Source organism: Acidimicrobiales bacterium (assembly GCA_016794585.1).
In the GTDB taxonomy this organism is placed as follows: domain Bacteria; phylum Actinomycetota; class Acidimicrobiia; order Acidimicrobiales; family DATDAH01; genus JAEUJM01.
On record JAEUJM010000031.1, the window covers coordinates 114,148 to 165,079 of the forward strand.

A 50,932-nucleotide genomic window follows, 5' to 3' on the forward strand; every position below is an offset into this window, starting at 1 on the left:
TGGGACGAGTTCAGCCCCCAGCCCGACCACTTCTGACCCCGCCACCCGATGCCGACTGCTCACCGGTCGGACCCCGCACCGGCGCTGACGGGGGCCCGCTGCGGCTCCTCGGGCGCAGGGGGCGCCGGCGGGGCGGGAGCGGACGGGGGCGGCGGGGGGAACCCACCGCCGGCGGGGCCCGAGCCGGAGCCGCCGGCGCCGGCGGGGTGGCGGCGGCGGTACCAGCGGCGAGCGACGTGGGCGGCGGCCCACACCACCAGCACGAGCGGCAGCCAGGGCAGCAATGCGAACAGGACCAGACCCACGACGGTGGCCACCTTGACCAGGGCGTCCCAGCCGCCCCGGAAGGCGTCGAGGAAGCCGGGCAGCTCGTCGGGCTCGTCCTGGGGGGTGTCGGGCGAGTCGGGCGTCGGCGTCAGGGTGACCGTGATGGTGGCGAGCGCCACCTGGTCGCCGATGGTCCGGCGCTGGCCGCGGAGAGTCTCGAGGGTGGTCTCCCGGTTGAGCAGCTCGCTCTCGAGCACCGCGATGTCGGCGATGTCGTCGGCCCGCAGGATGAGGGCCCGGAGGCGCTCGACGGACGCCTCGGCGGTGGCGATGCGGCTGTCGAGGTCCACCACCTGAGACGTGACGTCCTCACTGCCGATCTGGCGGTCCTCGGCCTCGCCCAGCGCAGCGACGTCGTCGAGGACGCGCTCGAACGACGCCGGCGGGACCTTGAGGGTCAGGACCGAGCCGGGGTCGGACGTCCTCGAGGTCTGCTCGCCGAAGACCAGCCCGCCGGCCCCCGTGGCGATGCGGCCCACCCTGGTCACCGCCCGGTCGAGGTCCGCCACCACGACCGCGACGCTGCCGGTGAGGATCAGCTCGCGGTTGGCGCTGGCGGCGGCGACGGCCGGGTCGACCCCGCTGCCGCTCCCGCCGGCCGCGCTCTCGGTCGCCGCGTCGCCCGCCGAGGCGCCGTCGGACGGCGCCGCCTCGTCGGCGGCGAACTCGGCCGGCGCGGCGGCGTCGCTGGAGCTGGACTCGTCCACCCCGGACGACGAGCACCCCGCGGCCACGACGGCAGCGAGCAGGAAGGCGAGGAGGCCGGCGGCGAGCCGGCGGGGACGGAGGGCACCGGAGGAGCGCATGCCCGTGTGACGTGCGGCACGCCCCGGCTGGTTCCCCGGCGGCGAACCGAATCTGGATCAGGGGCCGGGAGGCGCTACGCTCGTCTGCTCACCACTCGGGCGAGTGGCGGAATTTGGTAGACGCGCAGGATTCAGGTTCCTGTGTCCGAAAGGACGTGGGGGTTCAAGTCCCCCCTCGCCCACAACGTTTTCCCTGGTCAGAGCCACATTCCAGGGCGGCGAGAAGGCCGATCTCTACCAGATCTCTACCGGCACGCGCGTAACTACGTGTCTCGGCGCTGCAGTGCAGGTCCTACGGACCTTACATGCGGGGTCTCAGCACAATGCCTCGATGTCGTCTAGGGCTCGATCGATGTCGGCGAGGTTGATGCCGCCACCTTGCTCCTTCGTGGTGAAGAGGTTGATGCCCTCGACGTATCCGTTGTCCGCGTACCACTGCTTCTTCCTCGCCCAGCCAGCGGCGTAGATGGTCTGGTCGAGCATCCCGAGGTGCTCCAGGATGATCGGGTCGCCGGCGGCATCAGCGAACGTGAAGTCGGGTTCCTTCCATGACCCGTCGCCGTTCGCGGCGAAGACCTTCTCCTCGTACTTGGGCACGAGTCCGCGGTCGACGCAGCGGCTGTAGATGATCAGTTCGGACTTCGATCTGACCGCTTGACCGTCGGTGTGGCGATGGATCAGGTGCTCGGCCCAGCGTCGCCCGGGGATGTCTCGGACGCTGGTGCGGAACAGGTTGGTGTTTCGCTGGAACGTGTCGGAGTTGTCGGGGTTTCGTAGGTCGAGCACCGAGGCGAGGCTGTCGCCTTGAAGAAGTAGGACCAGTCGTGTCTTGGATCGCGTGAGCGCGGTGTACACGAGCTCGCGCCGTGCGAGCCGAGTTCCCTGGGGGAGTACGACGATCACCGTCCCGAAGTCGGAGCCCTGGGACTTGTGGATCGTGATCGCGTACGCGAGGTCGATGATCCCTCGGCCGGTCTCGGGGTCCCCGAAGTCGTTGCGCCAGAACCCCCAGGTGTGCTCCGGACGACCCGCGAAGATGATGTCCATCACGTCGCCCTTCTTGATCTTGCCGTAGGTGCGGGAGTCGTTGGCGCAGAGACCGACCTCGCCATTCGCGAGGTAGTCGTTTGTGGCGGCATGGGACGGGACGTGCCAGCCATGCCGGTCCCTTTGGTTCGAGGTCAGCATCACCTTGTCGAGTCGGAGGATCTCTTGTGGACCGAACGGATCGGACCAGTTGTTCCCTCGTCGGCGAGCCTGACGGAGTTCGCCGCTCCGCCAGCTGTGCTGCGTCCACTGGTTGAGGTCATCCACACCCCATGTGTTGCCTCGGACGGGCGTGATGATCTGCCACGACTCCGCCTTGTCGATGTCGGCAACCTCCGGCCACTTGGGGCCATCGACGATCCCGAGACTCGCGTTGAACGCCTTGGTGTCACCTGCCCGGATCCCGGCCGTGGACTCGAGGACTTGGAGAAGCGTCGCGTGGAGGTCCGCCTCGTCGGTCCAGAAGAGGACATCGAGATCGTTCAGTGGCTTCCCCGTGATGACGTCGCCGAGGATCGCGTCCGCGTCAACGCGGGTGTCGTCGGTGAAGAGGTTCGCGAACCGCAGCGTGTCGCTGCTTGCACCGGACACGTTTCGAACCTCGGTTCGAAGGCGAGCAATTGCCCCCTGGCGATGGGCGACCTTGGCTGGCTCGTCTTCATCGTCTGCGAAGGTGATGTCGCCGGAGAGGTGTGCGACAAGATCGGCGAATGGTCGCCCGGGTCCGATCGGAGGTAGCTGATGCGGGTCGCCGACGAGGATGACCCTGTCGACGGAAGTGGACAGTGCGGCGAGGACCGCGAGCAAGGTCTCCTCGGTGAGCATCGAAGCCTCGTCGATTACGACAGTTCGATGACCGTCGTACGTGCCTTTGCTCTTGTCGAGGATTCGCGGTTCCATTCGGTCGCCGTCGAAGCAATCCTGCGACCAGAGGAACTGCGCGACGGTCTGCACGGCTGACGGCTCAACGATGCCCTTCTGAAGTCGGACTCTGGCTTTGCCCGTGGGTGCGAGGAACAGAATCGGTCCGCTGAGCAGACTGCTTCGTGACAGCGCGCCAAGGACGGTTGTCTTGCCGGTGCCGGCGCTGCCGACGAGGACGGTGAGCTTCCGGCTGATGATGACGTCGAGGGCGGCCGCCTGCTCCGCAAGCGCGGCGGCGTTGCGGGCGAGTGTGGGGTCGAAGCCGGGGTCCTTGGTTCGCACGGACGCTTCGAGCAGCGGACCCCAGCTCTCAACGACCAATGGCAACGCACGGTTGGCGCGCGCAGCGAGTGTCTTCTGGAGACGGTCGCCGATGCTTGCTCGGCGGGTGAGCTGGATCCACGTGTGGTCCGGAGCAACGTTGATGAGACCGCCGATGTCGTCAACGTGCGCTTCGATCCAGGTAGGCCCGATATCGACCGGCACCGCGACGGGGAGACCCGCCGCAGCCTCTCGAGCAGCGTCGGCGCCGTAAAGAGTGTCGCCCTCCGCTTCGGCGGCTCGGAGAACGTCAGTGAGGGCCGCCCGATGTCGTCGAGCGTCGTTCACCGGGATCTGGGTCTTGCGTGTTCCGTCTCCGATCACGGCCCGATCGACTGTCGCGAAACCGATCGGGCCTTCGGTGACGGTGCCCTGATCAAACTCGGACAGCAAGTACGGGTTCTCGACGATCTCCTTGTTCTCGATCAGTCGTCTCGTTGTCCTGTGTCGCTTGGTCGGCTGGTACCAGCGATCCGCCTGCTTCCCCGTCAGGTCGATCCGTGAGAGCGACTTCGCGAAGGTGAGCCGCGCCGGATCATTCGATACGACCAGCCACTCCTTCGCATACGACTCGATCGGCCCGTCGAACTGAGGGGCCGGGGACGCGTCGCTCCCGTCGAGTATCCGTGAGACAACCCGCCACGGGTCCTTCGTGAAGTTCGCGTCGGTGGCGTCGAGGTAACGGCACAGACTGGTTCCCATCGGCAGGCCGGCCGCTTCGAGGACAGCCCCGATGCCTGGGTACTCGCCACGTATCGTCCATGCGCTGGCCAGACGCTCGTTGAGCCAGAGCTCGGTCGCGGCCCAGTCTCCGGGCACGATGTTGTGCTCGCGGATCTTGGCGACGACTCCAATCGCTTGCGTGAGCACCGAAATGGCCGCGTCGTCGGAGACATGTTCGGAGCGATACGAGAACTGCGGAATGTGGCCTGGCTCAGGGACCAGACGAAGTTCGCGAGCCATCGCTTGGCGTCGCGCGTCCTCGTGCGGATCGCCGGTCGGGGCCAGGTACTGCTGGAATGGGATCAGAAGGCCGCCGACGCCGTGTGGGCGGAGGGTATGGCTGACCTCTCGCTGCCAGATTGGATGTTGGCGCTTCGTACTGTCCGACGAGTCGTAGTAACGGGTGGGGCCAAGCTGGTTCACGAGGCCGATCCCAACGATCAGCCGAGTGACGTCGTCGAAGATCGGCTGGCGAGTCTTCGTATAGAAGAACGTCAGCGATTCGTGGCGCCTGATCGGGCCGAAGAACCCGTCGAGGATCTGCTCCTGGACGCCGGGATGGAACACCCAGTCCGACGTGTACGCGGGCGGTGCGTCGTCCGCAGGCAGTGGCGAGAGAAGCCTCGGCTGCACGAAGTCCTCCAACTCGCGGCGCGACATCCAACGGAACGGCACCGCGTGCGCAGTGTGGGGCTCTACGGTCCATTCGGTCCGCTGCAGGTGCCCGTGGCTGGGTGCGAGCGCAGTCCAGTTCTTGTACGGGTGTTCATGGGAGATGCGCCACTTCGCTTCAGCCATGAAGCCGCCCGACTCATCGGCGCAAGGGGGGAGCTCAGCGGGGTTCGAGAATGACTTGAAGGATTCACCCGTTCGGCCGATCTCGACGGCCACGTCGCGGTTAGCGGCGATGTTGGTGTACTCGATGCAGTGGCAATTTGCGGCGGGATCTTGGCAGACCGTTCCGTTCCAGCCGCTGTCGTGCCAAGGGACACGTAGCGACAGGTGGCGGGCGCGTACAGGCATGGCAACGACCTCGGGCTCGGGCTCGGCGACTCAAATGTTGGTGAAGCCTGAATCATTGCCGGTGACTTCCGAGCCCGCCGAGAAACTCATCGCCCGCCGGAGGAGCCACCTAGGACGAGTGTGGCGATCCGTTCGGCAGCCTCGTCGTGGAGGGTCGGAGCGACGGGGCTATAGATGCCAAGGGTGATGGCGATCGTCGAGTGACCGAGGCTCTCTTGCACGACACGTGGGTGAATGCCTTGCTCTAGCGCCAACGTCGCCGACGTGTGGCGCAGTCCCTTGAGCGTCAGTCTCGGCAAATCTGCCCCCGTCACCCGGCGCAGGAACGTTGAGCTGACCGACTCGGGCTTGAGGCAGGCGCCGTCCGGCTGGTGGAACACTAGGCACTCGTCGGCGAAGTCGGCGCCGATGAGCAGGCGCTCCTCGAGCATCCGCTTACGGTGCGCACGCAGCACGGCCACCGTCGCCGAGTCGAGCGCGATCGGACGACGGCCGCGGGCGGTCTTGGGCTCGCCGATCGTCACTTTGCCTCGGACGGAGATGATCGTCTGGACCACACGTAGGCGGCCGGCGTCGAGGTCGACATCGGACCAGCGCAGGCCGAGCGCCTCGCCGCGGCGCATCCCGGTCGTGGCCAGCAGGACCCACAGCGGATGCAGCCGGTCACCGGCCGCCGGGGACGAGTCGTTGGGTGGCGTCGTCCGAACCGAGCAGAACTGGATCGGCGGGAGCTCCTACAACCCCTGCTCCGCCGCGTTCGTCCCGCCACCGCCCGAGGACGTCGAGGGCCTGCTCGCCGACCTCCTGGAATACGTGAACGGTGGTGACCACTCCCCACTTGTGCAGGCCGCCCTCGCCCACGCCCAGTTCGAGACGATCCACCCGTTCGCCGATGGCAACGGCCGGACCGGACGCGCCCTCATCCACGTCGTGCTGCGACGCCGAGGCCTCGCCCCGGCGTTCGTCCCGCCCATCAGCCTCGTCCTGGCCACCTGGGCCGACACCTATGTCGCCGGCCTAACCGAGTTCCGCCACCTCGCCGAGCCCAACAGCACCGAGCGTTCAGCTGCGGCCGCCGAATGGCTCCGGCTGTTCGTCAGCGCGACGACGCGTGCCTGCCATGACGCCGAGCAGTACGCCGATCGGATCGACGACATGACGGCTCAGTGGCGAACCCAGCTGGGCCGGATTCGTGCCGACTCTGGGATCGACCGGCTTCTCCGGATCCTTCCCGGTGCGCCAGTGATCAGCGTCGATTCGGCGAGCGCGCTGATCGGCCGATCCAAGGCCCGGACCACCGACGCGGTCAACGCGCTCGCCGAGGCCGGCGTCCTTCGTCAGCGAAACGTCGGCAAGCAGCGCTACCGCGTGTTCGAGGCCACCGCCGTCCTCGAGCTCTTCAATGACTCGAGCGCAACCTCGCGAGTCCGATCGGGGACACCGCACGTGCTGCTCCGGTCCGCGCTGTGCCGCGTCGGCAGCCGTGAGGTAGCCATCGCCGGCGAGTGTGCGCGCAAGGCTGCTAAACGGGCGGTCGCTGCCGGCGTCGGCGAAGATCGCAGCATGGCTGAGTTTTGCCGTCTCCCGTTCCCGGACGACATGGTCAACGCGCTGAGGCAGCCGCGCCATGCTCGCGTCCACGATCATTGGATCGCGGTCAACCCGGAGTGGTGGAACAACGAGTTGACGGCTCGCGGTCTCCCAGGTGGACCGCTGCAAGTGACCTACGACTCGTCTCACCGCCCCGGAGTCAGTCGGGCCGCTCTCTTCGAGCTGGCGGATACCACCGGCCGCTCGGACGGCGAGCTGCGTCTTCTCTGGCACACGCTCGCATGGGGCGGCGGCAGGAGGGCGCGCCTCATGAGCAAACGCCTCGACAGCGTGGCGGCGAACCCTGAGCGCGCGGCCGCCGAACTGGGCGCCGCTGGCAGGATCGCTCGGACGAGTCCGGTTGCGGCTTACGAGGCGCTCTATCCATCGGGCCGCACGTTGCTGAAGTACCTGGGACCGGCCTTCTTCACGAAGTTCCTCTACTTCTCCGGTCGCGGTGGCGCCACGCACCCGTGCGCCATCCTCGATCGCGTGGTCGCAACGGCCCTACGCAATCGCGGATGGGATGGGTTGCGCTCGGCCGGTTGGTCAGCAGCGACCTACGGGCAGTACTGCGAACTGCTGGCCGGCTGGGCCCGTGAGGCGAGCACCCGTCTTCGTCGCGACATAGCAGTGGACGAGATCGAACGCTGGCTCTTCGACGGGTGACCAACGCCCAGTCACTGCACGGACTCGAGGCTCTTCCTCTCGAAGTAGCGGAACTTCTGGATGGCGTCGTTCATCTGCCCGACGTTGAAGACGCCGACGTCGGTGAGCTTGCGGAAGCCGTCTAGGCTGAGGCCGGTCGCCCGCAGGAACAGCTCGGTGTCCAGCGACTCGATGACGTGGAGGAGGCGTTCCTCGCGGAAGTCGGTGACGTACATGAAGATCAGCACCTTCGCGCTGACCTTCTTCAGCTTCTCCCGGATGCTCTTTCGCCGCTGCGCCAGTTCCTTCTTCGGCTTCCGTTGCTCGGCGTTCGACCCGCCGGCCCGCTTGACGTCGCCGAGGCTCTTGGACGCGGTGACAACCTTCTCGGCCTCCTCGCGGATGTTGCGGAAGTCCTCGATCTGCTCCAGCTCGGCGAGCAGCGCCTCGTCCTGGAGCAGACGGCCCATGGTGACACCATTGAGGTTGTACAGGTCGACCGATCGCCACTTGCGGGCGAGCGAGTTGGCGCTGATGCCGCCGTGGGCCCAGTCCAGGATGGCGTCCGTGTCGAGCCGCTCCATCTGGCCGCCGTCGATGGCGAAGATCGGGAGGAAGTTGAGCAGCTCGCCGAGGACGTCGCGCTGCGTGGTGTCACGGTCGGGTGAGTTGTTGGCGATCTCGGTGCCGTAGAGGGCGACGAGGCTGAGCGCCCGGTTCGGGTCGAACTCGAAGATGTACGCCGTCTCCTTCCGGACGATTCCGTCCTCCCGCCACGGGGACTGGACCCGGAACGCGGCTTGGAAGTACGACTCGGGCGCCTTCAGTGAGCGGAGCATGAAGATCGACGACCACTCGGGCACCGTGACGCCGGTCATCAACTTGCCGCACGACAGCGTGATCGAGCCGCTCTTGCCCTCGGCCTCGGCCCGCTTGATCGCCTGCTGCAGTGGCGCCAGCGCGGCAGCGCCGATCTTCGCCTTCGTTCCCGCGGCCACGTACACCTCATAGGCTGAGAAGAACGTGTCGGACCGCAAAAGATCGGCCATCGCCTCGCACGACGCAACGTCGGGCAGGAACCAGACCGAGTGCCGGACGCCGTCCTTGAACCGTGCCGCCTTGTAAGGGAACGGCGGCGCGGCGCCTTCGATTATGGAGCTGGCGATCTGCTTGTTGCCGCGGATCAGGTCGAGGAACGAGGCGACGTGATCGGGGTGGTCGAAGACGCTGTCGTCACCCACCTTCCGGGCCTTGAAGTAGGTGTTCAAGTCGAAGCCGTCGAACTCCCCGTCGTCAGCCCACGCCTCGGCGGCGGCGCCCATGGCGTAGGTGAACATCTCTATCTGGGGTAGCTCGGTGTAAGGGTTGTCCCCGTCCGACGCCTTCCAGTCGCGCTTCGCGCGCTGCTCGTCAATGTAGGTCCAGTTGAAGACCTGGTCCTCGGCGTACTCACCGTTGGTGATCGCCTTGAACGGGGTGCCCGACAGGTGGAGGTGGAACCTCGTGGTGAGCCCGAAGTCCACGTCGACGAGGTCGGCCTCGCTGTCGTTGGCCTGGTCGAGCGCCTTGTCGACAAGCTTCGCGAACGCGACGTCGGCCTTGTCCTGCGGGTCGTAGAGCTCCCGAGCGGCGGCCGTGGCGGCACCAAAGTGGAACTCGTCGATGACTATGCAGTCCCAGTCGATCAGGTGGAGCGTCTCGTTGCGGGGCTTCGGCCTGCCTCCCGGATCTCGACCGGTCACATCCTGGAACGACGCGAACCAGACGAAGGGTTCGCCGTCGCTCACGATGCTGTCGGCCAGTGCCGTGGGCGTGTCGCGATCGACGTAGCGCCACTCGGCGAAGGCGGTGTGACCGAGCAGGTCGTCACGCCAGGCACTGCGGACGGCCGGCTTGTAGGTCAGCACGAGCACCTGCTGCCAACCCATCTCCTCGGCGAGCTGGTAGGTGGCGAAGGTCTTGCCGAAGCGCATCTTGGCGTTCCACAGGAACTTCGGCGCCGGTTGGTCGCCGTCGTGCTTGCGGAAGTACGCCGCTGTTTGCCGGACCGCCTCCTTCTGCTCGGGGCGTGGCTCAAAGGTCTGGATCCGTTCGGGGTTGAAGGGCAGACCCGTCTGGAGCGAGACAACCGCGGCTCGCACCTCGTCGAGCGTGGCCTCGACCCATTCGCCACCCACCGCGGAGACGCCGGCATTGGTCAGAGTCCGGCGGACGTCGTAGTCGGAGAACCCAGTGCCGTCCGGACACTCGGCGAGCTCGGAGTGGAACAGGATGTCGACGCCCTCGAGCCCGGGGAACGCGGTGTTCACCTGCTGCTTGACCCGGGTGATCCCCCGCGTCTTGGTCTCCCCGACCTTGATCCAGAAGTCACCCTGTTGCCCGGTCGGCCGCTTCCACGGCTTCGCGTTGCCCGTATGGGTGTACGCGTAGATGAACTTGCTCACTCCTCGAGGTCCTCGTCGGGATCCTCGTTGACGGCGACGCGGTACTTCGAACCCCCGGGTAGGTGCGAGGCCGGCACGGGCGAGTCGAGCGACAGGATCGGCTCTCGCGGCTGGATCGTCGCGTCAATGTAGGCCCGCTCTTGCTTCGTAAGTCCGAAATGTTCGTAAAGGTCAACGTCAGCCCATTGGCGCGTCATCGGAACCGCAGGAACGAATCTGAAGCGCTCGGCCGTTACGTCCTGGGTTGACTTGCGTTGAAGAACCAAGAACCGCACGAATTTTGTGCATAGGTAGCTCGCGTAGTTTGCACACTCATCAGGCGAGTCGAACGCCCCTGCGACGAAGTAGGACTCTGTGCACACTGATCCGGGGGCAAGCGCGATCGGCTCACCTATGACATACGAGATCTCTCGCCCGTGGCCGTCGCCGGCCTTCGGTACCAACACCTTCCACTTGGCGACGAGATCGAGATTTCTCTCGAATGACTTCTCCCCAACAAACGCTACTCCGCTGTTGTAGATGATGGGAATCGAGTCTGCGAAAGGCTCTTCGCTCTCGCCACGATAGTTGGTACGCCATTCCTGGCTGAAAGCGAGACGTGGAAAGAACCATGACTCGATGGAGCGTGCGGACACGTCAAGTACCTTCTGTACCAGTTCAGACGCTTCGTTGTCTCGGATCACCACTCCGTGGCCTTCACGCAGATCACGTCTAGCGGTAGAAACGATTTGGCCGTCTATACGCGTGGAGAACTCACAATCGCCGTCGTAGTCACGATCCCATAGAAAATACGAAACCCCTCCCTTGATCTCGACTTGTGGGAACACGTCGAACAGCTTTGGATTGTCTACGAGTGCGACCAGTCGGCGATCGTTAACCATTTGGTCGCGATACTCGTCGAGTCCGAGTCCACCGGTAAACCAGCGTGACGGCGTGATGAAGACGATATAGCGCGGATCCAGTTCGATCGCTCGGCTCACGAACTGGTGGTAGATAGGCATCGTCCGCGTAGTGCCTTCTGCGCCGATCTGATACGGCGGATTACCGATGATGACGTCAAACTTCATACCGACCATTTCCTCTGGAGGATAGGTAAAGTGGTTGAACGAGTAGGCGTAGGTCTCCCGATGATCCCGAACGAGCGCCTCCGGCGCACGGCAAATCGAGCACTTTACTCCTACGATCGTGTGCTCCGAAGCGACGTAGTGGATATTGCCGTTCGGATTGTCGAAGACGACCACCCAGTCCTTGATGGTCGTGTCGACGACGCCTGAGCCGGTTGCGTTCTTGGTCTGGTAGAGGGACCGGCGGGCGATGTCCGCCGACAGGTTCGTGATTGCCGCTCCGTACAGCATGTTCCGTTGGATGTGCTCGCGCCTCGTGTCGGGGTCCGGCTGCCAATCACGGAGACCGACCATGAGCCTCTTGAAAACCTCACGGAGGAACACGCCGGACTTCGTCGCCGGGTCGAGCCACCGATACTCGGGCTTGGTCCACGCCTCCGCCGGGAGGAGGTCGAGCATGGCGTTGGCGACCTTCGGCGGGGTGAAGACCTCGTCGTTGGGTAGCTGCGCCAAGGTCTCAAGCACATCCGGAACGTGCGTCGGCGCAACTGGGGCGGTGGGCTCGACGGTCACAGCGACGTCTCGGACGTCAACTCGCTGTAGTGGACCGGCGGAAGTGGTTCGGGCGGCGCGAAAAACAGGTCGAACGCTGGATCCTCCAGATAGGAGGGCGTGCGAACGAAGGTCTCGTCGTCGCCAGCAGTCCATTCGAGGAATCGGATCGACTGCGCGTCTCGGAGCGTGTCGCCTCCGACGAGGTTCGCAGACAGGATCGCGGCGAGAGCGTCGTGAAACCGAGGAGTTGGTTCGTATCCCTGGTCTGCGAACTCCTTGTCGACGACGGCTCGCATCCGCTCGCGTGCCTCGACAACGTTCTCCTCACTGATGTCGACGGCGTAGATCGACGCGACAGCACGAAGCGTGGCGAACTCGTACCAGTGCGGCGTCCCACCGTGCTGCTCCTCGGTGATGAGGAGGAGCTTTCGGGCGAGGATCGCCACGAGGAAGTTGCCGTGGCCACACGCCGGCTCGAGGAACCGGATGTCGATCTCGCGGAACATGTCCGGGATGAGCGCCAGCATCGCGTCGACTTCTCGGTCGTGGGTGTACACCTCAGCGAGGTCACGGACGCGATCACGGGACTTGATCTGGCCCGTCTGGTCCAGGTCGGCGTCCATAGATACATCTTGCCCCGTAGCGCCTCGGCACCGAGGAGAGCCGTGAAGTTCAGCGCGGAACGGCCACGCGGGAACCCGCCCGGCACTTGCCGGGCGGGCACCCACGCTTTCTACAGGTCGCGAATCACCTTGCAGATCCACTTCGGGAGAGAGATGAGCGTCTCCGTTCCCTTGGTCTCGTCTGAGGGATCGATGTGGCGCCACCGCGTCTCCCACGGGAGTCCCTCCATGCCGTACCGGCTGTTGACCCTGCGGCCGATAGCGCCGGCCATGCCGGCGACCGAGGACGCTCCCTTGGGCAGGTCGAGCGCAGCGGCGATCTCGTTCGTCGAGACCTCCTCGCCATCGGCGTCGGCGAGCAGCCGCAGCATGCGCTGCATGGGGTCGCCCGACTCCTTGAACATGCGCCTCACGAGCTGCTCGGTCCACCCGTCCTCGGGACCGCTCGCAGGGGCCGGCTCGTGCGTGGCCACGGCCGACGCCTGGGCGAGGAGGGAGTAGACCTCCTGCACCCGGTGCGCCGGAACCGGCACGCTCACGAACTGCTCATCTCCATTCATCAGTTGCTCCTTTGGTCGGCAGCCTCCCGGCTGTCTTTGGTTTTGGTGTTCGTCGCCTGCCTCCCGGCGGTGACAGAGAGATTGAACCATAGATAGCCATAGGCAGTCAATAGTTAATCTAAGGCCGCCCTAAGCAATTTGCAGGCACGGCTCGCAGCTGTAATTCCGAGCTACTTGGTCAAGCAGCGCTGCCACTCGTCGCGGAAGGCCGAGCCGATGAGCAAGCGTTCCTCAAGCATCCGCGTGGGTGCGCACAGCACCGCCGCCGTCGCCGACGACTCGGCTGGCCTGACCACCGTCAGACATCGAGCACGATCAATCGCGCTGGTGGTGACCTCGCCCGGCCATCCGAGGGTCTACCGGCCGTTCCATGGCGGGTCCAAGATTCGGATCAGCTCGACCTCGACCAGCTTCCGCCCAACCTGTCCTTCCGGGCCAAACCAGAGAGTTGGGATCTCGCCCCGCCGATGGAGCGCCAGCACTCGGCTGTTCACCTTGCAGTTCGTGGATTGCCCACCGCGGAAGCAGTTGCGTGGGTGGATAGCCCCATAGCCTCGGGGTCCGAAACGGTCGACGAAGCTCTGGCACTCGCCGACGTACAGAACCTGGTCGTTGTTGGAAATCGCGTAGATGCCCGGGGTCATGTCGAGCGCCGGGAGTACGAACCGACGGAAGGGGCCCGCGCCATGACGGTTGAGCGGAAGTCCACGGACGTTGTCGTACTGGTCTGCGGCAGGTACTCGGCCAGCTCGCCATCAGTGGTCCGCTGCACGTCGATGGGCCCAACCGGTGCGAGGCCGTATGAGACCAGGTGCTCGATCAGCGAGGTCACGGTCGGCGACGCCGTCCGTCGCGGCCGTAGAAGGTTCGCCCGAGGGCTTCGAGACGAGGGCGCTCCTCCGGGTGGAACGAGAGCGCCTGCTCCACCCACTCTCGCTTGTTGCCGAGCCTCTCAGCGGCGCTGGGATCCAACTTCAGTTTCGTAGGGTCTGCACCGACCATGGCCTGCCGGGGCTCCTTTCCGGTGTAGAGAAAGACCGCCAACATGCCCACTGCATAAACATCGCTGGCAGTGGTCACGTCTCGCGCACCTAGCAACAGTTGCTCCGGAGCTGAATACCCACGCGTCCCCATGCCCACTGCACTTTGGGTAAGCGTCGTGTGGCGCCGACTCCTCGACAGGTCGAAGTCGCAGAGCGCGATGCTCTCGAAGAGCATGTGGCTCCAATCGATCTGCTCAACGAGGATGTTGTCGGGTTTGAGATCGCGGTGGACGACTCCTTGCATGTGGACGAACTCGACGGCAAAGGCGATCTGGGACATCAGCCGGTCCGTGACGAGGTCGCTCGCCGAGTGGTTTCGGTCGCCCGGGTCGGTCTCCGGTCCGAACCCGTTTGCGAGGTACCCACGAAGGTTCGGACCTCGGAAGTCTTGAGCGACCCACGGGACCTCAGACTTCAGATCCCACGCGAGGATGTCCGGAACCCAGGGCGTTGGTCGGATCTGGTCATCGCGCGGATACAAGGGATGCGGGCACACACTGGCCTGGTCCAACAGGCCCAACTGGATACGAATGCTCCGCCAAGCTCGGTCGATGGTGTCTGTGTCCGATTCGGAGAACGTCTTGATGACGCACACCCTCGACAGGGCCTCGATGTCGCCAGTGCCGAGAAAGACCGTCCCCTGACCGCCTTGGGCAATCTCTGCGTGGCAGTAGAACGACCCGTAACTCAACGGGGCGTCAAGTAGATCAGCGCCAGTTGCTTTCAGCGCCCTCCGGAACCGCTGACTCCCAAGCGTCTCCTTCCTCATGACTGTCATGATGGCACTGCCCGACCCGAGGCGGTCAGGGGTCATTGGCATTCATCGTCCGAGCGCGTGCCGATCTGCTCCAGCCGACGGCAGTGCCCGGCCTCGACCAGCCAATTCCCATCTGGCGGCTGGGCGCCCGACGTCCACCAGATCTCTACCGGATCTCTACCGGACGGGTTGAGATCGGGTAGATCTGGTCAACATCGTTAGACAGACCTAATCAGAGGAATCCCTGGTCAGCGCCACATTCCCGCACCATCCAGCATCGGCCGAGACGCCTCGGATCAGAGTTCAAGTCCCCCCTCGCCCACTCCGGTTGTCCAGAAGGCCCACGACGTCGCCCTGACGGGGCGGCGTCGCCGCTCGTCTCCCCCAACTGGCCGATGTTCTCGGCCGGTGCTCGGCGGATGGTGGGCGAATGACCTCCACCACTCGTCTTGCACTCATCGCCGGCGTCCTCGCGTTCGTCCTCGGCCTCGCACTGGGCAAGGACCAGGGCGACGCCGAGACTGCTCGGAACACGGCGTCCGCCATCCTCCTGACCCTGGGCTTCCTCGTCGTCGTCGTCACGGTCGTGCTCGCGACGGTCCGCAAGCTGCGAACCCGGTAGGGCGTCCCGCCCGGGCAGCCCGAAGGGCCCATCCGGCAGTCGGTCGGCGTTCCCCCAGATGGCGGAGGTAACGGCACCACCAGCGGCGCACGATCCGGTCATGACCACGACGACCACTGATCCCGTCACTCTCGCCACCACCATCATCGATGCCGTCAACGCCGGCGACCTCGAGACCGCCGCTACGCATCTCCACCCCGACTACCGCGCGGAATGGCCCGACGCCACCCTCGACGGCGACCAGGCCTTCGAGCGGGAGATCGCCATGTTCACCGGGCTCCCCGACACACGGTTCACCGTCGAACGCGCGACCGCGTTGGCCGATGGGCGAGTGCTGCTCGAGGCGATGGTCACCGGCACACACACCGGTCCGCTGGCCCTGCCCCACGACGTCACCCTGGCCGCGACCGGTCGGGAGATCCGGTTGCCGTTCCTGTTCCTGATGACGTTCGTCGACGGCCTCCTGCACTTCGAGCGCCTCGCCTTCGACCATCTCGAGCTGATCCACCAGCTCGGCGCCACGGCCGGCAGCTGAGCAACGATGGGGGACGTGTCGGACGCCGAGTACCCCGTCCCGGACGGGGTCGTGGCGTTCCTCGTCACCGACCTCGTCACCGACCTCGTCGACGACGGGGACCGCCAGGGACGCCACCCCGGCACCACGGCACCCGCCGTCGTCCGTCACCACACGCTCATCGGCGAGGCCGTCGCCCGTCACGGCGGTGTGCCGGCGTCCGGACCGGAAGCCGGAGACGGCACCGTCTCGGCGTTCGCCCGGGTGTCGGACGCGCTGCGAGCCGGGGTCGAAGCCCAGCGGGCGCTGGCCGCCGAGGCCTGGCCCACGACGACACCGCTGCGGGCCCGCATGGCCGTGCACGCCGGCGAGGTGGAGCGGGACGAGACGGGCCATTACGTCGGGTTCACCTTGCTCCGGGCCGGCCAACTGCTCGCCGCCGTCAACGCCGGCCAGCTGGTGGTGTCCGGACCGGCCGCCGATCTGATCACCTCGCCGCCCGTGCCCGATGTGGAGCTGGTCGATCTCGGCGCCCAGCGGCTCCCCGCCCTCGGGCATCCGCTCCGCGTCGTCGAGGTGCGCGGTGACGGGCTGGTGGAAGCCCGCCTGCGGACCATCGACGGCGTGCGCAACAACCTGCCGGTCGCCGCGACCGACCTGATCGGTCGCGAACGGCTGATGGTCGAGCTGACGGTGCCGGTGGCGACCGAGCGGCTCGTGTGCCTCACCGGCGCCGGCGGGTGCGGCAAGACCCGACTGGCCCTCGAGCTGTCCGGCGCGGCGGTGGCCCGGTTCGGCGACGGGGTGTGGTGGATCGACCTGGGCGCGGCCACCGGCGACGAGGCCATCGACGAGGCCGCGGCCCTGGCCGTCGGCACCCACCCGACGAGCACCCAGACCCGACGCGACCGCGTGCTCGGCGCCATCGGGAGCGGTCAGGTGCTCGTGGTGCTCGACAACTGCGAGCACCTGCTCGACGAGGTGGCCGGGTTCGTCACCGCGTTGCTCGGGTCCTGCCCTCGCGCCCATGTCCTCGCGACCTCACGTGAGCCCCTCGGCCTCGCCGGTGAGGTCGTCCGGCGCGTCCCCTCGCTCGACCTTCCGGCAACCGACGACGTCGAGGCCGTCCTCGCCAGCGGCGCCGGCCGGTTCCTGGTCGACCGCCTCGCTCGGGCGGCCGGGCCGCCGACGCTCGACCCCCGGGAGGCCGCTGCGCTCGCAACCATCTGTCGACGCCTCGACGGGATCCCGCTCGCGCTGGAGCTGGCGGCCGCCCGCGCTCGCACGATGTCGCTCGACGAGCTCTGCGAGGGACTGTCGGAGCGGTTCCGCCTGCTCTCCGGCGGGCGGCGTGACGCACTCGACCGCCAGCGGACCCTGGAGGCGTCGGTGGCGTGGAGCCACGACCTGCTGACGGGGCCCGAGCAGGTCGTGTTGCGGCGTCTGGCGGTCTTCCCGTCCGACTTCACCATCGGTGACGCCGAGGCCGTGGTCGGCATCGACGACGGGTCGGGAGTCGAGGAGGGAGTGGGCCCGTCCGGCCGGGAGCTCGTGGGTCGTCTCGTCGACCGTTCCCTCCTGACGGTGGCACCCGACGGCTCGCTGCGGATGCTCGAGACGGTCCGAGCCTTCGCGGAGCATCGCCTGGTGGAGGCGGGCGAGGTCCTCCCCACGCGCACTCGCCACTTGGAGGCGGTGCGACGCTGGGCCGAGGCGATGGAGCCGGCGTTCGACGGTCCCGACCCGCAGCGGGCGATCGCCGAGACCGAGGGACGGCTGGTCGATGTCCGCGTCGCCCTGCGACACGCCGAGGCGACCGGCGACGCCGGCGCCATCTGGGCGATCGTCGGGGGCCTCGCCAACTACTGGTGGTACCGCGGCCACCTGCGCGAGGCGCTCGACTGGCTGGCCCGTGCCGAGGCGCTCGACCCCGACCTCCCGGCCGAGGCCCAGCTCTCCGGCCGCTCGGCCGCCGCCCTCCTTTCCACGGCCGTCGGTGAGCACGACGGGATCGTCGAGGCCACGGAGGCGGCCATCGCCACCGCCAAGGCCGCCGGCGACCCCCGCCTCGAAGGTCGTGCGTTGATCCTGCTCGGCGCGCACCAGACCTGGCACGACGACACGGGTCGGCCGATCATCGCCCGAGGCCGAGCGCTCTGCGCAGGTGCCGGCGACGACCTCTGGGCCGCCTGGGCCGACTGCAGCGGCGCCCTGGCCAGCGTGCTCGCCGGGCGACCGCTCGATGCCATGCAACAGCTCGACGACGTCCGAGCGGTCGTCGACCGGTCGGGATCTCGCCGCCTGCACCTCGACGTGCTGGCGCGCCAGGTGTGCGCCGAGCTCCAACTCGGCGCCTGGCACGACGCCCGGGCCACCGCCGCCACCGGCCTCGACCTGGCCCGCGACTTCGCCACCATCAACGTCGTCGCCTGCTTCCACGGGGTCACCGCCTGGATCGACGCGCTCACCGGCGAGGCTGATCGGGCGGAAGCCGCGATGCGAGAGGCAATCGACCGCTACCTGCGCGACGAGGAGCTCCAGTTCATCCCGTTCTTCGTCACCGCCCTCGGCCACGCCCTGCTGGCCCAGGACCGCGCCGACGAGGCCATCGCCGCCGCCGGCCGGGTTCGGGACCACCCCGATCTCGAATGGGCGTCGATCTACCGGTCCTGGCTCGACGACGTCCTCGCCCTCGCCCATCTGGCCTCCGGCGCCGACGGCGAAGCACGCCGGTTCGCCGCCCGGATGGCCGCCCAGGCGAAGAGCATCGGCAATGAGCTGGAGCGAGCGCGCGCCGAGACCACCCTCGCGGTCCTCGACCGGCGTGCGGGCGAGCACCGGCGCGCCGAGGGCCGCGCCCATGACGCCCTCGTGACCCTCGCCGGCCTCGGGGCCGACCACTGGGCGGTCGACGCCCTCGAGGTGGTCGCCCTCTTGGAGCTCGACGCCGACAGGGTCGACCGCGCGACCGCCCTGCTCGCCACCGCGGGTGCTCAGCGCGCGGCCCGCGGGGTGATGCACCGCCCCGGCTGGGAGGCCGACTTCGCCTCGGCGACCGCCGGCGTCGGATCGCTCCCGGAGGGCGAGGCTCGCGACCTCGCCGCGGCGGTCGAGCTGGCTGCCCGGGGACGGGGTGAGCGCGGACGGCCGACGGCGGGTTGGGACAGCCTCACGCCGACCGAGCTGCGGGTCGTCGAACTCGTCGCCGACGGCCTTGCGAACCCGGCGATCGCCGAGCGCCTGCTGATGGGCCGAGCCACCGTGAAGACGCACGTCTCCAGCGCCCTGCGGAAGCTCGACCTCCAGAGCCGCACCCAACTCGCCACCACCTACACGGCACGCGCCGCGCCGTCCCTTCCGCCCGAGGCCTGAACGACCCTCCGTCGACACCAGGCCCGTCCCGAGCGGCGGGCCGCCGGGATCCATGTCAGTGTCGGGGCCTCCGGGGCCCCACCCACGTACTCACCCACGTTCCCGGAGCCGAGGACGATCGACACAAGGGGAGAACGGCCGATGGCCCGCAAGATCGCGACCAACCGGACGGTGGAGCGGGACGAGCTGCTCGAGTTCGTGCGGGCACGGCACCGGGTGGTCCTGCTCACGACCCGCGCCGACGGGACGCCGCAGGCGTCGCCGGTCAGCGCCGGCGTCGACGGGGCCGGACGGCTCGTCACCTCGACCTACCCCGAGCGGGCAAAGGTGGCCAATGCCCGGCGCCGGCCCGCGGGCTCGGCGGTGGTGCTGTCCGACGACTGGAACGGCGAGTGGGTGCAGCTCTGGGGCCCAATCGAGGTGCTCGACCTCCCCGACGCCCTCGACCCGCTGGTCGACTACTACCGCTCGATCGCCGGCGAGCACCCGGACTGGGACGAGTACCGCCAGGCCATGGTCGACCAAGGCAAGAGCCTGCTGCGCCTCACCATCGAGCGATGGGGCCCGATCGCCAGCGGCGGCTTCCCCGCCCACCTCGCCGACGGCTGACGTCTCTCGCCTCTCGTTCGAGCACCTCGCGCGCTTGCGTTCGAACTGGTGTTCGGCTAGGGTGACCACACCAGCTCGCAGCCTCTGGGCGCAGGACAGGCTGCCACTTCCCCGAAACAACCTGTTCGAGTGACGCCGGCGCCCGCCGAGGGCTCGCCGGCCTGGGAGTGGTGCCGTGGCTGTGCTGATGCTGGATGCCGAGGTCGAAGGGCCGAACGGGCCGGGTGGCCCCGACGGGTTCGCCGCGCTCGACGACTGCACCCGTGCGGCCGAGCGTTTGGCGGCCACCCGCTGGGCGGGGCGGCCGGGAGCGGCGCTGGGCGAGGCCCTGTTGGGTGTGGGTCAGATCGAGCGGATGGTGACCGCGGCCAAGGTGGCGCTGGTGGGGGCGTTCGACGCGTCCGGCCAGTACCGCTTCGATCAGCACCCGAGCGTGGCGACGTGGCTGGCGGCCAAGGTCAAGGCCGACCCCAAGCGGGTGAACCACCAGCGCTTCGTGGCCCGCCGGCTCCGGACGATGCCGCTCACCGAGCGGGCCTTCGAGCGGGGGTCGATCGGGTTCGAGCACGCCGCGGTGCTGGCCCGGGCCAACGCCCCGAAGGTCGCGGTGGCGTTCGCGGAAGCCGAGCGTGAGCTCGTGGCCGCAGCGCGGGAGATGGACTTCGACGAGTTCTGCCTCGTGGTCGACCGTTGGCTCGACTACGTGCTGCCCGAGCGGGCGGAGAAGCGGGCCCGCGACCAGGAGGAGCGGCGGGCCGCGTCGGCGTCACGCACCTGGGAGGGCATGGTGCGGGTCGACGCGTGGCTCGACGCCATCGGCGGCACCGAGTTCCTCGCGGAGCTCCACCGGATCGAGAAGGAGATGTTCGTGGCGGACTGGGCCGAGGCCCGCGCCAGGGTCGGCGACCGGGCCACCGCCGCGGACCTGCGGCGCACCGCCGTGCAGCGACGCGCCGACGCCATGGTGGAGATGGCCCGGCGGTCCGCCACCTGCGACACGCCAGGGCGACCCCCCAAGTGGGTCCTCAACATCATGATGGGGGTCCGCACGTTCTTCGCCGAGGCCGACGCCGCGGCCGCCGACCGGGACCCCGGGCCCGCCGGATGCGCCGGCGACCACCTCGCTCCCTGCCCCGGCTACGACGCCACCCGCCCCACGGGCGCGGGTGAGGATCTCGACCGGGCGGCCGGCACTCCGGAGCCAGCCACCCCCTGCCCGGACGGTCACTGCCACCCGAGCGGCGCCGGCGGCGTCGAGGATGACGGGACCGACGACGGCGACTCCGGCTCCTCTGCCGGCCGCCCCACCTCGCCGGCGCCTGCGCCGGCGCCCGCGCCCGTCGGCGCCCCCGCAGAGCCCTACACCGGGCCGCCGCCCGCCCGACCTCCGTGCCGGCGGCCGCTGCCCGACTGGTGGGGCGCCCCCGACCCGCTCGGCCCCGACTTCGGCGCCCTGCGGGCCGACACGATGTGCGAGCTCGAGGACGAGACGCTGATCGCCCCGTCCCAGGCCCTCGCCCTCGGACTCGCCGGGCTCTGCCGGCGCATCGTCTTCGGGCCCGACGGGCACATCCTCGACTTCGGCCAGGCCCGCGACACGTTCACCGGGCCGTTGCGGGAAGCGATCACCATCCGCGACCGCTTCTGCACCGACCCCGGCTGCCGGGTCCCCGGCCGCCATTGCCACATCGACCACCTCGTCCCCCGCAGCCGGGGCGGGCCCACCAGCGAGCGCAACGGCCGGTGCCAGTGCTCCACCGGCAACCACATGAAGGGAGCGATGCCTCCCGACCAATGGCACCCCGACGACCAGCCCCCCGAGCCACGCGCCCCCGACGACGGCGGCGGCTGACCCGGCCAGAGGCCACCAGGCTGTCCCGCCAGACGCGACCCGTACGGGCACACGCCTGCCCGCAACCCAGCTTCGAGCGGGACAACCACCCGACCAGGATCGCCACCTGTGGAGACGCCGCTCCTGCGCGAGAACCCGGGTCACGCCAGCGCGCTCGGGCGCGCCCGTCGAGTCCCTTTCCCCCCGCTCGGTTGGGCACTCGACGGCGACAGGTGAGCGTCACCGGTTATGGAACTTGCGCCGCCGCGGTCAGGCGGCGGCGAGCGCCGCTCCGGCCGTGCCCATGAGGTCGAGGAAGTTGTCGCAGTAGAAGCGCCGGCGGACGTCCTCGGAGGCGTCGCCGAGCGAGGCCTCGAAGCGCTCGAGGGGCTTGCGGCCGCCTTCGACGTGGGGGAAGTCGGACGAGAACAGCAGCAGCTCGGGACCGCTCTGCTCGATGATCCAGCCGACGTCCTCGGTGGGGTACGGCGTGAACCGCACCTGGCGGCGCACGTACTCGGTGGGCCGCAGGGAAAGGGCTTGCAGGCGCTCCTCGTGGCGGTGGAACGCGTCGAAGGCCGACTCCATCTGCCGCAGCCAGCTCGGCACCCAGATGGCGCCCTGCTCGATCACGCCGAAGCGCAGGTCGGGGAAGCGGTCGAGCACGCCGTCGAAGATCAGGGTGGCCAGGGTCTGCGCCGGCGGGCCGGGGATGCCCATGTAGTCGACCGAGCGGAAGTTCTCCTCGCCGCCGTGGAAGTCGGGCGGTACCGGCAGCCCGTTGCGGAAGTAGGCCGGGTCGATCAGGTCGCCCGTGCCGCCGACGTGGAACACCACGGGCACGCCGGCCTCCTGCGCCTGGGCCCAGACCGGGTCGAGCCCGACGTGGCTCGGCGAGTGGCCGGGCGGGCAGCCCGACGCCACGAGCAGCGCGCCGGCGCCCAAGGCAATGGCCTCGCCGGCCAGCGCCGGCGCCTGCTCGAGATCGAACAGCGGGACGTAGCAGGTGGGCAACAAGCGGTCGTCGACGGAGCAGAACTCGACCATCCCCCGGTTGTGGGCGCGGGCGGCGCCGACGGCCAGCTCGGCGTCGTTGCCGTGCTCCCAGTCGTGCAGCCGCCCGTTGTGGAAGGTGTTGAACACGAGCTGGCTGGAGAAGCCGAGCAGGTCGAGCGCCCGGGGCCGGTCCTCGGGGATCCACGAGCCGGTGGCGGCGAAGTTCTTGCGGGCCATGATCTCCTCGGCCTCGACCAGCCGGTACTCCTCGGAGCCGTGCTGGGCCCGCATCCGGTCGAAGGCGGCGGTGAGGTCACGCAGCTGCTCGTCGGGGTCGCCGGTCTGCCGCAGCTCGTTGCCGCTGGAGTAGGCGAGCGGCTCGATGCGGTCCCGGACGCCGGGGTCGGCGTGGTCACGCAGCCACGTCGGCGTCTCCATGATGTGGGCGTCGGCGTCGTGGATCGTGCGACCGCTGGCGTAGGGCACCGTGCTCGACCTCCGATGGGGACGAAGGGCCGCCGGCCGCGCCAGAAAGGCGCACCGGCGACGCCGAGCCGACCGTCGACCATCCCCTCGACCTGCAGGTTAGGTGCGGCCCACCTCACGGTCGAGGGCCCCGAATCCGGAGCCGAGCGGTCGGCGTCGACCGGTCGGTGCCGGCCGGGTCAGACGAAGCGGGCGTGGGTGGCGTAGCGGTACAGGTCGCGGTAGCCCATGCGCCGGTAGATGGGCTCGCCCATCGAGGACGCCTGCAAGGTCACGAGGGGCGCGCCGCCGTCGAAGCCGAGGTTGGTCACGGCCCGGGTCACGAGCTCGGCCAGGCCGCGACCGCGGGCGGACTCGGCCGTGCCAACGCAGTAGATGCCGGCGATCCCGTGGGAGAAGAGGACCTGCGCGCCCGACAGGAGCTCGTCGCCGTCGGACGCCGCCAGGGTCACCAGGTGTGGTGGCGACACCTGCGGGCTCGAGCCCGCCATCGCCGGGATCACGCCGGCGGGGAGGCCGAGCGAGGTGTAGGCCGCGTCGGCCATCGCCACGAACGCCCGGGCATCGTCCTCGGTCCTGAGGACGCGCAGTTCGATGCCGTCGGGCGCCACCGCGTCCGCCAGGCGCTCCGTGCAGACCATCGCGGGCTGGTCGGTCACCGTGACGAGGCCCCGGGCGAGGGCGGCGTCGATGAGGTCCCGGTCACCGTCGTTCCACCCCGTCGTACCGAGCGACCAGCCCCGTCCCCGCTCGGCGAACCAGGCGTCCGCCCGTTCGACGGCCTCGTCGGCGGCGATCGATGGGTCGAGCCGGAACGCCCCGTTGGCCAGGACGGGGAAGTCCGAGCCGGTGGCGTACACCACCAGGCCGTCGGCCTCCAGCAACTCGCCGGCGGCGCCGGCCCGCCGCGCGCCCTCCCGCGCGTACTCGATGCAGTTCGCGTGGCAGCGAGCCGCCACCTCGTCCTCGCTCCACCCCATCGCCAGGCTCCCGTCGTCGGCTGGTCCCGCATGCTGCCAGACCGCGTGCGGTCGGGCGGCCGTTCGAGCCCGGGAGGCGGGCCGGTGCCCACGGGCGGTGGACGCGAGTGCCGCCGTGACCGCTGACCGCCCGGGCGGTGGCCAGGGCTCAGCCGCCGCCGGTCAGCAGGTCGCGCAGGGCGCTCTGCTCGGCGGAGGACCAGCGCCCGTCGAACGCCGACTGGGCGGCGCGGCGGGCGGTCACCGCGGCATCGGTGGCGAGGGTGTCACCGGCCGGGGTCAGGACCGCGAGCGCGAGGCGGGCGTCCTTGGGGTGGGACTCACGGGTGACCACCCCGATGCGCTCGAGGGGGCCGAGCTGGCGGGCGACACCCGACGGGGTGACGCCGAGGCGCTCGGCCAGTGCCACCCGCTGCATGCGCCCGTCCTCGTGAGCCTGGAGCTCGAGCAGCAGGGCCAGGTCGGACAGGCCGAGGCCGTGGGTGGAGCCGAGCGAGCGGTCGACCTCGCGGACCAGGCGGGTCGTGGTGCGATGGAGGTGGAGGAGCGTGTCGAGGGCGGCGTCCATGCCCGCACCCTATCGTTGAGTACTCAACGACTTCTCGTTGATTGTTCCCCGAACACCTGGGTGACCATGCGGTCGGGCCAGTCCCGGCCGGGCACCTCGCCGGCGAGAGCGAGCGCATAGAAGGTGCCCGTGCAGCCCGCGACCAGCAGATCGAGGTCGGTCCGCTCGGGCAGGGTCCCGTCGGCGACGGCTGCCGCGAGGATCGCCCGCAGCCGGCGGCGCCGCGGGGCCACGATGCGCTCGCGGTAGGCCCCTCGCAGTTCCGGGTCGGCGGCGTCCTGCAGCATCGACCCGACCATCGAGACCCCACCGGGCCGCAGCACGCCCCGACGGAAGGCCTCGAGCTCGGCGAGCAGATCGGCGCGGTGGTCGCCGGTGGGCTCCAGGTCGGCGGCCTCGGGAAGGGCGGCGATCGCGGCGACGGCCAACGCGGCCTTGGTCGGCCACCGGCGGTAGACGGCCTGGCGGGTCGTACCCGCCGCCCGGGCCACGGCGACCACGGCGAGGCCGTCGTAGCCGTGCACCGAGAGCTCGTCGAGGGTCGCGGCGAGCACCGCCTCGTCGATGGCCCCGTCCCGAGGCCGGCCACGGCTCCGAGGGTGCGCGTCGCCCTGCGCCACGGCATACTCCATTCCGCAACACTACTGTCTCGTAAATGGAGGAGCGACCATGCGCATCGCCGTGATCGGGGCCGGCTCGGTCGGCCGCAACCTGGCCGAGGCCACCCGTGCCCTCGGGCACGACGTGATCGTCGGAGTACGCGACCCCGACGACCCCCGCCACGCCGACGCGGGCGAGCGCGCCACCCCGGCGGCCGCGGCCGTCGGCGCCGACCTCGTGGCCCTGGCCGTCCCCGCCGCCGCGGTGGCCGACGCGGTCAGCGGCCTCACGCTGGCGTCGCCCACCGTCGTGGTCGACGCCACCAACGCCGTGGGTGCGCCGCCGCCCGACGGCTTCCCCACGATGGGTGCCTACACCCGCTCGCTCCTCCCCGGGGACGTGCCGGTGGTGAAGGCCTTCAACACCATCGGCGCGGAGCACCTCGTGCAGGCCGAGGTCGACGGCGCCCCGGCCTTCCTCCCGATCGCCGGCGACCCGGCCGGCGTCGAGGTCGTGCTCCCCCTCGCCCGGGCCATGGGCTTCGACGCCGTCGACCTCGGTGGCCCCGAGGCCATCGCTCTGGTGGAGGACCACGCCCGGCTCTGGATCCACCTCATGCGCAACGGATGGGGTCGCGGCTTCGCGTTCGGGGTCCTCGGTCGACCCGCCGGCACCGCCGGCGGCACCTCCTGATGGTCACGCCGCTGCCGGGCCCCGGCGCCGCCCGCCTCGGTCCCCCCGACCGGGCCGAGGCGCAGGCCTGTCTCGACGCCGTCCTCACCGCCACCGACCCGGGCGATGGCCCGACCGAGCTCCAGCAGCTGCTCATCGAGGCGGCCTTCGCGTCGATGACCGGGCACGACGTCGCCCACACGGCGGGGAGTGCGGTCGAGCCCGCGGCCGTCGGCGCCGTGTTGGCCGACCGGGACGAGGCGTTCCGCACCCGGATCCTCCAGATGATGATCCTCGGCGCCCTCGTCCTGCGGCCCCTCCCGACCGCGGTCGCCGACCGGGTCGGTCGCTACGCCGAAGAGCTCTCCGTCGACGACGGCATGCTCGCCGTCGCCCGACGTTTCGCCTCCGGTCAGCTCGGCCTCGCCGCCTTCGACTTCCAGCGCAACGGCTACACCGCGGACTGGGCGCCCGATCGGGCGTCGACCTTGCACGCCAGCACCGAGCTGCAGGACGCCTGGCAGCAGTCGGTGGCCGACCCCGCGCTGGCCGAGCAGTGGGCGGCGTTCGAGCACCTTCCGGCGGCGACGCTCGGGCGGCGCATGTGGGAGTTCTACCGGGCCCGCGGCTTCGCCTTCCCGGGCCTGCCCGGCTCGGCGCCGCCCCTCCTCGCCCAGCACGACTTCGTCCACGTCCTCGGCGACTACGGCACCCGGGTCGAGTCCGAGCTCGAGGTCTTCGCCTTCATCGCCCGCGCCAACGACGATCCCCGTGGCTTCTCGCTGCTGGCGATGGTGGTCAGCCTGTTCGAGACCGGGTACCTGGCCACCGGCGCCGGCCTCTTCGAGTCGTTCCCCGGGCAGCTCTCCCAGGACGGCATGGCCGTCCGCCTGGCCGACGCCCTCCGCCGTGGCGCCCTCAGCCACGGTCTCGACGGCCGGCCCGACGTCGATCTCCTGGCCGTCGACTGGTTCGAACTGGCCGACCGGCCCGTCGAGGAGCTGCGCGCCGACTTCGGCGTGGTGGCCAAGTCGCCGGCCGCCGAGGCCGCCGGCTGCGTGGGCCCCTGGGAGGCCGGCGGCATCAGCCCCTACCAGTGGACGACGGCGCAGGAGCAGGCGGCGGCCCTCGGTCTCGAGTACGACTCCTACGGCGCCCGTCCCTGAGCGCTCGGCCGAGGCCTCGCCGCCGTGCCCGGACGGTCCCAGCCGGCTCCGGGTCGCATGACCGGGCGGTCACAGGGGAGACTCCCGGGATGCTCATCTTCGGAATCCTCGGCTTCGGCATCGTCATCGGCGCGATCGCCGGCTGGATCACCGGCACCGAGTCGTGGGGCAAGCGCATCGGCTACGGCCTCCTCGGCTCGTTCGTCGGCGGCCTGCTCGCCAGCCTCATCGCCGGCGACGGCCTCAAGCTGCGCCCCAGCGGCATCATCGGCTCCATCGTCGGCGCCATCATCCTGATGCTCATCGACCGGGCCATCTCCAGCCGCTCGGCCTGACCCCGGCCGGAGCGGTCCGGCGCTCCGGTGGCCCACCTGACCTCAGCGGTCTCGGGCGCCGGTGCCGGGGACCTCGGCCTCGACCAGCCCGTTCGCCCGGCCGACGCCGGTCAGCGCCGGCGGGCCAACCAGGTCAGCAGGGCGACCGCCACCGCCGCGGGCTGTTCGGGCAACAGGGCGTGGCCGGCGTCGGGGATCGTGACGAGGGTGGCGCGGTCGCCGATGGCGTCGACCAGCGCGTCGGCGTTGGCGCGGACGGCGACACGTTCGTCGGCGGGCTGGACGATGAGCACGTCGGCGGCGCCCGCCTCCCACCACTCCTCGGCGGGCGTCGACCCGGTGGCTGCCGACTGCGCCGCGGCGACGTCCGGGTGCCAGCCGTCGGCCCACACCTCCGGGTCGTTCCCGGGAGCGAAGAACGCGGCGCGCACCGCCTCGAGGTGCTCGGCGGGCGGAAGCGACTCGTCGAACACCCGGAACAGCGCCTCGCCCGCCTCCGGCTCGGGCGGCACCCGGCCGCCACACGCGAGGAGCACGACGCTCTCGACCAGCTCAGGGCGACGGGTCGCCAGCATGCGGGCGACCCGGTTCCCGAAGGCGTGGCCCGCCACGGTGGCGGGGCCGGCGTCGAGCGCATCGATGACGGCGGCGGCATCGTCGGCCACGTCGACCAGCGTCAGCCCGTCGAGCGGACCGGTGTTGGCGCCGATCCCCCGCGGCTGAGGGGACGCCACGAGGTACCCGGCCCGGGCGAGGCGAGCGGCGAGGGCGGCGAAGTCGCCCGCGCCCCGTCCGAGCGACGGCAACAGCAGCACCAGCGGCCCTTCGCCCTGGAGGCGCACCTCGATGGGCCCGGCGGGGCCCTCGACCACCTCGGTCCGGCGGTAGCCGCGCACCGCCTCCTGGTCGTGCACGAAGTCGGCGAACCAGGCCGGGACGGCGGCGGCGGCGGCGGGCCCATCGGCGTCGAGCCTTCGCAGCGACCGACCCAGGAACCGGAAGGCCTCGGCGAAGCGGGGCCCGAGCGAGGGACCCAGATGGTTCCCTCGACGCACGCTGCGGTACTCGTGATCGACGCCGTGGTCGAAGAGCTGGCGGTGCAGCGCCTCGGCGCCGTACTGGAGGTGCAACAGGTCCTCGTCGCCGCACTCGAGGTAGAGGTCGAGGCCGGAGGCGGCGATCAGATGGCTGTTGCGCTCGGCCAACGCCCGCGGATGGTTGTCATGGAAGTGGCCCTCGTCGATGGGGTCGCCATAGAGCGAGGCGAGGAGCTTCGCGTCCCGGTAGACGACGTCGCGGCGGGCCACCTCCGGCCACGTGGTCGCCTCCTCGAGCGCGGGCTCGAGAGCGGCCACCGCCACGAAGCGGTGCGGACGCCGGAAGGCGATGCGGAGCGCCCCGAGCCCACCCATCGACACGCCGCACACGGCGACGGCGGCGCCGCCCCGACCGGCGCCCGTGCTCGCCACGAGGGAGGGCAGCAGCTCGTCGGCGAGGAAGGTCTCCCAGCGCTCCGACCCGTCCGCACGGTCGAGGTAGAAGCTGCGACCCGCCGAGGGCGTGGCCACGACGAGCGGCGGCAGGTCACCCGACGCCCACAGCTGGTCGAACAGCGGGGCGAGGCCGTCGAGGAACGACGCCGAGTCCCCGCCGCCGTGGAGCAGCAGGAGCAGCGGCAGGTCGTCGGCGTCCCCGGCCGGGCCGCCCGGCCGGAGCACCCGCACCTCGACCGGCGACGGCACCAGCTCCGTCTCGACCCAACGCGTGGAGAGCACGGACGGGGCGGTGGTGGCCATGGGGGCGATCCTCGCGCCCTCGGGCCCGGCGTGCTGTCGCCGGCGCCGACGCTAGCGTTCGGTTGCCGCCGGCCCCGGCGCCGGCGGGTGAGGGGGAACCATGTCGACGTCCACCGATCCGGCCATCGCCACCGCCGAGCGGGATCCCGCCAGCGAGCTGGCGGCCAAGCGCTTCGTGGTCGCTCCGTACGACGTGCAGGTCGGCCCGGTCGGCCACCTCCACCGCGAGCGGGCGCGCCTCGCCGACCTCGAGTGGGAGCACTTCGAGGCCCGCCCGATGGGGGCCACGATCGGCGCCGAGCTGACCGGCATCCGGCTCTCGGGGGACCTGTCCGACGAAGCCATCGCCGAGCTCCGAGCCGCTCTCCTCGCCTACAAGGCCATCTTCTTCCGCGACCAGACGGGCCTCACCGCGGCCGACCACGTGGCCTTCGCCCGCCGGTTCGGTGAGCTCGAGATCCACCCCTTCATCCCCGCCAACCCCGACCACCCCGAGCTCGTGCGCTTCGAGAAGGGGGCCGACGTCGGCGGCTACGAGAACGCCTGGCACGCCGACGTCACGTGGCGAGAGGTTCCCTCGATGGGCGCGGTGCTGCACGCCATCTCGGTCCCCCGGACCGGCGGCGACACGCTCTTCTGCGACATGCACGCCGTCTACGAGGGCCTCGACGCCGACCTCCGCGAGCAGGTCCGAGACCTCGTGGCGGTGCACGACTTCATGCAGGTGTTCGGCCACCAGGTGGCCGACGAGGACAAGGCCGCGATGCGCGAGCAGTACCCGACGGTCGAGCACCCCGTGGTGCGCACCCATCCCGAGACGGGCCTGCCCACCCTGTTCGTCAACCGCATCTTCACCAGCCACATCGTCGGCCTCGAGCCCGACGAGAGCACGGCCCTCATCGACCGGCTGTGCCGGGAGGCCGACTACCCGGAGTACCAGTGCCGCTTCCAGTGGACGCCCGACTCGGTGGCCTTCTGGGACAACCGGGCCGTCCAGCACTACGCCGTCAGCGACTACTGGCCCGACGTCCGCATCATGGAACGGGCCAGCATCGTCGGCGACCGCCCCCGCTGACGCCGGCGAGAGCCCTACCGACGCCCCGCGACGGCAAAGAGCGTTCCGATGAACGCTTCGTCGCGCCGATCAGCATCCCAACGCGCGGTTGAGCGCCCAGCACACCTGGCGCATCGTGTCGTCGTCGAGCCGACTCACCCGCCGGGTCAGCACCCGGCGGGGAACGGTGTAGAGGCCATCGCAGTTGATCACCGACGGTCGGTCGAGGCCGATGTCGTCGTCGATCGGGACCTCGACGGCCAAGCCGCGCATCGACGTCGTGACCTCGGCCACGGTGACCCGGGACCGGACGTCGATCACCTCGTCGCGTGTGAGCACCACCACCGGGCGCACCTTCCGCGCCACCTCACCGAGCCAGACTTCGCCTCGGTTCACCTCTCGCTCCACTCCTGGAGCTCCATCCAGACGTCGTCATCCTCTTCGGGATGTCGCTCGTACGCCGCTCTGTCTTCTCGAGCCAGGGCGGCGTACACCGCTTCCCGCACGCCGTCCCGAGCCGCCGCCGAGACGTTCACCCCGAGCCGCCGCGCCTGCCCGGCGAGCTCCTCGTCCAACGTGAAGGTGGTGCGCACCGACGCCATACTCTGATGCTAGCGACCGGTGCTAGCAGCGTGCTACACCTCCAGCAGGAGGGTGACGGGGCCGTCGTTGGTGAGGGTGACGGCCATGTCGGTGCGGAAGCGGCCGGTGGCCACGGTGGCGCCGAGGTCGCGCAACGTCGTCACCACCAGGTCGACGAGGGGCTCGGCGTGCTCGGGCGGCGCCGCCTCGATCCACGAGGGCCGCCGGCCCTTCTCGGTGTTGCCGTAGAGGGTGAACTGGCTCACCACCAGCACCTCGCCGGTGGTGTCGGCCACGGAGCGGTTCATCACCCCGGCGTCGTCGTCCATCACCCGCAGGCCCCACACCTTGTCGGCCAGCTTCCGGGCCTGCGCCTCGGTGTCGTCGCGGCGCACGCCCACCAGCACGCACAGGCCGGCGCCGATGGCGCCCACCACCTCGCCGTCCACCTCGACCTGCGCCCGGGTCACCCGCTGCACCAGTCCTCGCATGGCGCCATCCTGCCCGTCCGGCCGTTCCCCGGGTGGATGGCACGGTGGACCTCAGCCCATGCGCTTCCCGAAGTCGGCGCTGAACCAGCGGGTGGGGCGGAAGGTGACCACGACCTCGTCGCGGGGGTCCTCCTCGCGGGAGTTGGCCACGTACATGGCGCCGATCTCCTCGCCGAGGTAGCGGACGGCCATGTCGGTGACGTCGCCCTCGACCGACGCCGGCCGGATCTCGGTGATCTCGCCCTCGACGCTGACGTACTTGGGGGGCAACTCCTCGTCCTGGGCGCACAGGCTCATGCGTCCGCCCACCTCGAGCAGCGCCGCCTTGCGGGACTCGGCCGGCGTGATGAACGACACGTCGCCGCCGGGTGCGTAGTCGTACCAGACCGGCACGGTCAGCGGACCCCGTCCGGGCTCGTTGATGCTGACGACGCCGATGTGCAGGCCGGCCAGGAACTCCTGGCGCTCCGGCTCGGACATCGTGATGTTGACCTGGGCCACGTCGTGCCTCCCCCTGTGCGACGGCGCGGTCGCGCCGCGCGGCGACGGTAGCCCGCGCGTAGCGTCTGCGGGATGGGACGGCACTCGCGGGCGATCTGGGCGACGGTCGGGCTGCTCGTCGGCGCCGTCGTCGTGGTACTCATCGTCGGCGCCGACCAGGACCAGGGCGTTCCGCCGGTGAACGACACGGACCCACCGCTCGACGCAGCCGCCTACGCGGCGCGGGTGTCGGCGCTCTGCAACGAGTCGGTCGAAGCGGCCGAGACCACGGGCTACGAGGAGAGCAGCGAGGCCGGGGCGGTCGCCATGCGGGCGGTGGCTGCCGACCTCGCCGCGCTCTCGCCGCCGGTCGATCAGCAGGGCATGGCCCAGGCCCTCGTCGACGGCGTAGCCGAGTACGCCCACCTCTTCCAGGTGCGCGACGAAGATGAGGAGGCCTTCAGCCAGCGCCAGAACGCGGTCACCGTGGTGATCGAGGCGCGCGCCGCCGGGCTCGGCGCCGACTGCGGGGAGAGCGACATCGTGCTGGTCCCCTCCGTCCCGCCGCCGCCGGAGGACGTCGCCGCTGAGACCGACCCCGCCATCGTGGACCTGGCCACCGCTTGTCACGAAGGCGCGCTCGACGCCTGCGACGACCTCTTCGACTCCGACTCTTCCCTCCGCTTCTACGGCGGCACGTGCGGCGAACGGCTGTACTACGAGGAGGCGGACTTCACGTACTCGTGCGTCGAGACCTTCGCCGGCGACCGCCCGTCGGGCGACCAGCCCTGATCCGGGCCGGTATCGATCCGTTCTGGGACCAGAAACAGAACGGTGTGAGAGCGGAAACCTGGTCCCGGAACGGTGGACGTGGCGGTGACCCGTCCCGCTATCGGCCCTGATCGTCGAGCGCGTCAGGGCCAGGCGGGGCGCTCGGGGAGCTCGGGGGCGCCGGCGCCGGTGACCACCAGGGCGTCGGGCCCGAGGCCGGCGCCGGCGGGACGGCCGGTGAGCCAGGCCAGCAGTGCCGGCCGGGGACCGGTGAGGGTGGTGGCGGCGAGTCCCTCGCCCAGCTGCCACCACGTGCCGCCGTCCTCGACCAGGGCGATCGCCGGATCGACGCCGCGCGCCACCGACCGCTCGGCGGCCTCGTCGAGCAGCGCCTCCTGCACGTGCACCGGGATGTCGGCGAGGGCCACGCCGGCGTCAAGGTCGACGAGGTGCACCCACAGCTCACGCACGCGCTGCCAGGGCAGGGTCCCGGCGGGGAAGGCCGGGGGGAACAGGCCCCGCACCTCGACCGTGCGGGCGGCGATCGGCAGCTCCTCGAGCTGCAGCACCAGGCGCGTGGACGCCGCCGCCACCTTCTCGCGGACGTCGGCGGGCCGGTGCGCCGCCGTGGCCTCGATGTCGGCGGCCCGCGACTCGGCCGACACGTACATGGGCGTCTCCACGCCGGTGGCGGCCCACGTGGCGAGGCGGGCGAGCCCCTCGGCGTTGTGGGCCAGGTGGGCGGCGACGTGGGCCCGGCTCCAGCCCGGCAGCAGGGACGGGCCGGCGAAGGCCGGTTCGGGCAGGGCGTCGAGGACGGCCAGCACCTGGTCGTCGGCGTGGCGCACCCAGCCCAGCTGGCGGTCGTAGTCGTCGGGATCGAGGTCGAGCACGGGCGCTCCTGGGGCGAGGGCTGGTCCGAGAGGGTGTTCGCGCCGAGTCTCCCACCTGCTCCCCGCCGCCAGCCCCCGATTCCCGCCGTCCGTCACGGACGCGACAGGTAGCGTGCCGGGCGATGACACGCCGGCTGCCACTTCCCGCCCTCGTCCTCGCCCTCGTGCTGCTCGTCGCCGCTGCGGCGTGCAGCAGCGACTCAGGCAGCGAGGACGCCGGCGCCGACACCACGGCGGCGACCGGCGAGGAGACGTCGGACACCACCGCCGGGGATGCGCCGGTCGAGCCCGTCGACCCCGCCACCGAGTGGGTCGAGCACGAGGCCCCGCCCGAGTGCGAGTGCGCCCACGGCGACCCCTACTCGTACTGGACCCGCACCGGCGACCCCGACAAGGTCGTCCTCTACTTCCAAGGCGGTGGCGCCTGCTTCAGCGCCGACATGTGCGCCGAGGGCAGCGACAGCTACTCCCAGGTGGCCTCGGGCCTCGAGGTCACGGGCACCGACACCCGCGAGCCGTCGGGCGTCTTCGACCTGAACGACCCGGCCAACCCCTTCCGGGACTGGTCCTTCGTGTACGTGCCCTACTGCACCGGCGACCTGCACCTCGGCGACAGCGAGCACGAGTACTCCGAGGACGTCACCGTCAGCCACAAGGGCTTCGTCAACGCCAGCGCGGCCTACGACACCCTGCTCGAGGAGTTCGGCGACGCCTCCGAGGTGGTCGTCACCGGGTCCAGTGCCGGCGGCGTGCCCTCGCCCATGTTCGGTGCGCTCGTGGCCGACGACCTGCCCGATGCCGAGGTCACCGTCCTGGCCGACGCCTCCGGGGCGTACCCGAGCAGCCCCGCCATCAACGCCGCCATCGGCTCTCTGTGGGGCACCTTCGCGAACGTGCCCGACTGGCCCGAGAACGAGGGACTGACCCCCGAGGAGTGGGGCGTCACCGACCTCTTCGTGCAGGCCGGCCTCCACGCCCCCGACGTGCGCTTCGCCCGCTACGACAACGCCTACGACGACGTGCAGTCGAGCTTCTCCGAGCTGGCCGGGTTCGCGGGCGACGACCTCAAGACCACCATCCAGGCCAACGAGGCGTACATCGAGGACGGCGGCGTCCCCGTCGCCAGCTACCTCGCCCCCGGCACCGACCACACCATCCTGGGCACGCCGGCGCTCTACACCCTCGAGGTGAACGGCGAGTCGTTCCTCGAGTGGCTCACCGCCTACGTCGCCGGCGAGGACGTCCCCGACGTGGTCTGCGGCCCGGACTGCGGCGGTCCCGACGAAGGGGCCTGACCGCCCGGGCTCCGATCCCGCCGAACTCGACGCAATGCCTGTCGGATTCCGACAGCTAGTGCGTCGAGTTCAGGGGCGGGCGAGGGGCTCGACCTCGACCCGGGTGTCCAGGTAGGCGACGCCGTCGCCCCAGTCGGTGGGGCGGTCGCTGGTGAGCACGTTGGCGGCCCGGTCCTCGCCCCACCACCCCCAGGGGACGAGGGCGACGCCCGGACGGAGGCGGGTGCTGAGGCGGGCGGGCAGGTCGAGGTGGCCACGGTCGTTGCGGACCCGGACCCGATCGCCCTCGGCGATCCCCCGAGCGGCGGCATCGGCCGGGTCGAGCTCGACCCACGGACCACCGCCCTCGCGGGCGCCGTGGTGGTCCGAGTAGGTGGTGTTCAGGAAACGCTGGTGAACCTTCGGCGTGAGCAGCGCCAGCGGGTAGGCGCCCGCGCTCGGGTCGGCGGCGGCGGCTCCTCCAGGATCGGTGACACCGGGCGGACCCTCCGCGGCCACGAGGTGGTCGGGCACCCGGGCGCCGGCGTCGTACAGGTCGCCGGCCCACAGCTCGGCCCTGCCCGACGGCGTGGCGAAGCCGCCCTCGGCGTACGGGAGGAGCGGGTCCGGATGCGGGAGGCGGACGAAGCCCTCGCGGCGCAGCTCGTCCACGTCGACGTCCTTCATCGCGAGACGGAGGAGCGCCTCGTCGTCGAGCGCGAAGCGGGGGTCGGTCAGCCCGAAGGACGCCGCCAGTCGCCGCCAGAGCTCGGTGTTGGGCACGGCTTCACCCGGCGGGGCGACCGCGGGCTCGTTCCACCCCAGGTACAGGTGCCCCCAGGCCGGCACGACGTCGAGCTGCTCGAGCTGGCTGGCGGCGGGGAAGACCACGTCGGCGTAGCGGGCGGTGTCGGTGAGGAACTGCTCGCTGACGACGGTGAACAGGTCGTCGCGGGCGAGGCCGCGCTGGATGGCGCCGGCGTTGGGCAGCGACAGGATCGGGTTGCTGCACCACACGAAGAGGGCGTGGACGGGTGGCCCGCCGTCGGGGTGCCCCTCGGTCAGGGCCTGGCCGAGGCGGGCCACGGGAAAGCCGCGGGTGGCCCGAGGGGCGTCGAAGACCGTCTCGTCGATGGGGCCGTCGTTCCAGGCGGACGTCGACCGGGCCAGGCCCCCACCCAGGTGGCGCCACGAGCCGGTCACCAGAGGCAGGCACCCGAGGGCCCGGAAGAAGCGGGCGCCGTGCTCGTGGTGCTCGGCACCGATGAGGGTGCGGATGAACGCCGGCCGTGCCTCGCCGTAGGCCCGGGCCAGCGCCTCGATCTCGGCGGGGTCGAGGCCGCTGGCGGCGCCGGCCCGCTCGGGGGTCCAGGCGGCGACGTGCGCAGCCAACTCGGCGAAGCCCGTGGTGTGGCGCCCGACGTAGTCGTGATCGACCAGGTCGTCACGTACCAGGACGTGCAGCATCCCGAGCACCAGCGCGGTGTCGGTCCCGGGCAGGGGCTGGACGAACCAGTCCGCGGCCTCGGCGGTGACCGTGCGCATCGGGTCGATCACCACGATGCGGGCGCCGTTGCGTCGTGCCTCCTCGACCGCGGGCCAGAGGTGGCGGTTGGTGAGCCGGGTGTTGGTGCCCCAGAGGAGCACGAGCTGGGCGTGGCGCAGGTCCGACGGGTCGGCACAACGACCGGAGCCGTACGTGGCGGCGAAGCCGGCGCCGGCCACCGCGCCGCAGACCGAGCCGATGATGCGGGAGGCGCCGAGGCCGGCGAAGAAGGGCCGGTCGAGGCACGACATCTGGAGCAGGCCCTGCGTGCCCGCCGAGAAGTTGGGCAGGACGGTCTCGCCGCCGTGGCGGTCGATGAGATCGCCCACGCGCTCGGTGACGAGCGCCAGCGCCTCGTCCCACGTGGCCCGACGGAACGAGTCGAGCCCGCCGCCCTTGTCCCCGGTGCGGATCAGCGGGTGCAGCAGGCGATCGGGTGCGCCCACGTGCGCCACCAGGCGGTTGACCTTCGGGCACAGCTCGCCCTGCGAGTAGGGGTGCGCGGGATTGCCCCGCAGCTGCACGACTCGACCTTCGTCCACCGTCGCCACCCAGCCGCACGAGTCGGGGCAGTCGTGGTGGCAGGTGCCGAGCACCGTCGTCGCAGGCATCGGGGGCACGGTACCGACGGGTCACCGATGACGCTGGCGGTTTCCGGCCGCGGTCCTCCGTGACCCTCAGCCGCCGGCGGCGGACTCGGCGAGGGCGGCGTCGGCCACGAGGTAGAGGCCGGCGGCGGACAGGACGTGCCACAGGCCGTGGCCGTGGAACGGGCCCTCCGGCTGGCACCACGGCTGGCCGGTGCGCGAGCGGGCCTGGATGACCGCGCCGACGGCCAGCAGGGCGCCGCCAAGCAGCCGCCGGCCGCCCCCGTGGCGCGACGGGCGGATCAGCTCGTGGCCGACGGCCACCACGCCCAGCGGGGCGACGAGGGCGAGCTCGCTGCCCGGGCGCACGGCGAGGACGCCCGCGCCCACTGCGACCACGCCGGCGTCGGCCAGGCGCACCCGGTCGTGCTCCCACCCCCGGAGGCGCGCCAGGCCGGCGACGGCCAGGGTGGCGTTGACCGCGACGAGACCGGTGTCGTGCAGCCACTTGCCCCACCGCCCACCGGGGCCGTGGTAGGCGACGCTGCCCAGGCCGTTGAGGACGAGCGCTCCCGCCACGGGGCCGACGAACGGACGGTCGCCGCCGACCCGCCGGCCCCTCGCCGCCAGTGCCACCCCCGCGGCGACGTACGCCAGGCTGGTGACGGTGTTGACCGGCTGGGTGACGAGCCCGTCGTGGATGCACTCGCAGTCGGACTCGGCGACGAAGCGACCGGCAGGCGCGGTGTCGGCAGGCACGGTCCGACGCTACGCCGCCACCGGGCGAGCACACCGACCGGCGTGCGAAACTCGACGCCGAAGGACCACCACGGCGGAAGGACGGGGCGATGGGCGAGAAGTCGGCGAAGAAGGTGCGAGGCCACGGCGATCTGGCGCCCGGCGAGACCGTCGCCGACGCCTGCTACGGGTTGGGCAAGGGCGTGCTCGGCGCCGCCGACCTGGTCAAGGCCCCGGGCATGCGCCACTACTCGATGCAGGCCGATCAGGCCACGGCCGACCCCGCCGGGTCGATGGCCGCCGCCATCGACCGCACCGGCATCCTCGCCGTCTCGGACCAGCGTCTCCTCTTCCTGCCGGTCAAGACCGCCATCACCAAGCCCAAGGCCGTGACTGCATCCTGGCCGCTCGACCGGATCCGGGGCGCGGCCTACGACAAACCCATGCTCACCATCGCCTTCGCCGACGGGTCGGTCGGTGGCCTCCACGTCCCCGCGGCCGAGAAGCCGGACGGGTTCGTCGCCGCGGTGAACCGTCTCGTCGCGCCCCCCGCCGGCGGCTGACCCCGCTCCGCGCCATGACCTCCCGCCACGGACCTCCCGGCCCCCGCCGGGTCGTCCCCGCCGTCGCCTGCGCCCTCGCGCTCCTCGCCGGTGCGACGACGGCGCTCTCCACCGTGTCTGCTGGTCCCGTCGCGGCGTGGCCACGGCCGGCGGGCCAGGCCCTCGAGCCCGGCGCCCCCGAGGGGCTCGACGCGCCACAGCGCTACGTCGACCCGGTCTTCCCCACCGTCACCGTCACCGAGGGCCTGGGCTTCGCCACGGTCACCAACGTGCTCGGCCAGCAGCAGCGGCTCCGTCTCGACCTGTACGAGCCGCAGGGCGACCCCGCCGCGGCCCGCCCGGTGATCCTGTGGCTGCACGGCGGCTCCTTCCAGCGCGGCACCCGCGACCTGATGAGCTGGTGGACGCGCGAGTCCGCCCGCCGGGGCTACGTGTCGGTCACCGCCACCTACCGCCTCGAGCCCGAGGACGACGTCCACTGGGCGCGCGGCATCACGAACGCCACGGCCGACGCCCGCGCCGCGGTCCGCTGGCTGCGGGCGCACGCCGACGAGTACCGCATCGACCCGACGCGGATCTCGATGGGCGGCATCTCGGCCGGGGCGGTCACGTCGCTCCAGTCGGCCTACTCGTACGTGGCCCCCGGTGGGCCGAACGCCGGCGAGTCCTCCGCCATCTCGGCGGCGATCTCCCTCAGCGGCGCCAGCACCGCCGTCCCGAACGCCGGTGAGGCGCCCGCCATAATGTTCCACGGGTCCGAGGACACCGTCGTCGGCTACGACCAGACCCTCGTCCCCGGGCAGGGCTTCGACGGCGTCCACACCTGCGAGCGCATCCGTGCCGCCGGCGTCGACTGCCTCTTCCACACCCACCACGGCGCCCAGCACGACCTCACCGCGTACCGGGACGAGGACCGCGACGCCGCGCTGCAGTTCCTCTCGTGCCGGGTGGGCGCCCCCTCCCCGTACACGGACGCCGCCGGCCGGGGCTACGAGCACGCCGCCGGCTGGGCCGTCCGCTCACGGCTGCTGACCGCAGGGCCCCGACGCTTCCGCGGGAGCGACCCCCTCACCCGCGCCGCCGCCGAGGCCGCGGTCTGGGCCCTGCTCGACCGACCCACGCCCTCCCCCACGGTTCCCACCCGCCCGGACGGGGCGGTCACCCGGGGTCGCTTCGTCACCCTGCTCTGGCGGGCCGCCGGGGTACCCACGGGGGCTCCTTCCGCCGGCTACGTCGACGTCGGGAACGGAACGCAGGCCGCCGCCGCCGACTGGGCCACCGCCCACGGCCTCCTCCGGGGGGCCGGCTCGCGCTTCTCGCCGACCGCACCGCTCGCCCGGGGCCGTGCCGCCGTGGTGCTGCACCGCCTGGCCATGCGGCCGGCGGCATGGGCCCCGGCCCTGCAGTCGACGCCCCCGTCGACGGTGTGCTTCCGCCTCGGCGACCCTGCGGCCCTCGGCTGACGCCAGGCGGCCTGGCGCAGGCGATCAGGGGGCGGTGGGTCAGGGGCGGGCCGAGGCCGGGACCGTGGGGTAGCCCTCGGGCAGCAGCAGGTCCCCGGCGGCCGACCGGTAGTACACCTGCCAGTGGTAGAGGCCTCGGAACAGCAGGGGCGTGCGCCGCAGCAGCCCGGCGTACAGATTGACGGCCCGCACGTAGCGGTCGTCGTGGTTGTAGGCCCAGAGCGCGTCGGTCAGGCGGCCGTCGGCGGCACCGCTGGCCGCGAGGTACCGGGCCGCTCCGTAGATGGCGTGGTGGGGGTCCTGGACATCGCCGTTGCCCCAGCGGGCCCAGGTGGCGGGCATGAACTGCATGGGCCCCTGCGCGCCGGCCACGCTGTCGGCCCGGATGCGGCCGAGCCCGGTCTCCACGAGGTTGATGGCGGCCAGCACCTCCCACTCCACCCCGTACTCGCGTCCGGCGCCGCGGTACCACCGCAGCAGGTCGTCCGCCGGCGCCGGCGCGTCGACGCGCCACTCGGCGGGTGGCCCCGGCGCCAGCGACGCCTCTGAGGCCATGTCCAGGAACTCCTGGCGGGCGGCGACGTGGTGCAGCGCGTCGGTGCGCAGGTCGGCGGGCAGGGCGTCGAGCACCGGGTCGAGCCACTCGGGGTGCAGGGCGAGCTCCCGATAGGCGACCTGCTGGCGGTGGGCCTCGCGGGCCACCCGGGCCTCGCTGCTGGCCGGATCGCGCACCACCGCCTCAGCGCCTGCGATCTGGTCCGCCAGGGCCTCGACCGAGCGACCGGCCCGAGGCGCCTCGGTGGGCGGCGTCACGGCGCCCACCTCGCCCTCGGGGGCGGCCCTGCCGGACCCGCCCGGACGCGCCGACGCCGTCGTCGCCGTGGCGTCCTCCGCCGTCGTGGACCCATCTGCTCCCCGACCGGACGACGCATCGGGGTCGGCCCCTTCGTCGCCGGCGGGGTCGGTCGGAGCGGTCGGGATGGTCGAGGTGGTCGTCGGTGCCGTGACGGCGGCGGCCGCGCCCTCCATCCCCTCCTCGGGGCCCGTCACCCCCTGGCCGCAGCCGGCGAGGGCCATGGCCAGGAGCCCCGCGGCCACGACCGAGCGGACGCCACGCATCCCCCCAGGGTGCACCGCGGACCGACGGGTGACGCGGCGTCCGGGCATGATCTGGCGGTGACCGACGCCCCGCGCCCGACCGACGCTTCCCCCACCGATGGCACCGCGCCGAACGTGCGGCACCGCTTCCCCGGCCTGTCCGACGGCTGGGCCCGCCTCGACGGTGCCGCCGGCACCCTCCCGGTGGACACCGCCATCGATGCGTTCGTCGAGTTCTGGCGCTCCCCCGCCACCGCCAACCTGGGCGGCGCCTTCGCGGCCAGCGCCGCGTGCGGCGAGCTGGTCGACCGGGCACGGGCCGCGGTGGGTGACCTCGTGGGGGCCGACGCCGACCAGATCGTGTTCGGGCCGAACTCGACCACGCTGATGATGGGCTACACCCGAGCGCTGGGCCGCACGCTCCAACCGGGCGACCGCATCGTGTGCACCCAGCTGGACCACGACGCCAACGTCTCGACCTGGATGCAGATGGCCACCGACCGCGGGGTCCAGGTCGAGCTCTGGCCGCTCGCCCCGAGCGGCAACCTGGACCTCGCCGATCTCGACGCCCTGCTCGCCGACCGGCCGGACGCCGGCCCCGTCCGCTGGGTGGCGGTCACGGGGGCGTCCAACCTCACCGGGGCGGTGCCGCCGCTCGCGGCCGTGGTCGACCGCGCCCACGCGGCCGGTGCCCGGGTGCACCTCGACGCCGTGGCCCGCGTCCCGCACCTGCCCACCAGCCACCGCGACCTCGGCGTCGACTCCCTCATGACGTCGGCCTACAAGTGGTACGGGCCCCACGTCGGGGCCCTGGCCCTCGCCCCGGACCTTCTCGCCCACGTCGAGCCCTACCGGGTCCGGCCCGCCGACTACGTCGGCCCGTCCCGGTTCGAGACCGGCACGCCGGCGTTCGAGTCGCTCGCCGGTGTCGTCGGCGCCGCCGCCTTCCTGGCCGAGACCCCGTGGGCGGCGACCATCGCCCACGAGACCGCGCTGCTCCAGCGCCTCGAGGGAGGCCTCGCCGGCCTGCCCGGGGTCACGGTCCATGCCCCTACCGTCGGCGACGAGCGGGCGCCCACGAGCCTCTTCAGCGTCGAGGGTCACCATCCAGACGAGGTCGCCACCGCGCTCGCCGCGGCCCGGGTGGCGGTCTGGCACGGGCACTCCTACGCCCTCGAGCTCATCGACGCGCTCGGCCTCACCGAGGTGGGAGGCGCCGTGCGGGCCAGCATCGTGCGCTACGACGACGAGTCCGACATCGACCGCCTGCTGGAGGTCGTGGCCGGCCTCACCCGGCGGTGAAGCCGGCGCCGGCCTCGGCCCGAAGGTCCTCGACCAGGCGCTCGACGGTGATGGCGCGCGAGAACAGGAATCCCTGCCCGGCGTTGATGCCGATCTCCAGGTAGGCGTCCCGTTCGGCCTCGGTCTCGATGCCCTCGGCGACGATGGCCACCCCCATGTCGAGACACATGGTGACCAGGGCGCCCAGCACCCGACGGGCCCGGGCGTTCGTGGGCAGCGCCCGGGTGAGGCGCCGGTCGATCTTCAGGTAGGTCACCGGCATGCGGGTCAGGTAGTCGAACGACGAGTACCCGGCGCCGAAGTCGTCCACGGCCACCTGGATGCCGGCGTCCGCGAGGGCCAGCAACGACTGCTCGGCCACCGATCCGTCCTCCACGAGCTCGGTCTCGGTGACCTCGACCACCAGGTCGCTGGTCTCGATCCCGACCGCGTCGATGGCCGCCAGGTAGCGCTGCACGAACGACGGGGAGCTGAGCTGCGCGCACGAGAGGTTGATGCCCAGCGGGAAGTTGCGATCGAGTCCCGCCTGGCCCATCAGGGTGCGCAGGTCGCGCCCGGCCCTGGAGACGGACCAGTCGGTGAGCTGGTGGATGAGCCCGGTCTCCTCGGCGAGGGGGATGATCTCGTTGGGCGAGGTCGACCCGAAGACCTCGTCGTCCCAACGCAGGAGGCCCTCGGCCCCGATGTAGCGCCCCGTGGAGAGATCGACGATGGGCTGGTAGTCGAAGCGGTAGCGGTCGGCGGCCAAGGCGTCGGCGATCGCCCCCTCGAGACCGAATCGACGATCGGCCCTGCTGCGCACCGCGGCATCGGCCAGCCACACACCGTTCGGCCCCCGCGACTTCGCCTCGTACATCGCCGCGTCCGCGTCCCGGAGCAGGGTCTCGGGGGTGGCCTCGGCGTCGAAGGCGAGCGCCACGCCGATGCTGGCCCGCGGGCGCATCTGCGTGCCCGCGATCTCCGCGGGCGCCGACAAGGCGTGCAACATCCGGTGGGCCATGCCCAGCGCGCCGTCGGGGCCGCCGGTCTGCTCGGCCACCACGACGAACTCGTCCCCACCGAAGCGGCTGACCAGGTCACCGGTGCGGGCCTGGGTCTCCAGGCGATCGGCCAACGTCGTGAGGAGCTGGTCGCCGGCGGTGTGGCCGAGCGAGTCGTTCACCCGCTTGAACCCGTCCAGGTCGATGAACAGCACCGCCAGGGGGTCACGGCCACTGAACGACGACGCCAGGCGGACCTCCAGGTCGGCCACCAGCTGCGCCCGATTGGTCAGGCCGGTCAAGGGGTCGTGGGAGGCGTCGTGGGCCAGGCGGACCTGCATCGCCTTGCGGTCGGAGATGTCCTCCATCGACCCGACCACGCCGCTCTGCGAGCCGTCCTCGGCCCGGACCGCACGCGCCAGGACGTGGACCGTGCGGTACTCGAAGCAGCCCGGGGGACGGATGCGCACCTCGACGTCGAGCAACCCGCCGCTGCGCTCGAACTCTTCGATCGCGTCGGTGACCGCGTCGCGATCGTCCGGGTGGGCGAGATCGAACCACTCGCCCACGTTGTCGAGGCCCGTGATCTCACGGAAGGTGCGGTTGGCGTAGTGCACCCGGCCGGCGCCGTCCGCCCCGAACACTCCGAGGGGGATGGACTCGGCCAGCATGCGGAAGCGGTCCTCGCTCTCGGCGAGCGCCTCGCGGGCGTGCACGTCGGCGTCCACGTCGGTGAGCGAGCAGCTCACCAGCACCTCGCCGGCCTCGTCCCGTCGCCCCGCGAAGAGCGTGCAGTCGATCCACCGCCACTGGCCGGCCCGCTCTCCGGCCCCCTCCCCGGCCCCCTCGCCGGCCGAGGTGGCGAGGCGGGCCCGGAGGCGCCGGGCCATCCGGTGGTCATGGAGCACGCCGGCGAAGGCCACCAGGGCCTCGCCGAGATCATCGGGGTGCACGAGGGCGGCCAGGGAGGCGCCGATGAGGGCGGGGTCGCCCTCGTCGAGCACGCCGGGGAGGGACCCGTACACCTCCACGATCTTGCCCCCGGGGGTGATGGTCACCGAAGCGGTGCCCCCCTCGTCCAGCATGAGGTCGACGGCGCCGTCGGGCTCGAGGGCGTCGGGGTCGTCGGAGAAGATGAAGGCGAGGACGCCGGTCTCCTCGACCACGTCGGCGATGGTGAACAACGTGGGGCGCTCCGCACCCTCGAAGCGCAACAACACCTGGGCCAGACCCGCACGACAGGCTTGGTCGTAGCAGGTGATGGCGAGGGCCTGGTCGCCCGGCACCACGTCGGCGACGAGGAAGGCGAAGTGCTCGGGCAGCAGGGCGGCGAGCGACGGCGGGGCGGGAACCTCGAGCAGCGTGTGGGGGTCGACCGCGTAGAGACGGGGGCGGGTGAGGGCCCCGACCAGTTCCTCCAGGGCCGCCATCCCCCCGAAGCGCTCCCCCGCGCTCGCCTGCGGCTCCACGGCCATCCCTCCCCATCGGCCGGCGTGGGCTCCCCCTGAGCGCCATCCGGCTCGGGTCACCCTGCCATGATCGGACGGTGCGCGCCATCGACGACGCCGAGCGGCGCTCCCGACTCGGCCGCCGTCACCTGCTGGCGGGTGGCGCGGATGCCCACCGGTCGTTCGAGGACGTCGCCCGCCAACTGGTCGGGCTGCACGCCAGCGACCCCGCCACGGTCTTCCTCGCCGCCCGGGCGAGGGTCCCCGAGCGGACGGTCGCCGATCTCGAGCGGGCGCTGTACGACGACCGCACCCTGCTGAAGGTGCTGGCGATGCGCCGAACCATGTTCGTGGTCCCGCTGGATCTCGTTCCCGTGCTCCAGGCCTCCTGCACCGACACCATCGCCGCGCAGCAGCTGCGCCGGCTCGTGACCGAGCTGACCAAGACCGAGCTCGGCGCCGGCGCCGAGGCCTGGCTGGACGGCGTCCTCGCGGCGACGCTGGCCGCGGTGGAAGCACGCGGCGCGGCCACCGGCACGCAGCTCTCGACCGACGTCCCCGAGCTGCGCCGCAAGCTGGTGATGGGCGAGGGCAAGACCTGGGGCGCCGAGATCAGCATCACCACCCGGGTGCTCACCATCCTCTCGGCCCAGGGCCACATCGTGCGGGGGCGCCCGCGCGGCAGCCTGATCAGCAGCCAGTACGAGTGGGTCGCCACCGACCGCTGGCTCGACGCCGAGCCCGAACCGATGCCGGCCGAGGCGGCCCGGGTCGAGCTCGTCCGGCGGTGGCTGGCCGCGTTCGGCCCCGCCACCCTCGACGACGTCCAGTGGTGGACGGGCTGGGGCAAGGGCGTGACCAAGGCGGCCCTGTCCGCACTGGACCTCGCCGAGGTCGGCCTCGTCGGCGACCGGGTCGGTCTGGTGCTGGCCGACGACCTCGAGCCCGTGACCGCGCCCGACCCCTGGGTGGCGCTGCTCCCCTCACTCGATCCGACGGCCATGGGCTGGAAGGAGCGGGACTGGTACCTCGGGCCCCACCGTGACCGCCTCTTCGACCGCAACGGCAACATCGGGCCCACCGCCTGGTGCGACGGCCGCATCGTGGGCGGCTGGGCCCACCGTCCGGGTGGCGAGGTGATCGTCCACCTGCTGGAGGACGTGGGCGCCGAGGCGAGCACCGCCCTCGCCGACGAGGCCGAGGCCGTGGGGTCCTGGCTGGGCGACGTGGTGGTGAAGGCCCGCTTCCCCACCCCCCTGGAGCGCGAGCTGCTCGCCTGAGCCGGGCCCCTACCAGGGGTCGACGGGGTGCTTGCGGCCGCTCCGGGGCGGGGTCGGGGGCACCGAGCGCAGCAGATTGACGATGCGCCGGCGGGAGTCGGCCGGGTCGATCACGTCGTCGATCTCGAAGTGGCTGGCGAGGTTGACGGCCCTGCCGTGCTCGTAGGCCCGGGCCACGAGGGCCTGGTACGCCGCCTCGCGCTCGGCCGGTTCCTCGATGGCGTCGAGCTCGCGACGGAAGCCCAGCTGCACCGCACCTTCGAGGTTCATGCCTCCGAACTCACCGGTGGGCCACGCCACCGTGAACAGCGGGCGGCGGAAGCTGCCGCCGGCCATGGCCTGGGCGCCGAGGCCGTACCCCTTGCGGGTCACGATGGTGAAGAACGGGACGGTGAGCGCGCCCCCGGTGACGAACAGGCGGCTGAAGTGACGCACCTGCGCCTGCTCCTCGGCCTCGGGGCCGACCAGGAAGCCCGGCGTGTCGCAGAGGAAGAGCACGGGCAGGTCGTGGGCGTCGCAGAGCTGGAGGAAGCGGGCGGCCTTGTCGGCGCCGTCGCGGTCGATGGCGCCGCCGAGGTGGGCCGGGTCGTTGGCCACGACGCCGACGGGTCGACCTTCGATGCGCACCAGCGCCGTGACCATGGTCTGGCCGAACTCCCGCCGCAGCTCGAGCACCGAGTCCGTGTCCGCAAGGGTCGTGAGGAGCGCCCGCACGTCGTAGACGCGGCGGCGGTTCTCTGGGATCGCGTCGCGCAGGAGCGTCTGGTCGACGCACTCCCAGCCGTTGTCACCCAGGGGCCCCTGGAAGTACGACAGGTACTGCTTCGCGACGGCCACGGCCTCGGCTTCGTCGGCCACCACCACGTCGATGACCCCGTTCGGCGCCTGCACCGACACCGGCCCGATGTCTTCGGGGGCGTAGGTGCCGAGGCCGCCGCCCTCGATCATGGCGGGACCGCCCATGCCGATGTTGGCGTCCTCGGTGGCGATGATGACGTCGCAGCAGCCGAGGAGCGCGGCGTTGCCGGCGAAGCAGCGGCCGCTCACGATCCCGACGAGCGGCACGAGCCCGCTCAACCCCCCGAACAGGGCGAAGGCCAAGCAGTCGAGGCCGGCCACCACGGGCGAGTCGGTGTCGCCCGGGCGGCCCCCGCCGCCCTCGGCGAAGAGCACGACCGGGAGCCGCAGGCGCTCGACGAGCTCGAACAGCCGGTCCTTCTTGGCGTGGTTCTGCTGGCCCTGGGTGCCGGCGAGGACCATGTAGTCGTAGGAGACCACCGCGGCGCGGGCCCGCTCGTCGGCGAAGCGGTCGCCGTTGATGCGGGCCAGGCCGGCGACGAGGCCGTCGGCGGGGGTGCGGGCGATGAGCTCCTCGAGGCTGCGGCGGCTCCGCTGGGCGGCGAGGACGAGCGAGCCGTACTCCTCGAACGAGCCGGCGTCGACGAGGTCGGCCACGTTCTCCCGGACGGTGCGATGGCCCCGAGCGTGGCGCTTGGCCACGGCCTCGGGCCGCGCCGCGTCGTCGGAGGCGCGGCGCTGGCGCTCGACCACCTCGGCCAGGTCGGCCCGCTCCCCCTCGGCGGGCCCAGGGTCGACCGGGGCCGCGGGCTCGGTGACCTCGGCGGGTTCGGCGCTCTCCACGACCCGGACCAGCGGGTCGCCGGCGTGCACCAGGTCGCCGGGTGCCACCGCCACCTCGTCGACGGTCCCGTCCATCCCGGCCGGCACGGGGTGCTCCATCTTCATGGACTCGACCACGGCCACGACCGTCGTCTCACCCAGAGTGGCGCCCGGCGCCACCTCGACGGACACCACGGTCCCCTGCAACGGGCTCACCACGTCGGCCATGGCGCCATCATCGCCGGAGATCGGCCGCTCACAGCACACGGCACGCCGATACGATGCCGTCACTTCCCCTTCATGAACCCGACGCGTCCCGAGAGGTAGCGCCATGGCCCTGAAGGCGAAGTCCCGTAGCACCCTGTTCGACAAGCTCAGCCCGATCGTCGGTGACGAGGAGGTGGTGGACGACTTGCTGGCCCAGTTCCCCGCACGCGACATCGACGAGCCCATCACCCGCGACCACATGCGCGCCGAGTTCGCCACCTTCCGCGGTGAGGTCGCCGCCGAGTTCGCCGCGGTCCGCGGTGAGGTCGCCGCCGAGTTCGCCGCGGTCCGCAGCGAGGTCGCCACCGAGTTCGCCGCGGTCCGCTCGGAGATCGGTGCGCTTCGCGCCCACACCGACCAACAATTCGAGCGGGTTCGAACCGACGTGGCCCGACAGATCGCCGACGCGCACCGCCAGACGGTGACGTGGCTGCTCGCCGTCGCAGGAATCGTCGTCACCGTGAACCTCGCGGCCCTGGGCGCGGCGGTCGCAATCCTCCGCTGAACGGGCCGCCCGGCTCGCACCACCCTCTCGGTGACCACCTGGGCGGCTGACACGGCCGCCGCAGATCGTCGAGCCCCTGCGCCCGTTCGTCCTCGGCGCGACCTGCAACCCCGCGGGCGACAACAGGGACACCTGCGAGACATCTTCTGAGTGTCCCGAGCGGTCGGGACCCTCAGCCGAACAGCAGCACGACGAAGGCGGCCACCGCGGAGCCGAGCATCGCGACCACGACCAGCCACGCCACCACGACCACCGCGGGAGGCAGGCGCCGGGGGCCGAGGTCGTACTCTTCGCCGTCCAGCTCGGCATCCCACTCGTCGTCGTCGACGTCACGCCAGCTCACCACCTGAGTCTGCCCCGGTCCCCCGGGGTTACGCTTCCCGGCGCCATGTCCGTCACCACCACCGAGACCTCGCCGGTCATCACCGTCCGGCCGTCCGACCCCGAGCTGGAGGACGGTCCCCCGCTCGTCGCCCACATCGTGAAGGTCGAGCCCGGCGAGGACGCCCAGGCCAAGGTGCTCGAGGCCCGCATCAACGGCACCCCCATCGAGGCCCTCTGCGGGCACGTGTGGGTGCCGTCGCGCGATCCCCGCCAGCTGCCGCTGTGCCAGGCCTGCAAAGAGGTCTACGACGTGTACCGCATGTTCAACGACGGCCTGCGCGACCAGCCGTCGGACTGACCCGAGCGGGTCGCCCCTCGGCGCTCAGGCGCCGGGGCAGGTGCTGTCGAGCTCGGTGATGGAGTGCAGGACGGCGCCGGCCTCCCACCCCACGAGCCAGGTGGTCGAGCACTGCGCCGCGGACTGGTCCGGTGAGCACGAGACCGTGACGGTGGCCGTCACCTGCACTTTGGCGGGACGGCTCGGGTCGATGATGCGCAGCGGCTGGTAGGTGTTGCCGGCGAAGCCCGAGCGCCAGTCCACGTTGTCGGCGCCGAGGCACAGCCAGGCGACCGTGAAGGCGGGCTGGCAGCCGTCGCCGCACGAGACCTGCGGCGACAACCGCAGGCCCTGCTGGGGGGCGCCGTCCTCGCCCGAACGGGTGGCAGCCCCGAGGTGGCACCACGGTCGGCAGGGGGTCGCGGCCATCAGGAGGCCGGACGGACGGATCGGGTCACCGTGGCATTCTCGCCCGTCGACCGCGTGCGCGCAGGGACTGCCCCACCACGCTCGACGTCACCGGCCCGGCGACGACCTTCAGTCTTCCTCCGCCGTGGTGGTGGTGGTCGGCGGGGGCGGCGGAGGCACGCCTGCCACGAAGCGGGCCGCGAGCGGGGCGGCGGCCGACCCACCGCTGCCGCCACCCTCGACGAGGACGGCGAAGGCGATGTCCTCGTCGAAGCCGATGAACCAGGCGTGGGTCTCGGGCGGGTCCTCGGGACCGAACTCGGCAGTGCCGGTCTTGCCCGCGACGACGCGGTTCGGCACGGCCGCGTTCACGCCGGTGCCGAGGGTGACCACCTCGTGCATCATCTCGCCGATGGCGCCGTCGATGCCCTCGTCGAGGGGGACGGGGTCGGGCCGCTCCGGCGCCTGGTCGCCGTGGATGAGCGTGGGCGCCCGCCAGTTCCCGTCGAAGACCGCGGCGGCGACCGTCGCCATGTGCAGCGGGCTGGCCGTGACCCGACCCTGACCGATCGACGAGGCGAGGAGGTCGCCCTGGCCCTCGGGGGTGGGGAAACTGCCCCCGACCGCGTCGATGCCGATGTCGTAGGCGACGTTGAAGCCGAACTGCTCGGCCGACGCCTCGAGCGCCCCTTCGGGCAGCAGGCCGGCCTGGATGATGAAGCTCGTGTTGCAGGACCGGTAGAAGGCCTCGCGGAAGGGGATGGTGCCGAAGGCCTCGCCGGCGAAGTTGCCGAAGCCGTTGGCCGTGGCCGGGCACGACACGTTCCCGTCGGGGTCGACCCCCACCCCGAGCAGGGCGTTGGTGGTGACGATCTTGAAGGTCGACCCCGGCGGGTAGGCGCCGCTGATGGGCCGGTTGAGGCCGTCGCTCGGGTTGTTGGCCACGGCGAGGATCTCGCCCGTACCCGGCTCGATGGCCACGAACGCGGCGGGGCCCGAGGCCACCGAGATGGCGTTCTCCGCCGCGGCCTGCACCTGGGGATCGATGGTGGTGACGAGGGAGTCCCCCGGCGCGCCCTCGAAGACGTGGACGATCTCGGGGATGTTGTCGGCGCCGATGAGCTGCACCTGGCCCGAGGGCTCGCCCGAGAGCACGTCGTTGAAGCGGGCCTGCAGGCCCTGCGTGCCGACGGTGTCCCCGGCCTCGACGAAGGGGCCCAGCGCGGCAGCCTGCTCGGGGGTGGCCGGTGCCGTGGTGCCCACGATCAGGGGGGCGGTGCCCTCGGCGAGGGGGAGCCCGTCGCGGTCGACGATGGCGGCACGGGTCGGCGCCGTGCGGGTGCGGGCGAAGCGCTGGCCCTGCTGCATGCCCGGGTAGAGCGTGGCCGGGTTCCAGTCCACGAGCCACTCGCCGTCGCGCTTCAGGAGGTTGAGCGTGTTCTCGTAGCGCCACACGCCCAGGCCCCCCAGCGTGAGGCTGGCGCGGTACGGGACGGTGGCGCGATCGCCGTCGATCTGGGCGCCGCCCGGCTCGTAGACGGCCTCGCGCACACCCAGCCCGGAGAGCATCTGCTGGTGCAGCGCCGTGAACTCGGGTGGCGGGTCGGCCACGCCGGCGGCCATCGCGGGGAAGTCGCTCTCCTCCCAGGCCGCGAGGTAGGCATCGGCCTCCTCGAGCCGGGTAGGTCCGCCCGACGACCCGACGGAGCGCACGACGAGGAACCCGACGATGAGCACGGTGACGACGGCAAGGACAGCAACGAGCTGGGGGCGCGCCGCGGCGTCGTCCCTCGGCGCCCGCGGAGAGGGTGTGCCCCTGCGGGCCGTTGGTGACTGCTGCTCGCCCATCGTTCGTCCTCGCGCGACGCAGCACCGCACCGCGGGCCGCGTTCGATGAGGGAGGGTAGCGGTCGCGCGCC

At 71.4% G+C, this 50,932-nt stretch carries 45 protein-coding genes and 1 tRNA gene (1 of these 46 cut by a window edge); 20 read left to right on the top strand and 26 right to left on the bottom strand.

Annotated features, from left to right (window positions below):
• On the top strand, positions 1-36 hold the final stretch of the coding sequence (locus JNK12_15905) for a YibE/F family protein (protein MBL8777427.1). It extends 1,320 nt beyond the left edge of the window; 36 of the gene's 1,356 nt are visible here — the last part of the coding sequence; its start codon lies beyond the left edge, outside the window; its stop codon occupies positions 34-36.
• Between the two features lie 23 nt (positions 37-59).
• Here the strand turns inward: JNK12_15905 and JNK12_15910 are convergent, their stop codons facing one another.
• The gene (locus tag JNK12_15910) at positions 60-1,133 is read right to left on the bottom strand and encodes a DUF4349 domain-containing protein (GenBank protein MBL8777428.1); all 1,074 of its coding nucleotides are present in this window, start codon (positions 1,131-1,133) and stop codon (positions 60-62) included.
• A gap of 97 nt (positions 1,134-1,230) precedes the next feature.
• Here JNK12_15910 and JNK12_15915 point away from each other — a divergent pair.
• Positions 1,231-1,315: transfer RNA gene (locus JNK12_15915), tRNA-Leu, on the top strand.
• Between the two features lie 133 nt (positions 1,316-1,448).
• On the opposite strand, the gene JNK12_15920 is transcribed toward JNK12_15915, so the two are convergent.
• Together JNK12_15920 and JNK12_15925 are read right to left on the bottom strand one after the other, a co-directional pair.
• On the bottom strand, positions 1,449-5,171 hold the full coding sequence (locus JNK12_15920) for an AAA family ATPase (GenBank protein ID MBL8777429.1): 3,723 nt from the start codon (positions 5,169-5,171) through the stop codon (positions 1,449-1,451).
• A gap of 86 nt (positions 5,172-5,257) precedes the next feature.
• Complete coding sequence (locus JNK12_15925; protein ID MBL8777430.1) at positions 5,258-5,794, bottom strand: site-specific integrase; 537 nt, start codon at positions 5,792-5,794, stop codon at positions 5,258-5,260.
• 64 nt (positions 5,795-5,858) lie between these two features.
• On the opposite strand from JNK12_15925, the gene JNK12_15930 reads away from it, so the two are divergent.
• Positions 5,859-7,430: a Fic family protein gene (locus JNK12_15930; protein MBL8777431.1), complete on the top strand. Its 1,572-nt coding sequence runs from the start codon at positions 5,859-5,861 to the stop codon at positions 7,428-7,430.
• Positions 7,431-7,441: 11 nt separating this feature from the next.
• Here the strand turns inward: JNK12_15930 and JNK12_15935 are convergent, their stop codons facing one another.
• The 5 genes from JNK12_15935 to JNK12_15955 form a co-directional block, all read right to left on the bottom strand.
• A complete protein-coding gene (locus JNK12_15935) occupies positions 7,442-9,853 on the bottom strand; it encodes a hypothetical protein (protein MBL8777432.1) in 2,412 nt (803 codons plus the stop codon).
• Positions 9,850-11,490, bottom strand: coding sequence for an Eco57I restriction-modification methylase domain-containing protein (locus JNK12_15940; protein ID MBL8777433.1), 1,641 nt, complete (start codon positions 11,488-11,490; stop codon positions 9,850-9,852). Before JNK12_15940 ends, JNK12_15935 begins: the two co-directional genes overlap by 4 nt.
• The gene (locus tag JNK12_15945; protein ID MBL8777434.1) at positions 11,487-12,095 is read right to left on the bottom strand and encodes a hypothetical protein; all 609 of its coding nucleotides are present in this window, start codon (positions 12,093-12,095) and stop codon (positions 11,487-11,489) included. The genes JNK12_15940 and JNK12_15945 overlap by 4 nt, the downstream gene beginning before the upstream one ends.
• A 110-nt stretch (positions 12,096-12,205) precedes the next feature.
• Positions 12,206-12,655, bottom strand: a complete 450-nt coding sequence (locus tag JNK12_15950; GenBank protein ID MBL8777435.1) for a hypothetical protein — start codon at positions 12,653-12,655, stop codon at positions 12,206-12,208.
• A gap of 828 nt (positions 12,656-13,483) precedes the next feature.
• On the bottom strand, positions 13,484-14,467 hold the full coding sequence (locus JNK12_15955) for a protein kinase (protein ID MBL8777436.1): 984 nt from the start codon (positions 14,465-14,467) through the stop codon (positions 13,484-13,486).
• Positions 14,468-14,885: 418 nt separating this feature from the next.
• On the opposite strand from JNK12_15955, the gene JNK12_15960 reads away from it, so the two are divergent.
• The 5 genes from JNK12_15960 to JNK12_15980 all read left to right on the top strand — a co-directional run bounded on the left by JNK12_15960 (position 14,886) and on the right by JNK12_15980 (position 21,424).
• Positions 14,886-15,077, top strand: coding sequence for a hypothetical protein (locus JNK12_15960; GenBank protein ID MBL8777437.1), 192 nt, complete (start codon positions 14,886-14,888; stop codon positions 15,075-15,077).
• A 100-nt stretch (positions 15,078-15,177) separates the two neighbouring features.
• Positions 15,178-15,612 carry an ester cyclase gene (locus JNK12_15965; protein ID MBL8777438.1) on the top strand — a complete coding sequence of 145 codons (435 nt, stop codon included), beginning with the start codon at positions 15,178-15,180 and terminating at the stop codon, positions 15,610-15,612.
• A 15-nt stretch (positions 15,613-15,627) separates the two neighbouring features.
• Positions 15,628-18,963 carry a hypothetical protein gene (locus JNK12_15970; protein ID MBL8777439.1) on the top strand — a complete coding sequence of 1,112 codons (3,336 nt, stop codon included), beginning with the start codon at positions 15,628-15,630 and terminating at the stop codon, positions 18,961-18,963.
• Positions 18,964-19,104: 141 nt separating this feature from the next.
• Positions 19,105-19,572: a PPOX class F420-dependent oxidoreductase gene (locus JNK12_15975; GenBank protein ID MBL8777440.1), complete on the top strand. Its 468-nt coding sequence runs from the start codon at positions 19,105-19,107 to the stop codon at positions 19,570-19,572.
• A 175-nt stretch (positions 19,573-19,747) separates the two neighbouring features.
• Positions 19,748-21,424, top strand: coding sequence for a DUF222 domain-containing protein (locus JNK12_15980; protein MBL8777441.1), 1,677 nt, complete (start codon positions 19,748-19,750; stop codon positions 21,422-21,424).
• Positions 21,425-21,673: 249 nt separating this feature from the next.
• Here JNK12_15980 and JNK12_15985 read toward each other — a convergent pair whose 3' ends face one another.
• From JNK12_15985 to JNK12_16000, 4 genes are all read right to left on the bottom strand, one after another.
• Complete coding sequence (locus JNK12_15985) at positions 21,674-22,885, bottom strand: amidohydrolase family protein (GenBank protein MBL8777442.1); 1,212 nt, start codon at positions 22,883-22,885, stop codon at positions 21,674-21,676.
• Positions 22,886-23,064: 179 nt separating this feature from the next.
• Positions 23,065-23,865, bottom strand: a complete 801-nt coding sequence (locus tag JNK12_15990) for a hypothetical protein (protein ID MBL8777443.1) — start codon at positions 23,863-23,865, stop codon at positions 23,065-23,067.
• 148 nt (positions 23,866-24,013) lie between these two features.
• Complete coding sequence (locus tag JNK12_15995; GenBank protein MBL8777444.1) at positions 24,014-24,433, bottom strand: winged helix-turn-helix transcriptional regulator; 420 nt, start codon at positions 24,431-24,433, stop codon at positions 24,014-24,016.
• A 23-nt stretch (positions 24,434-24,456) separates the two neighbouring features.
• A complete protein-coding gene (locus JNK12_16000; protein ID MBL8777445.1) occupies positions 24,457-25,065 on the bottom strand; it encodes a TetR/AcrR family transcriptional regulator C-terminal ligand-binding domain-containing protein in 609 nt (202 codons plus the stop codon).
• A gap of 37 nt (positions 25,066-25,102) precedes the next feature.
• On the opposite strand from JNK12_16000, the gene JNK12_16005 reads away from it, so the two are divergent.
• The 3 genes from JNK12_16005 (at position 25,103) to JNK12_16015 (ending at position 27,206) form a co-directional block, all read left to right on the top strand.
• The gene (locus JNK12_16005; protein ID MBL8777446.1) at positions 25,103-25,726 is read left to right on the top strand and encodes an NAD(P)-binding domain-containing protein; all 624 of its coding nucleotides are present in this window, start codon (positions 25,103-25,105) and stop codon (positions 25,724-25,726) included.
• On the top strand, positions 25,726-26,871 hold the full coding sequence (locus tag JNK12_16010; GenBank protein MBL8777447.1) for a hypothetical protein: 1,146 nt from the start codon (positions 25,726-25,728) through the stop codon (positions 26,869-26,871). The genes JNK12_16005 and JNK12_16010 overlap by 1 nt, the downstream gene beginning before the upstream one ends.
• Positions 26,872-26,960: 89 nt before the next feature.
• Entirely contained in the window at positions 26,961-27,206 is a 246-nt protein-coding gene (locus JNK12_16015; GenBank protein MBL8777448.1) for a GlsB/YeaQ/YmgE family stress response membrane protein, read from the top strand.
• Between the two features lie 110 nt (positions 27,207-27,316).
• Here JNK12_16015 and JNK12_16020 read toward each other — a convergent pair whose 3' ends face one another.
• Positions 27,317-29,002, bottom strand: a complete 1,686-nt coding sequence (locus tag JNK12_16020) for an alpha/beta fold hydrolase (GenBank protein MBL8777449.1) — start codon at positions 29,000-29,002, stop codon at positions 27,317-27,319.
• A gap of 100 nt (positions 29,003-29,102) precedes the next feature.
• Between JNK12_16020 and JNK12_16025 the strand changes: the two genes are divergently transcribed.
• A complete protein-coding gene (locus JNK12_16025) occupies positions 29,103-30,077 on the top strand; it encodes a TauD/TfdA family dioxygenase (protein MBL8777450.1) in 975 nt (324 codons plus the stop codon).
• A 69-nt stretch (positions 30,078-30,146) separates the two neighbouring features.
• Here the strand turns inward: JNK12_16025 and JNK12_16030 are convergent, their stop codons facing one another.
• Genes JNK12_16030 through JNK12_16045 form a run of 4 tightly spaced genes read right to left on the bottom strand, consistent with a single transcriptional unit; the run spans position 30,147 to position 31,630 of the window.
• Complete coding sequence (locus JNK12_16030; protein ID MBL8777451.1) at positions 30,147-30,452, bottom strand: type II toxin-antitoxin system PemK/MazF family toxin; 306 nt, start codon at positions 30,450-30,452, stop codon at positions 30,147-30,149.
• Complete coding sequence (locus JNK12_16035; protein MBL8777452.1) at positions 30,449-30,658, bottom strand: type II toxin-antitoxin system CcdA family antitoxin; 210 nt, start codon at positions 30,656-30,658, stop codon at positions 30,449-30,451. The genes JNK12_16030 and JNK12_16035 overlap by 4 nt, the downstream gene beginning before the upstream one ends.
• Before the next feature lie 33 nt (positions 30,659-30,691).
• Positions 30,692-31,129, bottom strand: coding sequence for a D-tyrosyl-tRNA(Tyr) deacylase (locus tag JNK12_16040; GenBank protein MBL8777453.1), 438 nt, complete (start codon positions 31,127-31,129; stop codon positions 30,692-30,694).
• Between the two features lie 51 nt (positions 31,130-31,180).
• Positions 31,181-31,630: a pyridoxamine 5'-phosphate oxidase family protein gene (locus JNK12_16045; GenBank protein ID MBL8777454.1), complete on the bottom strand. Its 450-nt coding sequence runs from the start codon at positions 31,628-31,630 to the stop codon at positions 31,181-31,183.
• Between the two features lie 72 nt (positions 31,631-31,702).
• Between JNK12_16045 and JNK12_16050 the strand changes: the two genes are divergently transcribed.
• Complete coding sequence (locus JNK12_16050) at positions 31,703-32,401, top strand: hypothetical protein (GenBank protein ID MBL8777455.1); 699 nt, start codon at positions 31,703-31,705, stop codon at positions 32,399-32,401.
• A gap of 122 nt (positions 32,402-32,523) precedes the next feature.
• Here the strand turns inward: JNK12_16050 and JNK12_16055 are convergent, their stop codons facing one another.
• Positions 32,524-33,273: a maleylpyruvate isomerase family mycothiol-dependent enzyme gene (locus JNK12_16055; GenBank protein MBL8777456.1), complete on the bottom strand. Its 750-nt coding sequence runs from the start codon at positions 33,271-33,273 to the stop codon at positions 32,524-32,526.
• A 122-nt stretch (positions 33,274-33,395) separates the two neighbouring features.
• Between JNK12_16055 and JNK12_16060 the strand changes: the two genes are divergently transcribed.
• Positions 33,396-34,568 (top strand): hypothetical protein, encoded by a 1,173-nt coding sequence (locus JNK12_16060; GenBank protein MBL8777457.1) that lies wholly within the window; start codon positions 33,396-33,398, stop codon positions 34,566-34,568.
• A gap of 69 nt (positions 34,569-34,637) precedes the next feature.
• On the opposite strand, the gene JNK12_16065 is transcribed toward JNK12_16060, so the two are convergent.
• Both JNK12_16065 and JNK12_16070 read right to left on the bottom strand, forming a co-directional pair.
• The gene (locus JNK12_16065) at positions 34,638-36,704 is read right to left on the bottom strand and encodes a molybdopterin-dependent oxidoreductase (protein ID MBL8777458.1); all 2,067 of its coding nucleotides are present in this window, start codon (positions 36,702-36,704) and stop codon (positions 34,638-34,640) included.
• Between the two features lie 66 nt (positions 36,705-36,770).
• A complete protein-coding gene (locus tag JNK12_16070) occupies positions 36,771-37,439 on the bottom strand; it encodes a hypothetical protein (protein MBL8777459.1) in 669 nt (222 codons plus the stop codon).
• An 89-nt stretch (positions 37,440-37,528) separates the two neighbouring features.
• Between JNK12_16070 and JNK12_16075 the strand changes: the two genes are divergently transcribed.
• Together JNK12_16075 and JNK12_16080 are read left to right on the top strand one after the other, a co-directional pair.
• Positions 37,529-37,981, top strand: coding sequence for a hypothetical protein (locus JNK12_16075; GenBank protein MBL8777460.1), 453 nt, complete (start codon positions 37,529-37,531; stop codon positions 37,979-37,981).
• A 14-nt stretch (positions 37,982-37,995) separates the two neighbouring features.
• A complete protein-coding gene (locus JNK12_16080; protein ID MBL8777461.1) occupies positions 37,996-39,444 on the top strand; it encodes an alpha/beta hydrolase in 1,449 nt (482 codons plus the stop codon).
• 39 nt (positions 39,445-39,483) lie between these two features.
• On the opposite strand, the gene JNK12_16085 is transcribed toward JNK12_16080, so the two are convergent.
• A complete protein-coding gene (locus JNK12_16085; GenBank protein ID MBL8777462.1) occupies positions 39,484-40,563 on the bottom strand; it encodes a transglycosylase SLT domain-containing protein in 1,080 nt (359 codons plus the stop codon).
• Positions 40,564-40,620: 57 nt separating this feature from the next.
• Between JNK12_16085 and JNK12_16090 the strand changes: the two genes are divergently transcribed.
• The gene (locus tag JNK12_16090) at positions 40,621-41,844 is read left to right on the top strand and encodes an aminotransferase class V-fold PLP-dependent enzyme (protein ID MBL8777463.1); all 1,224 of its coding nucleotides are present in this window, start codon (positions 40,621-40,623) and stop codon (positions 41,842-41,844) included.
• On the opposite strand, the gene JNK12_16095 is transcribed toward JNK12_16090, so the two are convergent.
• Positions 41,831-44,299, bottom strand: a complete 2,469-nt coding sequence (locus JNK12_16095) for an EAL domain-containing protein (protein ID MBL8777464.1) — start codon at positions 44,297-44,299, stop codon at positions 41,831-41,833. The two genes, JNK12_16090 and JNK12_16095, sit on opposite strands and share 14 nt — an antisense overlap.
• Before the next feature lie 71 nt (positions 44,300-44,370).
• Here JNK12_16095 and JNK12_16100 point away from each other — a divergent pair, with 71 nt between their 5' ends.
• A complete protein-coding gene (locus JNK12_16100) occupies positions 44,371-45,552 on the top strand; it encodes an AlkZ family DNA glycosylase (GenBank protein ID MBL8777465.1) in 1,182 nt (393 codons plus the stop codon).
• Between the two features lie 9 nt (positions 45,553-45,561).
• Here the strand turns inward: JNK12_16100 and JNK12_16105 are convergent, their stop codons facing one another.
• On the bottom strand, positions 45,562-47,400 hold the full coding sequence (locus JNK12_16105) for a biotin carboxylase (GenBank protein ID MBL8777466.1): 1,839 nt from the start codon (positions 47,398-47,400) through the stop codon (positions 45,562-45,564).
• Positions 47,401-47,503: 103 nt separating this feature from the next.
• Between JNK12_16105 and JNK12_16110 the strand changes: the two genes are divergently transcribed.
• On the top strand, positions 47,504-47,944 hold the full coding sequence (locus tag JNK12_16110) for a hypothetical protein (GenBank protein ID MBL8777467.1): 441 nt from the start codon (positions 47,504-47,506) through the stop codon (positions 47,942-47,944).
• Between the two features lie 172 nt (positions 47,945-48,116).
• Here JNK12_16110 and JNK12_16115 read toward each other — a convergent pair whose 3' ends face one another.
• Positions 48,117-48,287, bottom strand: a complete 171-nt coding sequence (locus JNK12_16115) for a hypothetical protein (protein MBL8777468.1) — start codon at positions 48,285-48,287, stop codon at positions 48,117-48,119.
• 45 nt (positions 48,288-48,332) lie between these two features.
• Between JNK12_16115 and JNK12_16120 the strand changes: the two genes are divergently transcribed.
• The gene (locus JNK12_16120; protein MBL8777469.1) at positions 48,333-48,626 is read left to right on the top strand and encodes a DUF3039 domain-containing protein; all 294 of its coding nucleotides are present in this window, start codon (positions 48,333-48,335) and stop codon (positions 48,624-48,626) included.
• 24 nt (positions 48,627-48,650) lie between these two features.
• Here JNK12_16120 and JNK12_16125 read toward each other — a convergent pair whose 3' ends face one another.
• Together JNK12_16125 and JNK12_16130 are read right to left on the bottom strand one after the other, a co-directional pair.
• Positions 48,651-49,034, bottom strand: coding sequence for a hypothetical protein (locus tag JNK12_16125; GenBank protein ID MBL8777470.1), 384 nt, complete (start codon positions 49,032-49,034; stop codon positions 48,651-48,653).
• A gap of 108 nt (positions 49,035-49,142) precedes the next feature.
• Positions 49,143-50,750, bottom strand: a complete 1,608-nt coding sequence (locus tag JNK12_16130) for a hypothetical protein (protein MBL8777471.1) — start codon at positions 50,748-50,750, stop codon at positions 49,143-49,145.
• Positions 50,751-50,932 lie beyond the last annotated feature (182 nt).

What these genes read in the sequence shown, in the direction of transcription:
- JNK12_15910 (MBL8777428.1), bottom strand. Translation starts at nt 1,133, where the DNA reads ATGCGCTCCTCCGGTGCCCTCCGTCCCCGCCGGCTCGCCGCCGGCCTC.
- JNK12_15920 (MBL8777429.1), bottom strand. Translation starts at nt 5,171, where the DNA reads ATGCCTGTACGCGCCCGCCACCTGTCGCTACGTGTCCCTTGGCACGAC.
- JNK12_15925 (MBL8777430.1), bottom strand. Translation starts at nt 5,794, where the DNA reads ATGCGCCGCGGCGAGGCGCTCGGCCTGCGCTGGTCCGATGTCGACCTC.
- JNK12_15945 (MBL8777434.1), bottom strand. Translation starts at nt 12,095, where the DNA reads ATGGACGCCGACCTGGACCAGACGGGCCAGATCAAGTCCCGTGATCGC.
- JNK12_15950 (MBL8777435.1), bottom strand. Translation starts at nt 12,655, where the DNA reads ATGAATGGAGATGAGCAGTTCGTGAGCGTGCCGGTTCCGGCGCACCGG.
- JNK12_15955 (MBL8777436.1), bottom strand. Translation starts at nt 14,467, where the DNA reads ATGAGGAAGGAGACGCTTGGGAGTCAGCGGTTCCGGAGGGCGCTGAAA.
- JNK12_15960 (MBL8777437.1), top strand. Translation starts at nt 14,886, where the DNA reads ATGACCTCCACCACTCGTCTTGCACTCATCGCCGGCGTCCTCGCGTTC.
- JNK12_15965 (MBL8777438.1), top strand. Translation starts at nt 15,178, where the DNA reads ATGACCACGACGACCACTGATCCCGTCACTCTCGCCACCACCATCATC.
- JNK12_15975 (MBL8777440.1), top strand. Translation starts at nt 19,105, where the DNA reads ATGGCCCGCAAGATCGCGACCAACCGGACGGTGGAGCGGGACGAGCTG.
- JNK12_15990 (MBL8777443.1), bottom strand. Translation starts at nt 23,865, where the DNA reads ATGGGGTGGAGCGAGGACGAGGTGGCGGCTCGCTGCCACGCGAACTGC.
- JNK12_15995 (MBL8777444.1), bottom strand. Translation starts at nt 24,433, where the DNA reads ATGGACGCCGCCCTCGACACGCTCCTCCACCTCCATCGCACCACGACC.
- JNK12_16000 (MBL8777445.1), bottom strand. Translation starts at nt 25,065, where the DNA reads ATGGAGTATGCCGTGGCGCAGGGCGACGCGCACCCTCGGAGCCGTGGC.
- JNK12_16005 (MBL8777446.1), top strand. Translation starts at nt 25,103, where the DNA reads ATGCGCATCGCCGTGATCGGGGCCGGCTCGGTCGGCCGCAACCTGGCC.
- JNK12_16010 (MBL8777447.1), top strand. Translation starts at nt 25,726, where the DNA reads ATGGTCACGCCGCTGCCGGGCCCCGGCGCCGCCCGCCTCGGTCCCCCC.
- JNK12_16015 (MBL8777448.1), top strand. Translation starts at nt 26,961, where the DNA reads ATGCTCATCTTCGGAATCCTCGGCTTCGGCATCGTCATCGGCGCGATC.
- JNK12_16020 (MBL8777449.1), bottom strand. Translation starts at nt 29,002, where the DNA reads ATGGCCACCACCGCCCCGTCCGTGCTCTCCACGCGTTGGGTCGAGACG.
- JNK12_16025 (MBL8777450.1), top strand. Translation starts at nt 29,103, where the DNA reads ATGTCGACGTCCACCGATCCGGCCATCGCCACCGCCGAGCGGGATCCC.
- JNK12_16035 (MBL8777452.1), bottom strand. Translation starts at nt 30,658, where the DNA reads ATGGCGTCGGTGCGCACCACCTTCACGTTGGACGAGGAGCTCGCCGGG.
- JNK12_16040 (MBL8777453.1), bottom strand. Translation starts at nt 31,129, where the DNA reads ATGCGAGGACTGGTGCAGCGGGTGACCCGGGCGCAGGTCGAGGTGGAC.
- JNK12_16050 (MBL8777455.1), top strand. Translation starts at nt 31,703, where the DNA reads ATGGGACGGCACTCGCGGGCGATCTGGGCGACGGTCGGGCTGCTCGTC.
- JNK12_16060 (MBL8777457.1), top strand. Translation starts at nt 33,396, where the DNA reads ATGACACGCCGGCTGCCACTTCCCGCCCTCGTCCTCGCCCTCGTGCTG.
- JNK12_16065 (MBL8777458.1), bottom strand. Translation starts at nt 36,704, where the DNA reads ATGCCTGCGACGACGGTGCTCGGCACCTGCCACCACGACTGCCCCGAC.
- JNK12_16075 (MBL8777460.1), top strand. Translation starts at nt 37,529, where the DNA reads ATGGGCGAGAAGTCGGCGAAGAAGGTGCGAGGCCACGGCGATCTGGCG.
- JNK12_16080 (MBL8777461.1), top strand. Translation starts at nt 37,996, where the DNA reads ATGACCTCCCGCCACGGACCTCCCGGCCCCCGCCGGGTCGTCCCCGCC.
- JNK12_16085 (MBL8777462.1), bottom strand. Translation starts at nt 40,563, where the DNA reads ATGCGTGGCGTCCGCTCGGTCGTGGCCGCGGGGCTCCTGGCCATGGCC.
- JNK12_16095 (MBL8777464.1), bottom strand. Translation starts at nt 44,299, where the DNA reads ATGGCCGTGGAGCCGCAGGCGAGCGCGGGGGAGCGCTTCGGGGGGATG.
- JNK12_16105 (MBL8777466.1), bottom strand. Translation starts at nt 47,400, where the DNA reads ATGGCCGACGTGGTGAGCCCGTTGCAGGGGACCGTGGTGTCCGTCGAG.
- JNK12_16110 (MBL8777467.1), top strand. Translation starts at nt 47,504, where the DNA reads ATGGCCCTGAAGGCGAAGTCCCGTAGCACCCTGTTCGACAAGCTCAGC.
- JNK12_16120 (MBL8777469.1), top strand. Translation starts at nt 48,333, where the DNA reads ATGTCCGTCACCACCACCGAGACCTCGCCGGTCATCACCGTCCGGCCG.
- JNK12_16125 (MBL8777470.1), bottom strand. Translation starts at nt 49,034, where the DNA reads ATGGCCGCGACCCCCTGCCGACCGTGGTGCCACCTCGGGGCTGCCACC.